The following is a 57,315-nucleotide window of genomic DNA, read 5'->3' on the forward strand; positions in this document are numbered from 1 at the left end:
TAGAACAACACCTATGCGATAATGCGGAGTTTAAGCTTAATCGAAAAGATATTGCCTATTTTGGTTTGTCGCCAAAGATTTAAATTTAGTATTTTAGAAAATATAAAAACAAAACATAAACTTTGGCTAAGTGCTGGATCGAAGAACAGTGATTTTTTGCTTCCGCACTACGCATAGCTAAACGTTAGCGATCATATAAAAAAATGAAAAGATTTGAAACAGAAAAAATGATTCATTTTCTCTACCGGATGTCTATGTATTTACCTGATGTGACTAGAGATAATATCGTTTCCTTCATGCATGGGGCCGATTTCGGAAAAACAGGTGAGCCTCATTGGACGAAATTGCTTGATGAATTTATCGCGATCGAATATAAAATTGAAGAAAGAGCCATGGGTTGGCCTTATCATGTTGAGATGTTAAGTAAACAAGAAGGAATTGAATGGAATGAGGGATTTAAAAAACTTATGCTTGAGATGATTAATAAATCAGATCAAATTCCATTTACCAAGAAAATGCAAAAATGGATTAACAATATGGAGAACTGAGTATTCAATACGATGCTAACTCACTGTGTATAATTACAAAAGTCACGAATTAAAATGAAGGAACTATGAGTAGATCGAAACAGAAAACTAAAATTCACGGAAATACAACAGCGAAATCAGAAAAGGAAAACAAGCAAGACGCAAATAGAAAATTTAGACGAATTATTAAACAAAAAGTCAAACTGAATAAAGAGAATTTACCTGAACTCAAGGAAGTCTCAAATGTTTGGTGTTTTGATAAGGATGGGAAAAGATATAATTCAGAAATGACTGAAAAAGATCTCCGAAAATAAAACGATGCGCTAACACCATATATGTGATCATAGCAGATCCTTGATGAATCGAATGGTTCTTGTATATTTGGTAAGGCGCAATGCTTGCAGAATGGAAAAGTTAGCAATCACTACGCAGAAAAATCGAAAAGCAAGGTAACATTTTGCTCTGCTACGACACATATATTAAACGTTAGGTGTCATAAAAAAGACACTCTGTCATAGTTTCAACATTGGTATAAAAATTGACACTTAACTTCCAGAAAATAAGTTCATTGATATAATAATATTTGGATTAGACTTTAGGCTCACTCATAAACCTATCGTCAGGATTGCCCTAGAACATCTTTTGAGATATTTTGTCAGAACGATTTACCTCGTTTGGCTCTATTTAACCTTAAGTGGTTCTGTGTGCTTCTCGTTTGATGCCGTTGTGTATGACAGCACAAAGCCAATGGAATCAATGGTATCAAGCTCTTTTAAGAGCAGAGAGCGCAGGGCAGCAGTCAAATTTTCTGCAAAAAATGTAAAAAAGTTGCAAAAGTCAGAAAAAACCTTAAATTTGAATGAAATGAGTACATATTACACCATCAATTTAGGCGTCAGCGGACAATCCAAAAAAATGCCGTCCAGAACGCCAATGAGAAAACGCTTGAATTTAATGTCAAGTTTGCGTTAGACTTTAGGCTCACTCATAAACCTATCGTCAGGATTGCCCTAGAACATCTTTTGAGATATTTTGTCAGAACGATTTACCTCGTTTGGCTCTATTTAACCTTAAGGGGTTCTGTGTCTATATTGTGAGGAGCTGTCATACGGACAACTACTTGTCTTCCAAACGGTCTTTGCAACACAAGAATAGATGAAAAAATCATTACTATATAAAATATCATCCCCAGAAAAGCTTTTAGATGCGTGGGGAAAACTAAACAGAACCAATAAATCCTCTCATGGACTAGATAACATTTCAATAGAAGATTTCGCAAATAATCTTGATGACAAAATATCTTCAATTTCTAAAAAATTAAGAGACAATACCTACTCATTTTCAGCTAACCGAGCTGTTCTGATTCCAAAATCTAATGGGAAGTTTAGACCTTTACAAGTTCCAGTAATTGCCGACAGACTAGTTTTAAAAGCCATTGCAATAGAATTAGAAAATCAATTTGCAAAAACCATTTCAAAAAGTGATGGCGTAAGCTTTGCTTACCAAAAAAAACTGGGTGTCAAAAACGCTATTGAAAAAATTAAAGAACTTTATGATAAAGGCAACCCAGTCGTTCTTGAAGCAGATTTAATTAATTTTTTTGGAGAAGTAGATAAGAACGTATTACTTACAAAACAAATATTCCCACAATTACCAGATGATAGCTTAAATAATTTAATAGAATCTGTATTGAATCAAGAAATTGGAGGATTAGAAAGTATTCAAAAAAAGCAACGACATTATTTTCAAGATTTAAACGATGGAATACCACAAGGAAATCCATTATCACCACTTCTATCTAATATTTACTTATCGCCATTTGACACATATATAAAAAGCAAAAATTACAATTTAGTTAGGTATGCAGATGACTTTGTCATTTTATGTTCTAATGAAAAAGAGTGTAAAAAAGCATTTGATGATTGCGAATTAATACTCAAAAAACTAGGACTAAAAATTCATCCCTTGTCAGAAGGTGACAAAACTAAAATAGTGGATTTAAAAACTTCAACTTTTGATTTTTTATCAATTACTTTTAATGGTAAGGTTTTTTATCCTTCAAAAAGTAATATTGATAGACTAAAAAGTAAAATAAGAGATATATGCAATGGAAAAGTGGAATATAATGTTTTGACTTTATTAAAGAAGATTTCTAACGTTTATGACGGTTGGGTTTCTGCATTTTACTACACTGAGGTGGAGAGATTTTCAGAAGAATTAGACATTTTTATTAATCGTCATTTATTTTTAGCTCTAAAGAATTTTGAATGGAAATTTACGCCTTCGTCAAAGGGAACTATACCATACAAATACAGACGAATGGGTGGAAAAACAAGGGAATGTTTATCCGATAAGCAACGACAAAAATCTGGAATCCCTAAATGTGCAGATTTACTAAAACAGAAAAGAACAAAAAACGCCACCTAACAATTTGTATATTGCATACGCCGCCTTCGGCAGGCAAACGCAACATACAAGAGACGTTACCCATAATTAAAAATGACTCTCAATTTTATATTATATTCTGATCCAATTCAAGAAGAATGGAATTACATGGACTTATATAAGAGTGCTGTTAAAAATGGTTCCCTTTTAAAAGTTGACAATTATAATAATGAGGTTTTGATTTCAAAAATCTCCAATGAATTAATTGAAAAAACTATTGAATCGCATATTGATGAAATTGAATCTAATAATTACGAGGAGGAATTAGTTCCTCTAGACGGAGGGCTAAGAATTGAACATAACGATTTGATAATTGAACATCAATGTTGTAGTGAATTAAACGATTACCAAAATTGGGAGAAAGTATTGATAGAACAATCTAATGATTGGAAAGAAATATGGATTGGACACCCATCTGTATTCTACCGTTTAACAGATGATAAAATTGAGTTTTCGGAATATTATGACGATAATCCTGCTTCAAAAGATATTACAACTAAAATGGTATTTGAAAAAGCTGATTTCTTTGATCAATTGACTCAATCTTTGGCAGAACTAAAATCTTTTAAAAAAAGAGTTTACCAAATAATAGATAATGGAAATTACGAAAACAAAGAAATTCTCAAAGTGGGACTGATTAAGTAAACTATGGGTAACAACACCTATGCGCTAATGCGGGGTTTGGGATTGATCTAAAAGTTATTACTTATTTGGTTTGTCGCCAAAGTATTAAATTTAGTATTTTAGAAAATATAAAAACAAAACATAAACTTTGGCTAAGTGCTGGCTCGAAAAACTGTGATTTTTTGCTCCCGCACTACGCATAGCTAAACGTTAGCAACAATTAAAACCAACAATATGAAAAAAATTATTTTAGGATTATTACTGTTTTCTACAATAAGTAGTTTTTCTCAAAGTCTTCCCGAAGGTCTTGATGGAAAAATAAATTATAAAAAGGGGAATTATGTTCAGTTTGCTAAATCTGTAAACTCTATCACTCGTTCTTCAAATAAAGTAAGCATAAAATTAGATTCAATAGTTTATTTTGTACCCAAAAAGAAAGACTATTTTGTCAATTTTAGAATAGATTTATTTGAGGAAAAAGGAGAAAAGCCTACACGTTCTTATTCATACTTGATTGAAGATATAGTTGAAAATCGTGTTGATAATAAACAAAAAAAGCAAATTCTAACAAACCAAACTCTCGCATCTGGAGTAAACCTCAAAAACATTAAATTTTTACAATTAAAATGTGAAATAATTGAAAAACAAGATAACGAAGATGCTATTAATTCCACATTGGATAAATTCTTAAATCAGATGGTAGAAGGTGTACCATATGTAAATCTTGTTAACCAATTATTATCTGCACAAAATGAAGATGAGGAAATACTGTTCTTTAATAAGGATTATGACATTCCATTAAATAATGTAGAATATACTTTTAAACAAAGTACAGATGACAACAATAGACTTCTAAGTTCCAAAATACCAATATACATTCCTATAAATGCAGCAGTTCAAAACGAGTTTATAAACCCAAGTGTTGCTGGTTACTTATTTAAGAAAATATCACAATTAACAGAATTAGTTTCTGGAGTTCAAGATATTGATGGTAAAACATATGACATTGATGGAATGATTAAGTTAAGAATTACCAATGATGACAATATAAACATTCCAGATTATTTAATTAATACACTACAAGATTTAGTTCTATCTCTAAATTTTACTCAAACTGGACTTAGTGACTTTGAAAATTTAAAAAAGCGCTTAACTGAAAATTTAAAAACTTACAAATCATCAAATCTATATGATGAAAAAATCAATTTTTCGATTCAATCTGTATTACAATTAAGTGAAATTTATAAAATTCTCTTAACTAAAGAAGCTATTTTTAAAAGTAACGCGCAGGGTCAGAATGGGGAAGCTGTAGCTGTAATTGAGTTTGAATTATTTAGAAGAAAATTTAAAGACTACTATGAGAGACTGAGTTTTCAAGAAAAAGACTTTGGTTTTATTGCATATGGAATTCAGAACTCTATCTACAGTGGTAAATATGCTAGAATTTTTATTCCTTACAGCTTACCAGACATAGCGAATAATGAGATGATTCGTTGGCAGATAAATGTACACGAAATTCTTAGCGAAATGCATAACGGAAAATATGCTATGCCATTTGAACCATAAAAAGTTGCTAACAATGTATAAAAAACATAGGGCATTTTTGCTAAATCGAAAGGTCTGTATTTATTTGCAAAGTCGCCAAATATAAAATTTGGTATTTACGAAAAAGGATAAAAACAAAATATTTATATTTGGCTTAGTACCAATCCGAAACGTATCGCTTATCACCTGCCATACGTTTCTTATACGAGACGTTAGAGACAATTACATAACCCAATGAAAACTATTACATTACCAGACGAATTAATTTTGAGTTCTTCTAAGTCTGTTGTGGTTTATGATTATGAAAGCATCACGGAAATATCCAAACAACAAATCTTATTAAATAAAAATACGTTCAGCTTTCTCCTAGAAGGAACTAAAGAAGTGTTTTTTGATAATTCGGCATATGCGATAGATAATTCTCAATTTCTATTAATGAAATCTGGACATTGTTTAATGACAGAGAAGCTCTCTAATGATTCAGAACACTATCGCAGTCTTCTATTTTTCTTTTCAGATGAAGAAGTTTTTAAATTTTTGCGAAAATTCAAATTAGAAACTTCTAATTCTAAAAAACTGTACTCAACTTATTCGTTCAAGTATGATTCGTTTATCAAAAGATTTGTTGAAAGCCTTTTAGATATATCGAAACTTTCTAAGTCGATTCAAGAAAATATGTTGAAAACAAAACTCGAGGAAATAATGCTTTACCTTGTAGACTTGAAAGGTTTAGATTTTCTTTATTCTTTGGGTAATAATAGCGATAATCAAAATCAAAAGTTCATTCAAACAATTGAAAGCAATAAACTCAATAAACTCACAATAAAAGAGCTTTCATTTTTATCAAATATGAGTGTATCCACTTTCAAGAGAGAGTTTGAGAAAAACTTTAAGAGCTCACCTAGCAAGTGGTTTCAAGATAAAAGACTCCAACACTCAGCTTTTCTTCTAAAAAACGAATCAAAAAGACCTTCGGATATTTTTGAAGAAATTGGATATGAAAACCTTTCAAACTTCATTCAAGCTTTTAAATCAAAATTCGGAGTTACCCCAAAACAATACCAATTAAGTTGAACTTTTATCAATACTTTTTGAACTTTTCTGCTTAACACAGAACCTGAATTGCTGTTTAAATTTGCATCATAAATTAATAATTAAAACAAATATTATGATGAAATCATTTCAAATCTTAACGGTATTAATTGCTTTTTCAACCTCTGTTTTCGGACAAAACACATTTACTTTATCAAGTAATGACTTAGGAGGACAAGCTACAATTAATGAAGAATTCAATGGCTTTGGCTGTACAGGTGAAAATCAATCCCCTCAGTTATCTTGGAAAAATGCTCCTGCAGGAACTAAAAGTTTTGCAGTAACTATGTACGACCCAGACGCACCAACTGGTAGTGGATGGTGGCATTGGGTAGTATTTGATATTCCAGTAAGCACTAACGAATTAGTGTCAGGAGCTGGAAATACAGAACTAAACTTAACACCTGAAGGCGTTATTCAGAGTATTACAGATTATGGAGCGAATGGTTACGGTGGACCTTGCCCTCCTGAAGGACACGGTTTACACCAATATGTAATTACAGTTTACGCACTTAAAACAGATAAACTTGGTCTAAATGAAAGTACAAATCCTGCCGTAGTTGGATATTACTTATGGAATAATACATTGGCTAAGGCGAGTATTGTTACTTATTATCAAAGAAGTACGAAATAAAAACTGTCTCTAACAAGGTATAAAAGCAATAGCGGTTCGGGCGCAAACTCGAACCGCTATTGCTTTTAAATAAGTATATTGTACACGAAAGACTAGTACAATTAATCCGCTACTGCTATTATACTAACCGTTAGAGTCAATTGCTCAATTAGGTTATAATTAACCTCACTCTTAAGGCGAAACGGAGCAGCACGGAGGGAAACCTTCTTACTCTTGTAGCGCAACGGAGCAATACGGCGATATGGAGCAAGTAGATCTAAGCAATACGGCGAAACGGAGGGTTTCCTTCGCTCGTTTATGCATCGCAACTGCCTCTAACAATACCTATAATTCAGCAAAAGAATTCCCCAAACCGAAAATTAATACTAACTTAGAATGATCTATGACCAGCCGAAAATTCTACCGAATTTTCTATGCCGCATCATAGCTTTGAACGTTAGAGTCAATTGCTCAATTAGGTTATAATTAACCTCACTCTTAAGGCGAAACGGAGCAGCACGGAGGGAAACCTTCTTACTCTTGTAGCGCAACGGAGCAATACGGCGATATGGAGCAAGTAGATCTAAGCAATACGGCGAAACGGAGGGTTTCCTTCGCTCGTTTATGCATCGCAACTGCCTCTAACAACACCTATAATTCAGCAAAAGCATTCCCCAAACCGAAAATAAATACTAACTTAGAATGATCTATGACCAGCCGAAAATTCTACCGAATTTTCTATGCCGCATCATAGCTTTGAACGTTGTAGCACATTATGAAAACAAGTAAATTACTTTTAATATTTGTATTTTTTATCACTGCTTTTGCGTGTTCCTCTGGGGAAAATGAAATGACCGAAACCGAAAAATATTTTGCCGAAAAATATAACGCGGAATTAGTTCATGTGGATTTCAAACAAACGGAAACTAAAACTAATGGGGAAATCACGGAAAAAAGACAATATATTTTAGTTGAAATAATCAACTCAATGGATTATGATAAATTAGTCAATGATGAAAAATTATTTCAGGCGCAATGTCAAGAAATAGGAACTTTTGTCCTTGATTCTGTTGAATTTGATCATATCCCTTTTCAACCTACGGAATTGGAAATAAATTATATGGAAAAGAAAGGTTCTTGGATTTTTGAAAGTTATAACACTAAAACTATGACCTTTAATATTAACCATACTGACTAAATATAAAAAACGTGCTACAACAACGGCTATAATTCATTGCGGCGGAACTTTTCTCTGAAAATTCCTACCTTGCAATGAAGGCTTGGTATTCTCGGAATGTCCTAGCGGACGATTCCGCAACGAAACCATAGCCCAACCGTTATCTTCAATTGCTAGAAAAAAACATTCGAAATAAAACAAAAACATCCCAAAAACACACGGAATTTGGGACATAACAAAATTATCGGATTTAAATCGAACTTTTAATCTTCAAGTTTTAAAATAAATTCCTTGATTTTTTGACCAATCAAGTCTGGGTTGTCCTCTTGAATAAAGTGCGTTCCTGAACCTATATTGACAACTTCCATATTCGGAATATTCTCAATAATCCAGTTACGAACTTGTTCTGGCATAAATGCACCAGGCTCTGCATAAAAAAATAATTTTGGAATTTCTGACTTCTGTAATTGCTCTCTATAGTTTTTTACTATTGCAGATGTCAATTCTGGTTTCCCATCGAATGGTACTTGTGAAACAAATTTCCAAATAGGTTTTCTACTTTCAACAGTTTGGAAAGGAGCTTTGTAGGCGTTCAATTCATCTTCGGTCAATCCTCTAACCACCCAGGTTGGTAAAACTTCATTTAAGAAAACATTGTCTTCCGCTATCATTTTGTAACCATCCTTGCCTCTTAATTTCTTAAAAAAAGCTTGTGTACCCTCATCAAAATAAGTACCTATATCTTGTATTATTCCTTCCATAAAAACAATCGCCTTTACATTGTCTTGATGGTTTGCAAAGTAATTGAATCCGAGTCCTGAACCCCAATCATGCAATACGAGTGTTATATTTTTAAGTTCCATTTGCTCGATTAACTTTTCTACATAGGCATACTGTTCCATATAGGTATAATCAATTGTAGGCTTATCAGATTTTCCCATACCGATAAGATCCGGAACAATAATGTGGTGCCCAGTTCCTTCTACATAAGGAGTGATGTTTCGCCATAAAAAACTGTTGGAAGGGTTTCCGTGTAAAAAGAGAATTGGACTTCCTTCCCCTTTTCCGTATTCAAGTACGTGCATCTTACTATCGTACACTTCGTAATAATTTGATGTTGCTTTGCTTTTTTGTGCCATAACGTTTGTGTTAAAGATTAATGTTAAAATAAATGCAGATAATAAAATGATGTTTTTATTACCTAAAATTTGAATCGTATGTGTCATAACTTTTTGTGTTTAAATTCTATGAGTCAAAGGTATTTTCTTTGGTAATATTAAAAAAATGAATTAATTTTATAATATCAATAAAATTACCGAATAATGAATGTGTCTTTAAGAAATTTAAAACTGGTCAATGTGATTGTAAAAGAAGGTTCTGTAACGAAAGCTTCTGAGAAATTGTTCCTTTCACAACCAGCATTGAGCCATCAATTAAAAAAGTTGGAAGAAGAAATAGGTCTCAAAGTTTTTAACCGATTGAACAAAAAATTGATGCTTACAGAAACTGGGCAAATACTATATAGGGCTTCTGAAAAATTGCTAACTTCCTTTAACCTACTCAATGCCGAACTTGACGAATTAAAAAAAGGTAAAAAGAAGAAAATCCGTTTGACGACCGAATGTTATACCTGCTACCATTGGTTACCAAAAGTTGTTCAAGAATATAGAAAAGATAATCCTGAAATCAACGTTCAGATTAATATTGAGGCTACAAAAGAACCACTTCAATATCTTGCCGAAGGCAAGATTGATATGGCTATTGTAAGTAGTAAATCAAATAACCCATCAATAAACTTTGAACCCTTAATAACTGATGAAATGGTCGTTATTCTTTCAAAAGAAAATGATTTAATAGATTTTGAGAGACTTGAACTGTCCGACCTTAAAAAACAAAACCTAATCCTATATGATATTCCCGAAGAGAAAAATTACGTTTTGACCAATATTCTACAGAATGACATTAATTTGGTAAATTCTATTCAAAAAGTGCAATTGACCGAGGCCATTATACAATTAGTTAGTGCTAATTTAGGAATTTCGGTTATGGCAAAATGGGCAGTTACACCATTTATGAAAAATAGCGACTTGAAAATTATTCCTTTTAAGGCTAATCAAGGACAAAGAGATTGGTTTATCGCAAGTCTCGACAAAATAACGGAAATAGAAAATTCGTTTATTGACCAAATCAAAAAGGATTTTAAACAATAGAATTTTATATGAATATCTTTGAAACGAACTATAACGTGCTTACTCAAATAGGTCGCAACAGAAGATAACAATGTATATAAAAAATAGGGCGATAATTGCTAAAATAAAGGCTTGTGCTTATTTGCAAAGTCCGCCCTATTTTTAATTTGTATTTTAGAAAAAATAAAATGAAAAATATGGCTAAGTGCAAAACTGAAAGTAATTGTTCATCAATTGCCCTACTTTTCATATACTAAACGTTATGATCAATATAAATTAATGACTGGAAAAGACCTGCTATATAAATACCTTGACTATCAATATCTTTGGTCAAGCCCTAATAGAATTAATGATAAACCAAGTCAAATAAGGTTAAAACAATTAGAAGCATTACTGGAAGCGTTCGGTCTTACGAAAAAATACGTGAATCCACTTATCCAAATTAAATACTCAATTCTTGGAGAAAAAGAAAAGTTGAGTCGATCTCAACATTTAAACAAACTAACTAATGTTCAATATTTTGAACAAAGCGAATTTTTGTACGACAGAGAATATAAAGAAAATAATGAAGTTGCCAATAGAGCACTAAATAAAATTAAGGAATTATATAAAAAGCCTCCTGAAAGTAGAATATCGAGACCTGTAGACATTAAATGGATGTTCAATAATCTTTTGAACTTCAGGAAAAATGTTTTTAAAATTACATATCCTTGGGGAGGAATGTTAGAGGGGTTTTCAGTTGGACTAATTTATAGTGAACATTTACAAAGTAATCTAAAGAAGATTATCACGGACAATATAGAAGAAATCGATGATACACTTTGGTTAATTATCGATCCAAAAAAAAGGAATTTTGATCTGGAAACAATGAAATCGGAATTTAATTACCCTGATGTGGATTTGGACAATATTGATTTGGAATGGAGAATAGAAAACTATTAAAAAAAGATCATAACACGATATATGTGATCATAGCAGCTAAGTGATGAATCGAATGGTTGTTGTATTTTTGGTTAGGCGCAATGCTTGCAGAAAGTAAAAGTTAGCACGCAATGCGTAGAAATATCGAAAAGCAAGGTAACATTTTGCCCTGCTACGACACATATATTAAACGTTAGAGATAATTACTAAAAAAACGAATCGATCTTGAGAAACAGAATACTAATTTTAGTTTTAGGGCTTATTTCAATTTCTTGTTCGACTTATTTTGGAGCGATAGAAGAAAATGGTAGGTATAAGGTTAACGAAAAACATTGGACATTAAAAAACATCCCTAACGAAGGAATTAAAAGAGTTTTAGATACTCAATATTGGTATCGACTACAATACTCCTTTACTAATGAAAGCTTCTTTTATGACTACAACAATGAAAAAAAATCAAATAATGGATCAGGAATTTTATGGTTTTTTGATAGTGGTCATGTTTTAAGTTTCAGTTATCATCCTCTAGATGATAATAAAACTAAATTTATTGAAACTGGTGAAGGCGATATAGATTTTGGAAGTCAAGGCTTTTATACAATAGGTTCTAAAGAATTTGAGATTGAATATTTTCTAAAGTCAAATGTATCCATTGGAGGAAGTATGGATAAGTATTACTATCAAGCGTTGATGGAAGGAGATACATTGCATTTAGTCAGAAAAGCACCTTTTAAGAAAAACTATTATTATCATTATATATATAAAAGAGAACTTGTCCCTGAAAAGTTAAAAGATAAAAAAGCTAATTGGTAAAAAATATCTCTAACATTATATATAAAATCAGAGCAATTTAGTGCCAGATCAAAAGGCCATTTACTTTTGCAATGGCGCTAGATTTTTATAAATTGAATAAGAAATAAAAATGCGCAGATAGATCAATTGGTTCTGGCTTAATTGCCTTTCTCCGATTCATATATTTGGCGTTGTAGATAATTTTGACCCAAACTATATGAAAAGAACATTTATTACAATATTTCTAATTGCATTTGCGATTAAAACATTTTCCCAAGATTCCAAATTTAGTGCTGAATTGAATTTTCCTTATCCATTCGATAATAATTTTATAGCAGATAATTATAATGGAATTATCGACATAGGAGCTAAATATAGATTTATAAATTCTAGAAAAATTGCTGTTGGAATATCAATTAATGCAGGTTATTTTAAAAGTAATTCAGAACTCACTCGGTTTTATGGAGACTTAAAAATAAAATCTTATTTATTACAGCCCAAATTCTTTGCCGAACTGAATTTATACAGATTTCATCCATTTGTCGGAATTGGATACACTTCAATGATTTTTAAATCTTCGGTTTCCGATGATGAAATAGCATTTTTGTCAGGTAACGGTGGATTTAGAGATGGTTTTAGTGTAAATAACTCTCAAAGTGGAATTGACTTAAATGCAGGTTTACAATATGACATAACTAAAAAGATATTTATACAAGCTCAATTTGATTACATAATTTTAAGTCGTGAACCCCCAATCATTAACTCAAAGTATAATACAAACGTAAATCTATTAAAATTTGGACTTGGATATCGAATATAAAAACTACCTACAACAACATATATGTGATCATAGCAGCAAAGCGATCAATCGGATGGTTGTTGTATTTTTGGTAAGGCGCAATGCTTGCAAAAAGTAAAAGTTAGCAACCAATGCGCAGAAAAACCGAAAAGCAAGGTAACATTTTGCACTGCTACGACACATATATTAAACGTTATGCCTAATTAAAACAAATCTCAGATCGAAATGAGTAAGGAATTAGAACTATTACAAACAAAATTAAATAATAGTTACCCCGAATTAATTAAATTAGAAAGGAATGCACTTGTTGCCCAACCAGAGCCCTTCTCCTCTACATATGATCTTTTCTTAAAAAATGAAATGAGAAGTTGTACAATCTCATTGTATGGATATGAAAAAATTTATAAATGCGCTTTTGAATGGGACAATTGCGCAATATTTGAAATATTTAGTGTCGACGTAAAAAGAATTGGAGAAATTATATTGGATTGGGTATTTAAAAAATCAATGCCATCTAAAATGAAAAACCAATTCCCTGAAATAGAATTTGGTTTACTTGCTGAATATTATGAAAAGGGAGAAGGAATAAAAGGGGAATTTATTGAGAGCTGGAATTCAATTGAAGAGTTTTATAGAAGTTTTTCTGATAATTGGAAACCAAAAGGAGAAGATGCTATAAGATTGATTAAAAAAATGAGAAAAGCAGGACTTGATGAAAGACTAAGAGCTGGACAATCATTATGGTTTTTTATTCTGTCAAGGTCAAGAAGGCATGGTTTAGAAGAAAATGCTTCTTATATCGAGATTACTTTTCTTGGTGATGATAAAATGTCGATAAAATCTAATTTTAATGGTAAAAAAACGGGTTTGGAAAGTAAAGTGGAATATGAAGGGTATCTACAAGATAGCATCAAAAAATTGTTATTAGAAAAAATAAAATAAAAAGGCATAACAGGTTGTATATTGCATATGCCACCTTCGGCTGGCAAACGCAACATACAAGAGACGTTAGCGATAATCAAATAAGAAGATTTGAAATACAAGAATTTAATAATATCAGTACTATTTTTAAGTGTTTTTTCAATTACATTTTCTCAAGAAATTGAAATTTATCCCGACAAGAGAAAGAGGTCTGAAATAAGGAAAAACAAAAAAGCTTTAAAGTTTTATTCAAATGAAATAGACAAAAACAGATCTGATAGCATCTCTAAAATGTACTATGAAAGAGGACGTGCTAAAGGTAAATTAGGTGATTTCAAAGGGGCTAGAGAGGATTTTTCTAAAGCTATTGAAATAGATTCTACTAATGCTAATTTTTTCATCAGAAGAGGAATTGCTAATGAGTTTTTAAAGGAATTTAAAAGTGCTATAAATGATTATTTAATCGCTTCAAAAATTGAACCTAAAAATAAAGATGTCTATTATGGTCTTGGAAATAGTTATTTACACATAAAAGATTATGAAAATGCTTTATTAAATTACACTAAACAAATAAATATCATACCTAAAGATTATGGGTCTTATACAAATAGAGGTGCTTGTTATTATTATTTATCTCAGTATGAAAAAACTATTTCTGACATGAATAGTTCAATTGAAATAAAATCTGATGAAAAACTCAATTATTACTATTTAGCTAAATCCTATCTAGAACTAAATAAACCTGAAATAGTAATAAAGCACGTAAATAATGCTATAAAACTTGACCCAAAAAATGGCGAATATTACTATATCAGAGCTCAAGCCAAGCTTTTACTGAACATGGATAAAAAAGCAACTCAAGACTTTGAAAAAGCGTCCAAGTTGGGATATATTAATTGAAAAACTATCGCTAACAGTTTGTATATTACATATGCCGCCTTCGGCAGGCAAACGCAACATACAAGGAACGTTGTGGTTAATTAAAATAGATTATGGGAACAAGTATTGACTGTATAATCCCAAAGGAAAAAGATTATTCGGTTGAGGAAATAAAGCATAAACTGAAAACAGTTTTCGAAAGATTAAAAACCGAATATTTGCATTTGGAAAAACACGGGACATTTACTAAAAATGTAGATGGAAATTGGTGGATTAAACACATCCCCTCTGAAAATGGAGAACCCGAGTATATAATGGGAGAAGGTGATAGTTTTAGTATTGATATTTATAAAAAAGTAATTTGTATTGGGAGTATAGAAAGGTTTTCAAGTTTATATTTTGAGGAGAGAAACATCTCAAAAGAACTCTTTAAAATACTGACAGAATTATCAAATGAATTTAGAATGTCTGACAAGATATTAATTGGTGCTGGTGGATTTGGAGAAACTGATCATATAATGGATATGGCATATTATGAAGATGCTGATTTTGATCAAGTTTGTAAAAAAATGACTGAATTGAACGGAATTCCGGCTAATAACCTATCTGAATTGACTGAAAAGTCTTGGTTTCTGAAAAAATAAAACTAACCACAACAACATATATGTGATCATAGCAGCAAAGTGATCAATCGAATGGTTATTGTATATTTAGGAAGGCGCAATGCTTGCAAAAAGTAAAAGTTAGCAACCAATGCGCACCTGCCTGCCATCAGACAGGTAGGCAGGGAAAAATCGAAAAGCAAGGTAACAATTTACCCTACTACGACACATATATTAAACGTTGGCCTACATTAGATGAAACTCAAACTCTGGAATATAACTTTAATAACTACATTGCTCTTTGGTTGTCAAAATGAGCAAAAACTTAATGGAAATTATTCTATGTGTAATAATGGTGAATACACAGAAGTTTATTTCAAAAAAGACTCGATGAGAGTTGCATCGGAAAATGAATGGGTTAAATTATCCGAATGGAGAAAAATTGAAATCGCAAATGATACTCTATATTTCCAATCGTTCGGAGAATGGAAGGACAATTGGAAAGCGGAAATAAAACTTATCGGTAATAATAAAGCTGAATTACATAATGTAATAACTGACTTAAGATTCAACTTGGAACGAATTAACGTAAATCTGAATTTTAAAAACCCGAAAGAATTCTGGGGAAAATTTAGAAACCGACAGAATTCTGAAAATTGTAAATAAAAACGTAGGCTAACAACATATATGTGATCATAGCAGTTAAGTGATGAATCGAATGGTTCTTGTATTTTTGGCGAGGCGCAATGCTTGCAGAAAGTAAAAGTTAGCAACCAATGCGCACCTGCCTGCCATCAGACAGGTAGGCAGGGAAAAATCAAAAAGCAGGGTAACATTTTGCTCCGCTACGACACATATATTAAACGTTAGCTTTAATTGAACTAATCTTTATGGTAGAAAAAAAAGACATCGAAAAATTAATTATTCAGAACAAAAAAAGTAATCTGAAAAATCATTGGAACGATGCATTTTTTTTATAATACTACTAAATATAGTGGAGAAGTAAAGCAAAATGAAATCCTAATCTGGAGATCTTCTCGTTTTTTGAGATCAGTTTATCCAGTTTATCATTTGACATTCGACCAACAAGCAAAACTAAGTGGAATAAGAACGGAAAAAAATCCTTATCACAAATTTCTGAATAAAGTTACAATTGGATTTATAATATTATTGATTTTGGGCTTAGTATTTATAACCAATTTTAAGGTAGTTACCATTGGTTTAATAGTTATCGCTGTAATAGGAACACTATTATATCTATTTACGGTTAAAGTCAGAAAATATGAGACATCTCTATTGACAGAAGAATTAAAAAAAACTATAGAAAATATTGAAAGATCTAATAATCCGGAAATCGACACTAAACCAAAACAGAAATTTAATGGACAGAAAGTTAAAGAGTGGACTTTTGCTAAAACTATTACAAGACTTCTTCTTTATCCTTTTTGTTTAGTAATTATTTATTTTTCGATCGTTGGATTAATACAAAACGGACAATTAATTCGAGGAATATTTGGAATAGTTATCGCTTTGGCTTACCCAATTACTGACATACTATTGATATTTGGAAAAAACAAAAACAGCTAACAATTTGCATATTGCATATGCCGCCTTTGGCAGGCAAACGCAACATACAAGAGACGTTAGCAAGTATTAAAAAATGAAGAATTTACTATTTATAATATTTTTGAGTTTTATAAATCTTGGGGCAAATCAGGAAAATGAAATTCAAAAAAATCAATCAAACTTTGAAAGTATGGGATATTCAGTTTATATAATAAGACCAGAAGAAAAAGAACCCATTAGTAAAGAAGAATGGTTAAATTACGCCAAAAATGACCCCGAAATAAAAATAGTAAATGGGGATATTGAAGTTACTAATCCACAGACAGGAAAAAAATTCACCTATAAAGCTGATAACTTAACATACTATCTTTATCAATCTGAAGAAGTAACATTCTCTTATGGAAACGGAGATATAACTGTTAGTGATCCTAATGATGAAATTATATTCAAAATGTTATCAATAGCTAAGGAATTAGATGCCATAGTAATGGGTGATGGAGGTGTAATATTTAACGATTCTTATTTCGAAAAAAAATCGAAAGCAGAAAAACATAACGAAAATAGTGATAAGGAAAGTTCTAAAAAGAAAAACTCGAAATGGAAATTCTGGAACTAAAAAATAAACACTTGCTAACATCATATATGAAATCAGAGCAATTTAACGCCAGATCGAAAGGTCAGTTCCTTTTTTCAATGGCGCTAGATTTTTATAAATTAAACAAGAAATAAAAATGCGCAGATAAATCGATTGGTTCAGGTATGTTTGACTTGCTCCGATTCATATATTTGGCGTTGTAACACATATGATTATAAAACGGACATTCTTAATGATCTTAATAACTCTAACCTTGTTTAGTTGTAATAAAAAACAAACAGAATTAGAGTTTGAACAAGCTGTTTTGTATGAAATTTTTCCACAATTAGTAGACTCTTTACATTTTGATATTAGACTCTCTCCACCTCCACCACCAATGCCAATTTTTGATGAGAATCAAAATCTTATTGGAACGGATACAACTGGAATGGCAAAAAAACAAGTTGAGTATGAAAAACGCAAAGCAGAATTACAATCTGACACTAAAACTCTTGTAATTGCGATTATTGACACTACTTATAGTCTTGAAAAAAAAGCACAAAACGAGTTAATAAAACATTTTGACAATATTGAACTTGATACCCTAAATTCAAAATCAAATTACAAGATTGATATTGAAAAGCTAAAAACTAATGGAAAGTGGAAATTTAAACCTCGATCAAATTTTCCAACCGGACGTAGATTATGGAAAGATGAATATGATTTTCATTTAGCAGGAACAACTTGGCTATCTAACATCCGATTTGACAAAACTAAATCTTTTGGAATACTAGAAAGTGGATATGGTTGCGGAGGTTTATGTGGATATTCTGTTAGAGTATTTATTTATAAAAAAGAAGGAAAATGGTTTATTGATGAAGTATTTGTGACGGCAGTTTCGTAAAAGAAAACGTGCTGTAACATCATATATAAAATCAGAGCAATTTAGTACCAGATCAAAAGGTCATTTCCTTTTTGCAATGGCGCTGAATTTTTATAAATTAAACAAGAAATAAAAATGCGCAGATAGATCAATTGGTTCAGGTATACTTGCCTTGCTCCGATTCATATATTTGGCGTTACCCACAATTATGAAAAAAAATAGTTTATTGATATTTATAATCCTGAGCTTTATTAGTTGTGGAGAAAAGACAATATCTGATAAAAGTTTTGAAATAGAAAAACCCGATTTGATGTATGGTGGAATGGTAGTCTCTGCAAACCCATTTCAAATAGAAGGGAAAAATGGAAAGAGATATATCCGTAAAAAAGGTGGTGTCGGCGGAATAAATTTAGCAAACCCAGAAATAAATAAATTATACGGTGCTGATATGTCTGTTACTGATAACACTAAAGCAATACTTCTAATAGATTTCCCATTGAAAAAACAAATTGGTTACGAAATAAAGAATGATAATGGATTTAATAGAAAAGACCTAGTACTTGAATTAAGCAAAGCATATTCTGAAATTTATGCCGAAAAGGATGAATATGGAATTTGTTGTGATGACCTTTCTGATTTGGAATTAAAAATGATTATGGTCTATGAAGTTAATGGAGAAATTTACTTGGAGTCTAAAGTTGAATCGAAAAAGTAACTGTGGGTAACACCATATATGTGATCATAGCAGCTTAGTGATGAATCGAATGGTTCGTGTATATTTGGTAAGGCGCAATGCTTGCTCGAGAGAAAAGTTAGCAACCAATGCGCAAGAAAAATCATAAAACAGGGTAACATTTTGCCTTGCTCCGATTCATATATTTGGCGTTACCACACATCAGAGAAGTATAAAGTTTGAAAATAATTTTTGAAATATTAATTCTAGCATCCCTCCTATTGAGTTGTTCAAATCCGAATCGAAATTTAATAGTAGTCGAAAATGACTATGATATTGATTTGACTAAATTGGACTCTGTTCGAGAAAATTTAAATGGATTTTGGATTCCTGAAAATCAAATTGACTCTGAAGAGATACTTTGGTTAGATTTTCATAAAAAGAAAAATTCAGCGACCTGGGAAACGATACCCTATAATGATGAAATAAAACTGACTGAATCCCTTCCGTTTAAATCTTGTCCGACAACTGTTGAGCTAATAAAACTAAACGGAAAAACTCAAATGGAATTTGTTAGTTTAGGAGGTTCAAACACAACCGAAATTGAATATTTAACTAAAACGAAATTCAAAATAGACGGAATAACATATTTGAGACATAAGGGTTATGAATTTTTAAAAACTTGGAATGTTCACGGATATGAATCTGAAAAATAAAAAACGTGTGGTAACACGATATATGTGATCATAGCAGTTAAGTGATGGATCGAAAGGTTCTTGTATATTTGGTAAGGCGCAATGCTTGCAAAAAGGAAAAGTTAGCAACCAATGCGCAGTTTTTGTCGAAAACAGGGTAACAATTTGCTCTGCCACGACACATATATTAAACGTTGTGCATAATTATAAATGAAAAAGCATCAGATTATATTTGATAAAATAGCTAAACTATTCAAAGAGCAATTTAAAGAAAAGGCTATTATGAGTATTGGAGAGTATGATGATGGCTACTCGGAAAATCATCTGACCATAGAAAATACAGGAGTTTGGATTTCTTGTGATGAGTACGAGTTGATTTTTGGAACAGGGTTTAACCATAGACATTATAATCCGGAATTTGATGAATTATTGGATTATTTAGATGAGTTCCAAAGAATGTTGACAAAACGAAAAAGAAAAACGGATTATTTTAAAGATAATTATTGCTACAAAACTAAACTTGAGGTTGAATCGGCTGATGGCAATTTTCAAGAATTTAGCACTTCTTCAACTTGGTACTTCTCATTCTGGAAAAAAACAACTGAAAAAGTTGCTATCGAAAAACCAATCATTGACTCATTGGAATTTGAAAATGCATTTATCGAAATAAAAAACTATGCACAACACGATATATGTGATCATAGCAGTTAAGGGATCAATCGAGAGGTTCTTGTATATTTGATAAGGCGCAATGCTTGCAAAAAGTAAAAGCTAGCAACCAATGCGCACCTGCCTGCCATCAGACAGGTAGGCAGGGAAAAATCAAAAAACAAGGTAACATTTTGCTCTGCTACGACACATATATTAAACGTTAGGCACAAGCAGAAAAATCTATGACAGAATTCATAAATCCATTTGCAGATAGAACACATTATTATGAACACGCTGAATGGATACACGACCATTTAAGCAATTTTTTTGACGATAAATTGGTTTCTGTATTTCACGAAATTCCAACGTTGGACTTGCATCTGGATGTGTTTTTAATAAAACCTGAAAACTCAACTTTTAATATTCTACTAACTTGTGGAATGAGTACCTTGAAAATGGAAGTGGGTGAAGAAGTAGAAAATCCGACCGAATTGGAATTTGCCGAATTAATGATGTTAATTCCAAAACAAATAGAATTTGAACAAATTTACTCTGGAAAAAACAAAAACGATTGGATTATTTCAATACTTAAACAATCGGCTAAATTCCCTCACTTTTACAACACTTGGATTGGAATTGGACATACATTACAAGCCGAAATGGATATGTCGCCATACTCAATCGAAACCAAATTTGTTGGAGCCTTAGTTCTTCCATCTGTTACATTTGACAAAGAATTTACCGAAATCCACAAAAATGGACGAAAAATAAACATTTATAATGTTTTTCCACTTTACAAAGACGAATTGGAATTCAAAATAGAAAATGGATATAATAAGTTATTAGATTTATTAATTAAAGCAAACGGAAAAGAAGTGTTGGACTTGAATAGAAAAAATCTAATCCCGAAAAGAACACTATGGAATAGATTAACAGGTAAATAAAAATAAAAAAGCCAGTGCCTAACAACATATATGTGTTCATAGCAGCTAAGTGATTAATCGAAAAGTCTGTGTTTATTTACAAAGTCCGCTAAATATAAAATATGGCATTTATAGAAGAAAAGATAAAAGCAAAATATTTATATTTAGCTAAGTAATAAACCGAAACGAAAGTGCCTATCACCTGCCCTACGTTTCTTATACTAGACGTTACCTACAAGCCAAAAAATTATAAATGAATAAAATATTAAACCTTCTTATTCTGACTTTTGTTATCTCAAGCTGTAATGCTCAAGACAATCTTAAAGAATACTACTATCCTATTACCAATAAAAAAGAAGTCAATATTTACAAATATCAAGATAAAAATGACTCTTCAAGAGTTGAATATTGGAAAGTCACAACCGACCCAAAAAAAAACGAAATTTTGACAGAGTCCTTTACTACTGATTTCTCTCTTTATAACGTCTTTAAAGAAAAAATAACGGAAAAAGGAGCTGAATTAATTGATTACAAAGATTATCAGAAAAATGACTCAGGGAAACTAATCGAAATTCAAGCTAAAATACTTAATAAAGACGTTTATATCTGGAATGGAGAAAACAAATATCAGTATTCTGTTCAGTATAAAAATAAATATGGCAACGAACAATTTATAAAAGACCGACAGAAAAAAGGGTTTGAGAAAATTGATGTTAATGGTACTGAATATTCAACAGTCAAGTTTTTGGATGAATATGTTATAAAACTTCTTGATTCAAATGAAATCTATGAATTTTATCAACTAACTTTTTACTCAAAAGGTAAAGGAATGGTGGAATATCGAAGATATCATCCAAATGGTGCCATAATCGAATTAGAGTTAATGGAAATACTTACGCAAGCTGAATTTGAAAAATTAAGTGGAAAGAAAAGCCAGTAGGTAACATCATATATGAAATCAGAGCAATTTAGTACTAGATCGAGAAGTCATTTCCTTTTTGCAATGGCGCTAGATTTTTATAAATTGAATAAGAAATAAAAATGCGCAGATAGATCAATTGGTTCTGGCTTAATTGCCTTTCTCCGATTCATATATTTGGCGTTACCATTCATTTAAATAACTATATTAAAAATTTGATATTAAAATACTCTTAAATGATTATCGATCTAATTCTTTTGTTAACAATTTGTCTTCCATTTTATTTTATTTACAACAGAGTTTTTCAAAGATTAACGACCAAAAAACGATTGGTCATAGCGTTGTTAACGTTTACTTCTTCTATTATTTTATTATGCTTTGTTGTTTTTCCTTCAGATTATTATCAATGGAATAGTTTTAAAAAAGAAAAATGGAATACACACGCTGGAAAGAGGTTTAAAATGTCTAAAGATTTGATGAAAAATCATATAAAAATTGGCATGCATAAATTCGAAATAGTTGATTTACTAGGAGATGGAACTGATACTTTTAAATTTAGAGATAGTACCAATCTATATTATTATTTAGGGCAGACACCTGGGATTTTTAAATTAGATCCAGATTTTTTAGCAATACAGTTTAAGGATTCTTTGGTTGTTGATTTCAATCAATTCGAAGACTAAACAGTCAAAACTCAAATAAGAATCTATAATTTCAACGAAAATTAAAAATCAATGTATTGGCTAATATAAAATAACAAATGGTAACACTATATACGTGATCATAGCTGATTATTGATTAATCGAATGGTTCTTGTATTTTTGCAGTGGCACAATGCTTGCAAAAAGGAAAAGTTAGCAACCAATGCGCAAAAAAACCGAAAAACAAGGTAACATTTTGCGCTGCTACGACACATATATTAAACGTTACCCAACATTGAACAAATTGAATTATAAAATAGGACATATACTTCTGATCTTAACAATTTCCATATTTGGATTATTGATCTTCAGTTGCGTTGAAAACTCAAAAAAAGAGGAAAAAGAAATTAAGGCTGAAAATATAATGACAGAACTTAAAAAATACAATTTGCCAGAGTATTTTAAGGAACTACATAAACAAGAACTGACTTTCTTGAAAGAAAATGTTTTTTATGGACTTTCAACAATGAATAAAAATGATAAAAAACAATTTTCTTTTTCTAAGGCAGATTTCAAAATAGTACTAGAACGTGTTGAAAAACTGAATATTGGAATTGATTATATTGACATTTATAAAGGTGAAAAATTAGTTCTATCTGAATTTCCAGAAGATTACAATCTCAAATCTGACAACCCAAAATGGTATAAATCGGTGTTTGAAAAAATCACTAGTGATCAAACTGAATTGAAATTTAATGCTACATACGAACTTCCTGATAATATTATAAATGAATTAATGAAATAACGTTGGGTAACAACACCTATGCGATAATGCGGGGTTTTGGTTTAATCGAAAAGTTGTTGATTATTTGGTTTGTCGCCAAAGATTTAAATTTAGTATTTTAGAAAAGATAAAAACAAAACATAAACTTTGGCTAAGTGCTTCCTCGAAAACCAGTGATTTTCTGCTTCCGCACTACGCATAGCTAAACGTAACACATTTGAGAAAAATAATTTACATATTAGTTTTAATCGGACTTTTTAGCTGTAATGAACCAGTTAAAAAAGAAAAAGTGGTAATTGTGTCAAGGCTGCTAGCGGTTTATGAATTTGACACTATTTCGCGCAAAAATGAATATAAACTGACAATAAAAGATAAGGACAGTTTCATCCGATATGAATATCAGAATCTAGTTGATTCAACTAAAAATATGGCTTTTCATTTTGTAAAAAAATCTAACAAAATCCATTTTGGACCAACGGAATTTGAGCTTGAAGAGAAAAACGTAATCAAACGCAAATTCCTTTTTGACAGATATGAAACTGAACCAATACCAGACGGGATGGGTTCAATTTATTTTAATCAGGAGTATGGAATTTTAGGATTTGATAATGGTTGGGGAATGCAATTTCACTATTTATCGGACGAAAACAAGGAACAGTTTGACTTGCCACTATTTTATAAAATGGAAGACTTAGATTAATAAAAAACGTGTTACAAGCGGTGTATAAAACATAGCTAATAAGTGCTAAATCGAAAGGTTTGTGTATACTTGTGAAGACCGCCAAATTTTTAATTTGGCTTTTAAGAATCGAAAAATTAAAAACAAAATATAAAAACTCGGCTCTGTGTTAATCCGAAAGTTAGTGTCTTTTTGTACGCTACGTTTCATACACTAGACCGTTGTATAGCATTGAGATAAAGACATCTAAAAAATGAAGAATAGTCACAAATTAGTACTTAATTCAAATGAAGAATTTGAAAACCATTTAAGAAATTGTGTTCATTGGAATTCAACTGATGTCGGTCAATATGATGTTATAGGAATAACTGGTTTGCTTTCTGCTCTATTGGATAATTTAAATACTCGTTGTCATCAATCGGAATATGAAAATTTGAGAGAAATACTATCTAATCAGAATTTAGAATTTTTAAGAAAATTGCTAAATGAAAATTAATCTTCTTGTTATACGAACGGATAATCCGGAAATTTTAAAAACTCAATATGAAAAACTTGGTTTCAACTTTGATTATCACCAACACGGGAATGGACCATTTCATTACGCATCCGAACAGGACGGATTTGTTTTTGAGATTTATCCCTTAACTAAATCAATGGGAAAGGCTGACAACTCAATAAGACTTGGTTTTGAAATTCAAGAATTGAATGCTAAAATTATAGATTTAGAAAATTCTAATTGGAAAATAATATCAGAACCTAAAGAAACTGAATGGGGTTTGACTGCCTTAATTCAGGATTTGGATGGACGGAAAATTGAATTAAAAAACAAATAAAACGCTCTACAACAACACCTATACGATAATGCGGGGTTCTGGTTTAATGGAATGGTCATTGCTTATTTAGTTTGTCGCCAAAGTATTAAATTTAGTGTTTTAAAAAATATAAAAACGAAATATAAACTTTGGTTTTGTGATAGTTCGAGGGTCAGTGACTTTCTGCTTCCGCACTACGCATAGCTACACGTTAGCACACATATCAAATGAAGAGTAGAAAATGGATTAAATATATATCACTGGTGGGATTACTCATTCTACTTGGATATATATTTATACTATTTCAATATGGCTCAATTGATATCCAAGGAACTATAAATACTGAATATCATAAAATTGAGAATTCATCTGACAGGATAATTGAAACTGATTTTTTCAAACTCAGAGCTCCTAGCAATTGGATCCATATATATGGTGGTTATGGAATTGAAGGGCATTCTTATGGGGTTTTTCAAACCAACAAAGGAGTTATTCACTATGAATATGGCCCTTTTACACCTTTGTATGATAATGACAATGAAATTTATGAATACAAAGTAGAAAAGAAAAACATAAATCGATTCCGAATTAATATTGCAAAAAATAAACAGGGAGAAATCGGAATTTGTATTCCTTTTCAAAACGAAATGCGGAATTCTCTAACTCTATATATGAGTAAATCGGTTTCGAACAATTTAGATGAAATAATTAAGGGAATTCGAGAGCTGGAATTCAAATAAAAACGTGTGGTAACACGATATATGTGATCATAGCAGCTCAGTGATGAATCAAATGGTTGTTGTATTTTTGGTAAGGCGCAATGTTTGAAAGGAGTAAAAGTTAGCAACCAATGCGCAAGAAAAATCAAAAAGCGGGGTAACATTTTGCGCTGCTACGACACATATATTAAACGTTGTGCCTAATTCTAGAAACTTATCAAAATGAATAAAATTGATCTCCGAACGTATAAATTGTACTATAAATATGACGGACAAGCGGAATGGGAAGAAGACTCTAGAATAAGAAAACCTAAAGATGTTTACGAGGGAATAGGAAATGACTTTCATATTATTGGTACAATATCTAACAATTTATTTATGATCAAATCTGGATTGTATAGTGTGGAACTTATGGAAGGAATGAAAAAAGAAATTGACGAATTAAAAATAAATTTGACGGACGAAGTATATGAATATATAGAACGGAATGAAAAAATCTATCCTGAACCGGAAAAGAACTTTTTCCAACGTTTGTTTAAATAAAACTTAATAGAATAATCCTAAAATGACATTGAAAGAAACTGTTTTATGGTTATCATCAAAATCCATTGAAGACAAAATAATATTTAGTGAACTATTACTTTCAGATATGACCGTTATGAATAGGGCAATTTGGAATGATCCAGAATCAACTGATAAAACTAAGGTTGAATGTTTAAAATGGTCTAATGAATTAGCTCATAGAATTTGGAATCTAATATTTGAACTGAAACGTGGAAAAGATAATAATTCAGAAAAATCATTAGCTAACAACATTAGGTTTTATGGAAAACAATCTAAAAAATTAGCTAGACATTTGGGCGCTACGGTTAATGAAACAATAGAAAGGTTTAATTACTTTAAGAAAAAATAAACGAATCACAACACGATATATGTGATCATAGCAGCTAAGTGATCAACCGAAAGGTTGTTGTGTTTTTGGTTAGGCGCAATACTTGCAGAAAGAAAAAGTTAGCAACCAATGCGCACCTGCCTGCCATCAGACAGGTAGGCAGGGAAAAATCGAAAAACAGGGTAACATTTTGCTCCGCAACGACACATATATTAAACGTTATACACAATAAAATCAATTAGTTGAAAATAGCAGAATTATCTAAAGAAATAAGGGATTTACTGGAGCATCTTGACGCTCCCCAAAGACTTACTAAACATCTAACTATTGTTAATTCAACCGCTTTTCATATAGTTGAACAATTAAAAACTGAATGGCCAAACTTGGTGTTAAATGAAAAAGAATTACTATTTGGTGCATCAACTCACGACATCGGAAAAGCCGTAATTACAGATGAACTATATAAAAAAGGTAAAAAACACGAATCTGAGGGATTTAAAATACTAAAAGAACTCGGCTACAATGATGAGGAATCAAGGTTTACAGTAACTCACGGGAATTGGGAGATTTCGAATCTGAAAATAGAAGACCTTATCGTATGTTTATCTGACAAAATTTGGAAAGGAAAACGAATAAATGAATTAGAGGAACGGATAACGAACAAAATTTCAGAATTAACCGAAACGGATTATTGGGATGTTTCAATCAAATTAGAATTAATTCTTGAAAAGATTGCTATTGGATCTGATGATAGAATTGCTTGGCAAGGAATATAAAATAATGTGTATAACAACATATATGTGATCATAGCAGCTAAGTGATGAATCGAAAGGTTTAAGTATTTTTGCTATGGTGCAATGCTTGCAAAAGGAAAAAGTTAGCAACCAATGCGCACCTGCCTGCCATCCGACGGGTAGGCAGGGAAAAATCGAAAAGCAAGGTAACATTTTGCTCTGCTACGACACATATATTAAACGTTGGCAACAATATCACAAAAATTTGGAATTGGTTCGTTTTTGGTGTAAATTAGCATCAAATTATATTTCTCATGGCTAGACAGAGCATATCTTTCACGCGACCAAATGATGAATGGTTAAAGACGCAAGTTGATAATCAAGAGTACTCAAGTAAAAGCGAACTTGTTAATGACTTAATTCGTCAAGCTAGAAATCAACAAATCGAAATTGATTGGATTAGAGCTAAATTGGAAAAATCAGAAAATAGCGGATTTACCAATGATAGCAAGGAACAAATCTTAGCACAATCCAAGTCTAAACTTAATGACTAAGTATAGATTAAGTAATGACGCAAAAGATGACCTGATACGCATTCATCGTTACGGAATTAAAAAATTTGGAGTTCAACAAGCGGACATATATTTCGAAACGTTTTTTGAATATTTTGACATTATAGCCAAAAGACCTTATTCATTTGAATCTGTTGAATATATTAAGAAAGGGTATCGGAGATGTGTCTGTGGTTCGGACAGTATTTACTACAAAATCAATAATGATACGGTAGACATAATGGCGATTGTCGGAAAACAGGATTTGAAAAATATACTCTAAACTGCACGCAAAAATACTGTTGCCAACACAACCTATAAACAATACGGGTTTCAGTCTTAAACGAAAGGTTTGTGTATTTTTATGAAGTCCGCAAAATCTTTTGGATTTTGCTTTGGACAAAACAAGAAAAAACAAAAAGATTTTGCTATGTGCGTGGCGGAAAGCAAACGCTAGTTTACTCCCGTACTGTTCATAGCTCAACCGTTAGCACCAACTAAACCCACTTATTGGATGCTAGGAGAAATTAAAAATAATACTGAAAACTTATTCAAAGCATATCCTGAATTGAATACTGGAGTCAAAGCATCAATGTCCGAATACAAAAATATCAAGTGGAGTGTAAGAAGAAAAATATCGAAATGGTATCTAATGCTATTAACTGAATATCCTTTATGTGGACTTGATATTGGAATTCCATTTAATTATGGATGGGAGTCTTTAAAAAATAAAGAGATAGCTGAACTTCCGCTATTGAATACCAAATTGAATAGTTTTGATGATATTGAGTTCGACGCTACCGAATCTTTTCCTGGATTTGAATTAATTAAAAAAGGTTTTATTTGTATTGCGCCTGATGAAAACTCAAGTGGAGATGGATTTTATATAAAGGCAAAAGAAAAAAATCCAAAAGTGATTTATATTTATCACGATTGTGGGGCAAATTCAAAGGAATTAATAGGCTACTCTCAATTAATTGCGAATAGTTTTACGGAGTTTCTTAGTATAATAAAACCACCCGAAATAATTGACGATTGGATGAGCAGAAATAACTTGACAGATTCTGATATATAAAAAACGAATACACAACATTTTGTATAGTTCATTTGCTCCCTTTGGGAAGCAAACGCACCATACAATCGACGTTAGACAACATATGAAAAAAATCTTATTGATAATTTTAATCGGATTACTAACAATATCCTGTAAAAGCCAATCCGGCAGAGTAGAAAATGATCTGTATGGTTGTTTAATGGATTCTTTAACAGATACTGAAAAAGAAAAAACAGGAATAATTCTATCTGACTTTGAACAACATTTAATAGATAAAGGGATTTTAGAATCATCAAAACCTGAAAGCTACTGGAATCTTTATAATAAAATGGCTACAACTGAGGTTTATGATTTTTCAAATGATTTCAATCTTTCCGAAAAACTGAGTTTTTTAGATAGACAAAATCCAAGTGAAAATCAAGGATTTCTAGATTGCCAAAATAAAATATTTCAATCAGAAAAATACTTAAAATCTAAGCTATATAAATTCACTGAGGAATTACAATCTTTAAAAAACCATAGAATTACTCCTGTAATAATTGCTAAAACAACTATTAAATATTTAACTGTAGAAGATTTTGAATTGGATTATAATAGATTTGGCACTTTGATGTTTATAGAGAATTTGAATTAAAAACGTTGCCTAACACGATATATGTGATCATAGCAACTAAGTGATGAATCTAATGGTTCTTGTATTTTTGGTAAGGCGCAATGCTTGCAGAAAGTAAAAGTTAGTAACCAATGCGCAGACCTACCTGCCATCCGCCAGGTAGGCAGGAAAATCGAAAAACAGGGTAACATTTTGCTCTGCAACGACACATATATTAAACGTTGTACAACATTTAAAAAAACAAGAAACAAACAATAATTATGGATGATGAATTACTAGATCTTTTTTCGGAATTTCCTTCACTAAATGAAGAGGAAGTAAAAGCAATTTCAGAAAACATTGTAGTAAGCACATTTAAAAAAGGAACAATCTTATTGAAAGAAGGTCAAGTTTCAAAAGAATGTTATTCCGTTTTAAAAGGATGTATTCGACAGTATTACATAATTAATGGAGATGAGAAAACAACAGCGTTCTTTATTGAAGGTGAAGCTGTAGCTTCATTTTCAAGTTACGTAAATCAAATTCCATCTAAGCATTATTTAGTTTGTGTTGAAGATTGTTCATTAACAGTTGGAACTAAAGAAAAGGAGATAGAAATGATTTCAAAGTTTCCAAAACTAGAGCCCATAATTCGTTCAGAAATGGAAAAAAATGCTGGTAAAGCTCAAGAAGAGCTTTCATTTTTTATTACATCTTCTCCTGAAGAACGATATATTAATTTAATACAAAATAGACCCAAATTACTTAATCGAGTTCCTCAACATCAAATTGCTAGTTTTCTTGGTATTAAGCCCGAGTCATTAAGTAGACTTAGAAAAAGAATTCTATCTAAGTAAGAATAGACATTATTGTCACTGTTGGGGATCGTATAAATAGATAGCTGCAGCTTTAGCCATTTTTGTCTGATTGTGACCCACACCAGGAATAATTACTAGTTTCCAATTGAATTTCGCATTTAATATTGTTGCCATTTCTTTACTGTCATTATAAAAAAAAGTTCCTCTTGCTAATCTATGTGTACCTTGCTTATCTGTAGTTTTTGACCTTAAAAGTTTACCTCCCTTTTCATCTTCATTATCCAATTCACCAAGAAAAACTACTAACTTTTTTTTGAAAGATTTTTTTAAACCTCTCTTTGTAATACCCGAATTTTTTATTCCATAAGGAAGGGTAGTATTCATGTTAGAAAGTGTATATGATCCAGCATTAGAAGCAAGAATACGATTAGCTTTTGAATTAGGATGAATCAAAGCAAATCGATGCAAAATTTGCCCGCCAGCAGAATGTCCGAACATATCATATTTTTTTTGCCTAGATTTTATTGATTTTTTGACAATCATAAAAATTCGATCAAAATCAGGATAAATCCATAGACTTGCATCTGTATTTGGTTTAAATTTTACGACATCCTCATCCATAAAAACTTGATTGGAATTCTTTTTAAAAGTAATCCCATTTCTACTCCCTAAATTCTCGACCAAACCTCCTAAATGATACCCTTCATAAGCATATTGTTTTTCGGGATATGATGGAGAAAGTATCAATACATTATACTTTTCTGAAGCTTCTATCCAAGAATCGCGATAATCATCTCCATTTCTTCCTGCTCCAGGAATAACCATCAAAATTTTTGATTTAGACGTTAATTTTTTTGGCTTATGATAATACACAGTAATAGTATCATTCTCATGTCCCTTACCTCCTTTAATGAAGAAAGAGCCTGAACCTTCATCAATTTTTATTGTCCCTAATGAGTTTTTTTGTGCATGTATACAATTGATAAATCCAATACATGCTATTGTAATATAAGTTAGTATTTTAATATTCATAATTTGTTACCTCATATTGTTTTTATTTGATTGATATTCGGATTTCTAAAATTTATCTTTTTAATCAAAAGCCAAAATGTAAATGCCAATTCACCTAGAACGGCAGCTACAAGTAATGCAGTTGTTAAATAAGAAATGACGTCATTATTAATTAAGAGTAATCTTGCCAAACTATCGCCAGCGTAACCTATGCTGCCAATCATCATTAGTATTCCTAAAATTTTAGGAAAATAACTAGACTTAAATACTAAATAGCCTAGAGTTACTAAATGAAGTCCAAAAAATAATTGCCAAATGTATTCTCCAAACTTATGAGCTTCCATAAAAATAAGGACTACCCAATTCAACTCATTACCTTCGATCCCAATAAAATAACCTGTTTTGTTTAAAATTAATAATGGAACTAAATAATTGATAAGGTTTATTCCCATAATAAAACTCATCGCTAATCTTGCAAAAGTAGCAACCAAAGCCATTGTAGCGTTCACAGATTTAAATAATCTATAAAGCATTACTGTTAGTAATACCTCAAATATTAAAACAAAAATATCACCTGCTATGCCTAAACGAAACAAATCGATATGATCAATAATATTTTGAGTCGTCATCATTCCATCACCAGAAACAAAAATCTCGTTTGGCATATAACCAATACTAAAACCTCCAGTTATTGCAATAAGTAAATAGATAAGGCCTGTAAGTTTTAAATACGATTTTGAACCTACTTTCATTTTTAAAACTTTCATTTTAATTTGTGAGTTTCTTTATCATTTCTTGAGCATAAGAATTGTTTGCATCAAGAGCTACAGCTTCTCTGAAAGCAACTAATGCATTTTTAATATTTCCTTTGTTATAATAAGCCTGTCCCAAACTATCCCATAGATTACTATCGTTTGGAAATAGCTCTATATTTAGTTCTGCAAACAATATTGCCTTTTCAAACATATAGTTCCTTGAGTATAAACCACTCAAGCGATTTAAGTAGAACGGTTTCGCAATTTCGGAACCAAATTGTTCGATAATTTTTGATTCCAATTCAGCTAATGAACCTTTAAATTTTTCCGAATACTCCAAAAGCGAACTCACAAAATCAGGTTCAATTGGTTTTGGCGTATATGCTTCATCAAATAGCATTTTATCGACCCACCATCCAATGCCTCCAATTTTTGTAGTAAACGCATTTGTGCCATAAATAATTAATACATCTTCCTTTGGAAACCATCTATAATCATAGAAAAAAGTCCCATTGCTTCCATCATGAGCTATCATTTTAGTATTTCTAGGTGATTGGAAAACCACCCATCCATAAGAATAATAACTGGTCTCTCCTTCAAATTCAAGAATATAAGGTTTGGTCATTTTCTCAACAAGTTCATTAGATAACACATTATTAGATATTAAAGCTTGATACCATTTATACAAGTCTTCTTGAGTAGAATGGATTCCACCATTACCTTTTACAACCCAAGAAACAGCATTATCTTTTTTATAACGCTCTAACATAGTACCAATGTTCATTACATTATAACTATAACCTTTAGCAATAGACATATCGCCCCATTTAGGTAATAAATAACCTGTATGTTTCATGCCTGCTGGCATAAACAAATATTGATTTAAATATGATTCATAAGATTGTCCTGATACTAATTCAATAATTCGCGATAAAATACTATAACCAGCATTAGAATATTCATGCTTTGTTCCAGGTTCATGAGTTAGTTGTGTAGCAAAAAGTTCGTTGAAATAATCTTTAGTGGAGATAATGTCAAAATCACTCTTTCCAATTGCTCTAATTATTCCAGCTGAATGTATTAGCAATTGATGAATTGTAATATTCTTTTTGTCTTCAGGAAGATTATCGAAAAACTTACTTAATACGTCTTCTACTTTTAACTTTCCTTGCTCCTCTAATTTTAGAATAGCAGCTGCGGTAAACTGCTTCGACACCGAACCAATATCAAAAACTGTAGTTGGCGTGTTTAAAATCTCATTCTCCTTATCAGCAAAACCGTATCCTTTATTGAGGAGGGTTTTTCCTTCTTTATAAACTAAAACAGTTCCAGTTAACCCTTTAGAAACACCTTTAGTTAAATAATCGTCTATTCTTTGCTTGATTCTATCATCTTCTTGAATTGATTGTGATATAACCATCTGAGCAGTTAATATAATCGGCAAAAAGAAAAGCATTCTTTTTATATTTCTCATCTTATATAATTTAATCGTACAAAATTGACCTTTAAATCATACATATTCATTGACTTTAGTTAAGAAGTGAAAGACGGATGAAAATAAAAACGTTGTACAACAACGTGTCCTATGAAAAGCCCTAGTCCAGTTCTCTAAAGTTAATTAATATTTTCTTTTTTTCTTAAACCACCTTTTTTCTTTTAATATAACTTGCTCCGCATCCTATATGTGATCGATTCTCTTTGCGAAACGTCACAAGCATCTGTATGATTATAAGCTATAATAAACTCGGTCACTTGCTATAAAAATGTAATTCTAATTTCTTAGATCACCTACGTTGTTTTGTAATACGAGCTTGACTACTTTTTGTGAGCTTTGTTATTGTTCTTTTTTCTTTAGTTCTACTTATTCCTGTGTTATTCTAACACTCCTATCGTATAGGGAGCCTCAGTTTTTATAACAGCTAAGGTTCTTCTGAGCAGCTTTCTAGCTACTTTGATAATAATACTCTTTACGTTCTTACCTTGATGTTTACGATAGTAGGACTGCACCACAGGGTCAGCACGTATAGCCTGCCATGAAGCTTCCACAAAATAGGAACGTATCAAACGGTGTGCTCGTGGAGTGATACCTATTATCCGTGAATTACCCCTACTTTGATGCATGCCTGGTGCCAAACCTACATAACCAGCCAAGTGCTTCGCACTATTAAACCAACGTAAATCTCCTAACTCTCACAAAATACCACAGGCTACTATGGCTCCAATTCCTGGTATGCTCCTAAGCAACATATAATCTTTCTTATAATGCGTCTTGCAATATCTTCTTAGTTGAGTTGAAACATCCCGAAGTTCTTGATCCACAAAACGGAAGAAACGCATCCGACTATCCAAGGTTGCTTTGGCTGTAGGGTGTGTAAAAACCATATCATCTAACCATTTACGGTACTTATGACTCCAGTGATCATTATCGAACTCCTCTGGCTCTTTAATACCAAAATACAATAACTGTATCTTGATATAGCTCTTAATCCTACAAAAATCCTTCACAAGATCATTTCTGCGTTTAAATAGACTACGTAGTTGCTCTCGCTCGATATCTGGAACCACAATACTCTCCAAACGACCATCTTTAAGTTCTCTTGCGATGAGCTGTGCATCTATCTTATCAGTCTTGGTGTGACGTTCTTTGCCTTTTCTATGAATATCCGCTGGATTCACAACCAAACTACGCCAGCCATAACTCTCAAAACAACGGTGCGCATAATAACCACAACAACCCGCTTCATAAGCTGTTGTAACTTCATGACCTGACAAATGTTTGGAAACATAAACTCGTAATTGCTCAGGATTAGGAGACATACTGAATGGCTTGCCAGAAAATAAATCTGTTGCACAATGAATTTTCCAACTTCGTTTGTGAATGTCGATGCCAATGAATAGCTTTGGATGGGCAGTAATTTGAATAATCATATCTTTAATTTTTAGTTCATTTTAAAGATACTCGACTTACTGCTTTTTCATCGATGCTATAAAACATAGCTAATAAGTGCTAAATCGAAAGGTCTGTGCTTATTTATAAAGACCGCCAAATTTTTAAATTTGGCTTTTAAAACAAAAAAAGTAAAAACAAAACATAAAAATTCGGCTCTGTGTTTATCCGAAAATGTAGTACATTTTTACACGCTACCTTTCATACACAAACCGTTCTACACCATTGACACGAACTAAAATACATACTACAAAGAAACTTGAAAAGTTAGTCAAGAAACTAATCTCGACTGACCAAAATTCTGATTGTGGAAAACTAGGGAAATGGAACGCTACGGTTTTTTATGTGAAACGAAAAAAATGTTGGCTGCTTACCAATGGACAAACGAAATACAACGTTATCTTAACGGATATCAAATCATCTGACTTGACCAGCATAGAGTCTATATTCAAAGAAGCTTTCTATGGACAACTAGTTTACGATGGAATCATATTGGATTTTGAACTCTTGGACTCTATAATCGGACAATTAGAGTTTTTATCAACGGATAATGATAGAAAAACAACTGGTTTTCAAAATCATAGATTACAGGACTTGGACTGGTGGAAGTATGAATTTGGGAGTCTTGAAAATATGCCGATGAAGGAATTGACAAACCGAATAAACATGAGTCCGATTCACATGGGTAAAAGTCAAAAAATGTCGGACTACACAGACTCAATTCGGGAAATGAAAAAACTGTTGACGGAATAATAAACGGTGTAGAACAACATATATGATGTCATAGCAGTTAAGTGACGAATCGAATGGTTATTGTATTTTTGGTAAGGCGCAATGCTTGCAAAAAGTAAAAGTTAGCAACCAATGCGCACCTGCCTGCCATCTGCCAGGTAGGCAGGGATAAATCGATTGGTTCAGGCTTGCTTGCCTTGCTCCGATTCATATATTTGGCGTTAGCAACAATTAAACTAATCAATATGAAAGTTACAGTCGAAAAAAATGAAAAGGTTGCCAATATGATATTTGCATCCATTTATCCTCTTTACCTGAATAGACTGGAGAAAAATGGAAGAACAAAAGAAGAACTCAATCAAGTAATTAAATGGTTCACTGGTTTTGATCAAGATGCTTTACAAGCACTTATTGAAGAAAAAGCAACCTTTAGAACATTTTTTCAAAAAGCTAAAATACACCCAAATGCACACTTGATTAAAGGAGTCGTTTGTGGTTATCGAATTGAAGAAATAGAGGATGAATTTGAATTGTATAAACAATGTAGACGTATGGAAAAGCTGATTGATGAATTAGCAAGAGGTCGTAAAATGGAGAAAATTTTGCGTGAAGAAAAAAAGTAGAAAGTGGTACTAACAAAATCTAAACTGCATCAAAACACAGTTTGGTCAAAACGTTGTAAATCATTTGAAAAATAAATGAGAAATTTATTAATAGTACTTTTTGGAATTATACAATATTATAACTGTTATGCTGATGGGGGAAATGCTTACAGGTATAAAGTGGAAGCTAAATTTAATGGCTCTATAAACCTTACAGGTTATGTTTATCATTACACATATCGGGAACCTTATAATTCTAAAAAAACTTCTTTTTGTGATTATTTTCATAGTAATTTTAATAACACATTCATTATTTATACAGAAGTAAAATCTTTAAAATTAAGTGAATCATCTGAAATAGATTTTGCGTTAAATTCAAATAAAATCACATTTGATATCAAAGAAATACTAGATGTTTTTTTAATTAATAAACTTGAATTTCCTGTTGGAGATAGGATTCATATCCTAGATTCTAAAGTTGATTATGAATATTTACAAAAAGTACCACTAAATATAGATTCTGTCTATATCGAATGGATGGAAAATTGTAGTATCACATTAATAAATTGGTCAGCTAAAAACAACATATCCAAAATAAAAAGTGAGGTTACTAAAGAGGTTAATGCATTTCATGATATAAAAAATGATATTCTTGATAATGAAATAAACTCATACTATTCTAACTTAAAAAAAGAGTTATCAACGAAAAAAATAATCTTTGTTTATAGCTGCGAAGCTTTATAAAATTAAGACAACCGTTTACAACATTATATATGTTATCATAGCAGCTAAGTGATGAATCGAATGGTTGTCGTATTTTTGATAAGGCGCAATGCCTGTTCAAAGAAAAAGCTAGCAACCTATACGCACCTGCACGCCATCCGACAGGTAGGCAGAGAAAAATCAAAAAACAAGGTAACGTTTTGCACAGCCGCGACACATATATTAAACGTTGTAGCTCATTAAATAACAACCCAATATTCATATACGACGATTCAGAAGAAAAACATAATTAGACTCAATAAGTTATTGGAACTTGCAAGCGTCAAATTAAAAAAACAAATTATGAAACCAAAAACCCTATGTCTAATTGGATTATTTTTTTTCGTTACCAGTTACATATTTTTTTCCCAAGGTTCGTTAAGTGAACAAAAACATATTGATTTAGCTCACTGGTTTAATTTGATTGGAGCTGTACTACTAATCAATTTTAATAAAGTATTTCCAAAGAATAGACTAAATTCCATTGCATCAGTTTTGACAGCAATAGGAGTTATTGCCCACATTGGACTTTGTACTATTGATTTTATTATGTGGAGCTTCGGAAATGATAATGTCGGAAGGAATGACTTAAGTGAACAAATTAGTAATACACCACTAATTCTATATCCATTTGTGATTATCGGACCATCTTTCCTTTTTATTGGACTAGCGGCACACGCTTTGAATTTTATCAAAATAAATCCTATTAGTTCTCTTATGGTAATAATTGGTGGGCCATTTGTTGGACTCTCATATTTTATTTGGAATAATGGAATTTTAATGTTAATCAGTTGTATTATTTTTGCATCTGGATTAGGGATACTTCTATACAGAAATGAAATACAAAATGTAAAGAATAACGAGCTACAACAACAAATATGATGTCATAACAGCTAAGTGATGAATCGAATGGTTATTGCATTTTTGGTAAAGCGCAATGCTTGCTCAAAAGAAAAATTAGTAATCACTGCACCTGCCTGCCATCCACCAGGTATGCGGCGATAAATTGATTGATCAAGGTGTACTTGCCTTTCTTCTATTCATATATTTGGCGTTGTAAACAAGCTGAAAAAAATCGATAAATAATGAAAAAGACTTTAAATGATTTAACTAAAGAGGATTGGAACACACTTTTTCCAATTGAATTGGTTAATCATAATCCCGAATGGAAAAATATTTATGAAAACGAAAGGAAAAGAATTATTGAAAAAGTCGGGAATGAAACAATCTTGCGAATAGAACACTTTGGGAGTTCTTCTATTCCGAGTATTAAATCAAAACCATATATCGATTTGATGATTGAAATATCAAAAGAAATGTTATTTGACGAAAATCTAATCGCAAAATTTACAGAATTAGGGTATTCGCATTTTGTGGTTCCAGCCAGAGAAAATATTGAGGCATACTCTTCTTTAGGAAAAGGATATAATGTGGATGGAACAAAAGAACAGATTTTTCATATTCATATGTGCCCAAAAGATAATGTGATGTGGAAACAAATTGAGTTTCGGAACTTCTTGAATTCTAACCCCGAAAGAGCGAAACAATATGAAAATCTAAAAATAGAATTAGCCACTAAATTTAAAAATGACAGAGGTTCTTATGTTCTTGGAAAGACCGATTTTATCAATGAAACTTTGGACATAATCAGCAGAAAGGCCAGCGCACAACAAGACATATAAAATCAGAACAAAGTTTAGTGCTAGATCGAAAGGTCATTCCTTTTTTGTGATGGCGATAGATTTTCATAAATTGAACCTGTTATCTGCCAGGTATACAGAGATAAATCGATTGGTCAAGGTGTACTTGCCTTGCTTCGATTCATGTATTTGGCGTTGTCCTTAATAATTGAAAATGATAATTGAAACGGAAAGATTGATTTTGAGAGAAATGGTCATGGATGATGCTCAGGATATGCTCCGGCTACATTCAAATCATCAAGTTCAGAAGTACACTGGAGAAAATATTATTACTTCACTGGAAGAGATTAATAATAAGATAAAAGAATTCCAATCCAGAGACAAAAATCGTGGATTTGGTAGGTGGGTTACTATTCTAAAAAAAGAGAAGCAATTTGTAGGCTGGGCAGGTTTAGCATATTTGCCTGAATTTGATGAAGTTGACCTTGGTTATAGATTTTTACCTGAATATTGGGGTTTAGGTATAGCAACGGAAGCATCTCATGCTATTTTGACTTATGGATTTGAATCTCTCAAATTGAAGAAGATAATTGCAATTGCAATGAAAGAAAATAAATCATCGATCAAAGTAATGGAAAAAGTTGGTATGGAATTCGACAAATTTGCTCCCTATGAACCTGGCAGTGAAGATGCTGCCTGGTATTGGTGTAACAAAAAACTTATCATAAAAAATAAAGCCCATTAAAATGCACCTTACTCAAACTGTCAGGTAATATTTAAAACGACATTTATGAAACCAATTACAAAATTGTACTTAAAGACCTTTTTATTTACAGGAATACCATATGGACTAATTATGCTGGGTTTTGATTTAGCGGATGGCGAAGGATTTAGATTATGGAAATACTTATTTATGACTTTCTTTTTTGGAATTACTATGTCTTTAATTTTAGTGTCTTTTCATCAATACAGACTTAAAAAGAACGGAATTCAGGAAATTTCCAATGATAACATAAGAGTAAATCAATCGATAAATCTGAAAACAGGATTGAATAAAACGGACCTCATTAAAAAATTAAAAACCGACCCAATTATTGGAAAGATGAAGATGAAGGAAATTGAAAATGGAATCTTATTAAAGTCAGGTATCTCTTGGAAATCTTGGGGCGAAGAAATCAAAATTATGCTGAAATCTGAAAAAGAAAGTGATTTTGAATATATAATTTCAAGTAGTCCGAAATTAAAAACAACGTTAGTAGATTATGGAAAAAACCTTGAAAATGTATACCGGATAGAAAACGTAATAAAAAACGTTACCTAACGCTATATATATGTCATAGAATAGAAAGGTCTTTGTATATGTATGATGGCTCAATATTTACTCGAAAAAAAAACAGCAACCAATTCGCAAGAATAATGGAAAAATAAGGTAACATTTCTGTCCCTTACGACACATACTTATAACGTTGTGTGCCATATCCAAACTAACGAATGGAAAAAGAAAAAATATTAGAATTAATAAAAAAAGCTGAAAGTCTTACTCCTAAAAAAGTGGAGATGGATTTAGAACCAATAGATGGATTTCCAGATGTTCCTAACTGGCACAAATATGAATCTGATATATGGAGAATTGGAGAGGAAATAAGACAAATAATCATTACGAAAAAAACATTAAGAAAAGACGAAGAAATAAATGACTTAATTATCAAGTTTTGCCTGAATAAAAACTCAAAACGAGGAAGGCAATCATTTATATTATTGTTAGGATATAAGCATTTATCTAAATATGCTTCTCAATTGATTAATATGATTAATGACAAATTTGTAAATGGACAAATAATTGATACGGTATACAAAATGCAAGCAGTAGGATTTGAAAAAGAAATTAGACCATTCTTGACTGACAAACATATCTGGATTAGAAAATTGGCAATAAAATATATAGAAAAATACGGTACACAACGCGATGTATAAAACATTAATGGTAAGTGATAAATCGAAAAGTTAGTATTTTTTTTTGCACGCCACTGCTCATACACAAAACCGTTATAACCAATTAAACTAAAAAATATTAATGGGAACTTGGGGAACTGGAATTTCATCAAATGATATTTATGAAGACATCAACTATGAGTTTTTCGAACTCTATAATGACGGAATGGAAGTTATTGACATTACCAAGAAACTTATTGCAGAAAACGAAGAGTTAATTGATTCTTACGAAGATCAAAACAACTTTTGGATAACAATTGCTAAATGTCAATGGGAATGTAAAGCACTTGATGAAGAAATTTATCAAAAGGTTAAAGAACTAATTGAGTCTGACAAAGATATTGAATTGTGGAAAGAACTTGAAGCTTCTAAATCAGACTTAACCAAAAGAAAAAAAAACCTAAATCACTTTTTAACTAAAATTTCTGAAGACAAAAAAAGTGCTAGAAAAAGAAAAAAGAAAGTATCTCGGAATGCTATTTTTGAGAAAGGAGCTTGTTTGATTTTTAAACTATCTGATGGAGATTATTGTGGCGCATTTGTACTTGAATCCGAAAAAAACACGGAACTTGGGTTGAATCTTATAGTTACCACAGATATAAAAAAAACAGATAAACCTACCTTGAAGGATTTTGAAAAAGCCAAAGTTTTATTGGCTCTAACTCAACAAATGTTGACCGAGTATGTCCCAAAAGAAAAAATCAACTGGTATTACGCTCAACATTTCAAAAAAACAGAAACTGAATTCGAAATTATCGGACAACTAAAAGTTGACAAATATTATTACTCTTCCAAAGACTATCAAAGTTTTTCTAATTGGGATAATCTAGTACTTTTTCAAGATTCTTTTTACTCAGACTATGAAAATAATAAGTGTAATGTAAATGTAAAATTGAGCAGCTTAAGAAAAAAAACAAAATGGCTATAACAACATATATGAAATCAGAATAAAGTGTAGTGCCAGATAGAAAGGTTATTTCCTTTTTGCGATGGCGCTGGATACTTAGTCGGGCTGAGCACAGGCTTTTATAAATTGAACCTGCCTACCTAGTGGATGGCAGGGATAAATCGATTGATTCAGGTATACTTGCCTTGCTCTAATTCTTATATTTGACACTATGCATAATTTGAAAAAAATGAAGAAAATATTAATAGTTACAATTTTATTATTAATAAACTATGTTGGATTTACTCAAATAAAAAACTCTAAATCAAAAGATATTTACACAGAGGTCCAAAAATTTATAAAGAATAAACAATGGAAACAAGCTGAACAAAACCTGAATACTCTGTTAAAATTATATCCTAATAGTGCTGTTCTATATTTTAAACGAGGTTATGTTCTTGAGATGGACTTGAGATATGAAGAATGCATACGTGATTTTTCAAAAGCAATTTCTTTGAAGCCAGAAATGCGCACTGCAAGAACTAATCGTGGTTTTGCCTATCGTAAATTAGGTGAGTATGAAAAGGCAATTACCGATTTTACAGCTGAGATTACAGTAAATCCTAGCGCATATTCATACGAACATCGAAGTCTAGTTTATTATCTATCTAAAGATTATGAAAAAGCATTAATAGATATTAACAAATCGATTGATCAAGCCCCTAAAAACCCAATTGCTTATAAAACCAGAGCCTTAATTTATAAAGCAATTGATTTTAAAGAAAAAGCTTGTAAGGATAGACAAAAAGCCATGAAGTTAAAAATTTTAAAAAAATATCCAAAATATAAAACTGACATTTCGCAACTGAAGATATATTGTAAATCATGAAAACTATGCACAACAAAAAACTGAGTTAAAAAACAAGTTCTAAGTTAATTTTGATTTAAAACTCTCATCATAAAGCAACTCAGGCTTTGCTATAGAAAAAGTTTTTTTCTTATTTTTAAAACAAAACTAAAAAACGTCAAAAGTTTTTACTTGTGTTGGCTGGAAATTCTTTAAATTTCTGCGCTGCACTAATCATAACCTGACCATTATCTCTTTTTATGAAAAAAAACTTCGGAAATTTTATTTTTATTTTAATTCTAGCATTTGGTCAATATATTTTTGGGCAAAACATAGTTGGAACTAAATCTTTTGAAACCGAAGATGAAGAAACGATTAAATTGTTACCTGACAACAGGGTGTTATTTGAGGTAAGCGAAAGAATTAGTTATCCAGACAGTACCAATATAATTGGAACAACCTCTGACGGAAAAAAGATATGTGGTTTAAGAATTTCTAATGTGATTCATCAAAGCTATGGAACGTATGAAATAGTGGACTCGACCTTAATAATGGACTTTAAGTACGAGAACCCAATTGAGGACTTGAAAATTATTTCCCTGAATGAAAAAGAAAAAAAGAATAAACATAAATTAAACATCATAAAGAATTTAGATACCAATCATGATTTAAAAGTTTATCAAGATGACAAGGAATTATGTCATATTTTATGGTTATCTGACAAGTGTAAAATTTTTATTGACAGTACTAAAAAACCTTTAGTATTTAACTATAATGGAAATCTAAAAAGTATTACACTTGATTCTCTGATGGATACAATAATTGAAGTAAGAATTAATGATTTAAAAGGTAATAATCAAATCAAAGACGAACGTTTGACTTTTAAACTTAATCAACTCACAGAAAAATAACAAGAGAAATTAGTGCTTTAGAAACCTGTATTCCTCTTCTTTAGAAAATCAAGTAAAAATATCACTAAATTAGAGTGTATATTTGAATTTAAACTTAAAAGGAGGTATGACCATTTCTGAATTAACAAAGAAAATTAACTCTCATCTTAAGGAGAATAATAATTTGAGAGAATTTAAAAATCAATTAGAAAGTTTCAATTTCGATTCAATTTCTGAGTTTGTAGAATTTGATCCTGAAAATTATAAAAAAATAATACTTCATCAGGTTGATCAATTTGAAATAATTTTGATTTGTTGGCTTCCGAATCAGCAAACACCTGAACATAGGCATCCGGAAAACGGGTGTCTAATGAAATTGTATAAGGGGAAATTGAAAGATATTAGAAGAACAGAAGAAGGAGCGTTTGAAACAATTGTTAATGAAAATGAAATTACATACATTGAAGGAGGCGAAATTCATATGATATCTAATATGGAAGAAAATTCTGTTTCACTACATATTTACTCTCCTGGTAAATTTTATAATTGATTTTAATTTGGAAATAAAATACTCTGCATAACATCACCTAAGCGCACATACTTCGCTACCGCTTGTACGTCGCTTAGCCGAGATGTTATAAGTAATCTCAGGTAATGATTACAAATAATAATGAGTTAATTAATCTTAGTATTTCCAAAAATGAAAGGTTTTATTGCAAATTAAATTTCATCATACCATAAAATGATAATTAAAGAATTTAGACCTAAATCAGACTTACTAAAAAAATATATTAAGTCTTTTTACTTTATGAAATCTATGGGTAATAAAAAAACCGAGTTTGTTTATTATCCTCATTTTGTTGAAACTATAAATATTTTCAGTAACTCCACTGTTAAAATTAATGACTACTCATTTAACGTGAAAGAAAAAGAAAATGAGGCTACTATTATTTTAACTGCTACTAAAACAAAATTTAGAACTGCTATAATAAAAAACGCATATGATATTATAGGCATACAATTTTCACCATTAGCAATTCATAATTTTATAAATACTAACGCATTAACGACTATTGAAACTGGCCTTTTTAAAATAACTGATAAAGAAAATCTAGTAAAAATATGTCTTATTCAAGATATTGAAAATAGACTTATCGCTTTGGAATCTTTTTTTGAAAATTCTTATAAAAATGTGCAGCTTGATAAATTATCAACTGCTATAGAATTAATACAGCACTCAAAAGGAAACATTAGAATGAATGATCTAGAGAGGCAAATAAACTTGAGTAGAAGAACTATTTTAAGACAGTTTAAAAAATACCTGTATTGCTCTTTTGAGGATTTTAAAAATACAGTTAGGTTTCGATTAGCCATAGAGAATTTTTCCAATGAAAGCAAAAATATGTCGAGCACCATAGGCGATATTGCTTATTATGATCAATCAGATTTTATTAATCATTTTAAGGCACTTTCTGGTGAATCTCCAAAAAAGTTATTAAAACAGGTCACAAACAATCCTGAATCCATAAAATATTTCTGGAAATTGAAACAAATCTAGATGATGTCTCAATTCTCCAATCATATGTATTCTTCATAATATAATTTTACAAAAAATTATAAATTATGGATACTTTAACATCAATCAAAATTAATTTTAAGGTCAACTATTTAATTGCTGCTATGCTCCTTTTCTATTATTCATGTAATAGTCAAGAAAGCTTAAAAAAAGAAAGCACTTATTTATTTAAAATTGAAAATGGATTAATCCCAACAGTTCAAATAGAAAACGCCCCTGTTTATTACCAACTATTAGATAGAATGAAACATTATGGAGCGGTTGGTTTCTCATTAACTACTATCAAGGATTTCAAAATTGAAGACACGAAGGGTTATGGGTTTTGCCAAAAAGAGAATTCTAATTTAGTTGCAGAAAATTCGGTTTTTAGAGTTGGTTCAATTAGCAAATCTGTTACAGCTATTGTTATTCTTAAACTTCAAGATCAAGGCGTACTAGATTTAGATACAGACATTAAAACCTATTTAAAATCATGGAAATTACCCAAAAGTAAATTTATAAAAAAAACTCCTGTAACGTTAAGAACACTGTTAAACCACACTTCTGGTTTGAAAAAACAGCAGCTGGTAAAACTCGGAGATCATGGATTTATAAAAGGTGAAAAAACATTTACTCTTAATGAAGTTTTAGACGGTAAATCTGCTTTACAACCAATCACCTTTACAACTAAACCAGGAGAAACCTTTAAATATTCTAACCAAGGATACAACCTGATACAAAAAGTAATAGAAGATGTGACAGGGGAATTATTTCAAGATGTTGTCCAGGAATTAGTTCTAACGCCTTTTGGCATGTCAAATAGTACGTTTGAAACAGTATATCCTGACGCTAGTAATACAACGTTTTGTTATGCCTATAAAGATGAAGTAGTTCATGAAGGTTTTTATAAAAACATAACTCAAAAATGTGGAGGAGGTTTATTTTCTACATCTCAAGATTTAGCCAAATTTTCCATAAAAATTGCGAATATAGTTAATGGAAAAGATACATTCTTAAGTACAGCGTTAGCAAAACAACTATTTTCAGAAGATGATTATGGCTTAGGATTTGACCTCATAAAAAAAGATAACCTATTGCTCTTCTCCCATTCCGGAAGAGTTCCTGGATTTTACAGTTTTATGGCAATGGATCCTAAACTAGGAAATGGATTTGTAATGCTGGTTAATTCTGATGGTGTTGATGATTTATTCTGGGAAATGTTGCGTTCTGTAGCTAACGCATTTAATTATGATCTTTGGAAACCCAAAGTAATTACCAAAATTGATATTGATTTAAATAATTATAAAAACTATCTTGGAAGTTATAAAGCAGATGGTGAAGATGAAGACTTTATAATAACCGTTGTTGTTAAAGACAATCAATTGTATTATCAAGAGTTTCATGATAAGGATATCTATGAGTTTCCTTTAGTTCCTATTTCGAAAAATGTTTTTATTGATGGCATTGATGGTAATAAAATTGAATTCAAAACTGATGGGGACACTGTTTTAGGAGCTATGTATGATGACGAGTATAGCTACACTAAAATTTAAGCATTATAAGCTTAAGAAGTGTATAATTGATTATGGCAAAGAGCTAAAACAAAATTTAACTTATAAATTACACTAATTTCTTAAGCAGAATAATCTTGCAGATGATTCCACAACGAAATCATACACGAACACATTTGCTAACATCATATATAGAATCAGAACAAAACTTAGTACTAGATCATAAGGTTATTTCCTTTTTGAGGTAGCGCAATGCTTGTAAAGCAACATAATAGGAACCAATGCGCAAGAAAAACCAAAAAACAAGGTAACAATTCTCTCTGTTACGACACTTATATTAAACATTATCATACATTAAAAATAACAAACTAAATGGCCTATATAACGGATACAAAAACAGAATCTAATATTGGAAATAGAATTTTAGCAGGATTTATTGACTATTTAATTATTTATGCCTTTTTCTTTGCTTATGTGTATGCATACGGAGAACCTGATCCAGATGGAGGGTATTCAGTAAGTGGATTACCAGCTCTGATACCAGTAATTTTCTGGGGACTAATGACAATTGGACTTGAACAACTCTTTGGAGCTACGATAGGAAACTCAATTGTCGGATTAAAACCGATATCAATTAATGGAATTTCTGAAAAACTATCATTCGGGCAATCTTTATTAAGACATTTGTTAGATCCAATTGATATGTTCTTTTTTGGGTTAGTTGGAATTCTTACTATACAAAATTCAGAAAAAAATCAAAGGGTTGGAGATTTAGTGGCTAATACTATAGTTGTAAAGATCAAAGACCTTAAAAAATCCAAATAAAAAGCGTACGATATCCTAGCAACCAAGTGATAACTCTATGGCCCATTTATATTTCCAATGGCACAAACATTTTAAAAAGAAAAAGTTATAAAACAAGTGTAGAATAATCGATTGGTGAAGATACGTTTGACTTAGTCTGATTCATATATTTGGTGTTGTACGTCATTTAAAAAATCGATAAAATGAGTAAGAACTTGATTGAAAAATTAAGGAAAGAAAAAGAGGAATACATCAAAAAACATGATGTAGGATTTTATGTAAATGACACTCATACAAAATTCATTAAAACAAAAAGACATTTAGTAAACTATAATTGGAATTTAAAATATAGTGAAATATCAGGTATAGCTTTTGGGAATATAATGAGAGGAGATGATGACTCATTTTTTATAATTTTTATTTTAGAAGATAAAAAGCCTATTTACTTTAATATGACTTACGAATCTGAGGAAATGCAAGGTTTTGATAAGTTTATGGAAAAATTAAAAGAGAAATTAGACTTGGAACAAATCTGGGAACAAGACAAAGTTATTTTAGCTTATCCAGAAAACTTGAGAGGTAGAGAATTATATAAACCATGGACAAACTCAGTAGAAACTGTTTTTCATGGATTAAAAAGGTTTTTCGGATTAAAACATCACGTCAGTGGAATATTAAAAGATGAATTTGAAATTTACTTGAAAAATAAAAAAACGAACGTACAATAATGTCTATAATTTATTGCTAGTACTGCCTTACTTACAAAAATTCTCTTGGATTTTATATTAGGCTTCTATTTGCTAAATTAGTCCAGAAACCACGCGACTAATCATCCATCAAAGTTGTTAATAACAAGCAAAAAAGACAGCATGCAAGACTATATTGATTTAGCAGAAAAGAATGGAGTTGTCCTTTTAGATAATGGAAAGTGTCAATTTTGTGGTGCAAACACGCAAAGAGGAATTCACGAATGTTTAGAGATTTTTAATCTTGGATTTCAAGATATTGACTTTTCTAATATTAAAAATCACATATATAGATTTCTTATTGTAGATGCCCACACATTACAGCACCCTGAAATTCATGGAAGGTGGAATAACCACTTTCACTTGTCAAGACTTCATTTGATTTTTAAATATGATATAAAGTGGACTTATGAACTATCACCAAAACTTAGTGATTATTTAAATAAATATAAGGTTCATAAACAGGATGAATATCTGACTCCTCCTGAAATTCTAAAAAGAGGAAATATAACAACAACCTACATTAAAGAGAAATCAACCAATAAGGCGGATTGTAAAGAGTTGATAAGAAAATGGGGCTTGAGTGTTTATGAAAAATGGAATATCCACCATAGTATTGTAGATGATATTGCGAAAGGATTTTTAAATCAATAATAAAGGAAGACAGCTGTTATAAGTGTATAAAAAACATGATCCGTTTTTACCAAATTTATTATTTTATGAATTTTTACAATGCCACTAAATTTAAAAATTAGCATTTATCGAAGGAAAAATAAAAGCAAAACATTTATATTTAACTAAGTAATAAACTGAAATGAAAGTGCCTATCACCTGCCCTACGCTTCTTATACTGAATATTAGCAACTATTTCAGAAATGACTAAATACATTAAAATATTAATACTCTTTTTGACTTTATCTGCTTACGGACAGAATATGACTGAAATGAAAACACCAAAAAATGCAAAAGAAAAGTTTGCTGAATTTATTACAAAGAAAAAATTCTATACGGAAAACTATTCACCAAATATTTCGGATGAAAAATTGCGCCCAATATTAACAGAAAAAATTAATGATGTTGCAAAAGATTTCAAGCAAATTTCGGAATCTGAAAATCCAACTGACAAAAAATACCAAGAGGCTATTAGAATTGGACTTTTAAAATTTAATGAAACTGAATTAGGGTTTGATTCAGAGGACAGAGAGAGAATCTTACTTTATTTTCAAGAAATAATGGACATTGTCGCGCTTCAAAGTTCAGATGGTCAATTAAATAATTTTTATTATGGTTTTGACCCAAACGAATTGACAAAAAAAATTAAACCGTGCGATAACATCATATATAAAACCAGATCAAAAATTAGTGTTCTATCGAAAAGTCTTTTCCCTTTTGCAAAGGCGCTAAATATCCAATCAAGCTGAGTACAGGCTTTTATAAAATTGAGAAGAAATAGAAATGAGTATAGAAAAAGCATATAACTCTTGGGCTAGGCAATACGATACGAATGAAAACAAGACTCGTGATTTAGACATAAAAGCAACCATTGAGACTTTATCTAAATATAAGTTTAGATATGTGTTGGAACTAGGTTGTGGAACAGGAAAGAATACTGGTTGGTTATTAAGCAAAGCTGAGCAAGTGATCGGACTTGATTTCTCTGAGAAAATGTTAAATATTGCTAAAGAGAAAATAACTGATAGTAGAGCTGATTTAAAAAAAGCCGATCTTAACAAAGAATGGGAAATCGGAAATCAATTCGCAGACCTGGTAACTTCAAGCCTTACTCTTGAACACATTGATGATTTGAACCATATTTTTAATCAGGCAAATCAGAAGCTTATGAGAAACGGGATTTTCTTCATAAGCGAATTGCATCCTTTTAAACAATATTCAGGAAGTAAAGCAAAATCCGAGACTGAAAGAGGAATTGAAGAGTTAAAAGTCTATATACATCATATTTCTGACTATCTTCATAATGCAGAAAATAATGATTTTAAGCTACTGGAAATAGATGAATGGTTTGACGATAATTCTGAAAAAGAAATACCAAGGCTCATATCTTTTGTATTCAGAAAGAAAAACTGATGTTAACCAAACTTAAACTGCATTAAAATTTAGTTTAGTCAAACCGTTGGCAATAATAAAAAATAATTTGTAACATTTTGACATTCCTTGTATCTAAATGAAAAATAAAGGAGGCAAAATGAAAAAACCTATCATCTTATTAGCATTTATCTTAATAACAATAACAGCTAATTCTCAAACAATTTATTCAAAAGCATTTGGTAACCCCAATAGTGAGCCAATAATTTATCTTCATGGCGGACCTGGATACAATTCAATAGGTTTTGAAGTAACAACGGCGCAAAAACTTAGTGAAAATGGTTTTTTTGTCATTGTTTATGAAAGGCGTGGAGAAGGTCGCTCTCATGATCAAAATGCGAAATTCACATTTCAAGAGACGTTTGATGATTTGAACTCCATCTATAAAAAATTCAACCTAAAAGAGGCTAGCCTAATTGGACATAGTTTTGGAGGAATCGTTGGAACTCTTTATGCAGAGAAATATCCAAATAAAATAAAATTTCTCGTTTTAGTGGCTGCCCCATTATCGATTCAAGAAACATTTAGTACCATCATAAAAACTTCGAAAAGAATTTATGAAAAGAATAAAGATAGCATCAATCTAAAGTACATTGGAATGCTTGAAAAAATGAATAAAAATTCGTTGGAGTATAGTTCATATAGTTTTGGGCATGCCATCCAAAATGGTTTTTATATGCCAAAAGCCCCCTCTGAAGAAGCCATAGCTATTTATACAAAATTGAAATCAGATATTTCTTTTAGAAGCAATGGCACAAAAACGACCTTTGAAGCACCTAAAGGTTTTTGGGAAAATGAAAATTACACTTCAATTGACCTAACGCAACACCTAAAGAATGTATTGAAAAAGAAAATTCAAATTTTTGGTGTATACGGTACTGAAGATGGTCTATATTCAGAAGAACAGTTAATAAAGCTCAAAAAAATAGTGGGCATAAATAATTTTAAATACATCAAGAATTGTTCTCACAACGTCTTTATTGACCAGCAAAATCAGTTTATAAATACTTTGAAAACTTGGATCAAATAATGACATTTGAAGAAATTCATGAAACGTATTGGCCGAAAGTATATAGACAGTGTATGGGATACATGAATGATCACGACGCTGCAAAAGATATTGCACAAGAAACCTTTATTAAAGTTTGGCAACAATTACCAAAATTCAGGAATGAATCTTCCATAAGTACTTGGATATTTAGGATTGCAGTAAATACTTGCTTACGGCAACTTGACAAGGACAAAAAGATGCCAAAATCTGAATTGCCTTTAGAAATTTCAGAAAAAAAATCTATAAACAATGAGCCACAAGTACAGTTTTTATATCAATACATTTCTGAACTTCCCGAAATTGAACGTATCATAATAACACTGGAACTGGAGGATTTAAAACAGAAAGAAATAGCAAAAATTGTTGGCCTTTCAGAAAGTAATGTTAGGGTGAAAATTCACAGAATAAAAGAAAAACTAACTCGAAAATTTCAGAAGAATGGTAGATAATATAAATTTCAAGAAGCTCTGGGATAAGCAGCAAATTGAAATTCCGGAAACAAAAGAACTTATAAAAAAAGCAAATAAGTTTAAAAAAAACACATTCTATAAACTCGTTATAGCTAACGCTCTGTTAGTAATCACTTCCATTTTTATTGGTTTTGTTTGGTATTATTATCAACCCAGGTTTATGATCACAAAAATTGGCCTTATTATCTGTATCATAGCAATGATAATATACCTAGCATTCCACAATACACTTACTCCTCTCCTATTAAAGAATAATCTCGAGCTGGATGCTAAGCTTCAGCTTAAGCAACTGCTAATGCTAAAAGAAAAACAACGTTTTCAACAAACATACTTACTAAATATTTATTTCATCCTACTTTCTTTAGGTTTAAGCCTTTATATGTATGAGTATGTAGCTAAAATGACACTCTCTTGGGCAATTATTTCTTATGGCATTGTACTCTTTTGGGTAGGCCTAAATGCGTTTTATTTTAGACCGAAAATACTTAAGAAGCAACAAGCTAAATTGAATATATTGATAACAAGATTTAAGGAGTTAAATGAACAATTAATTGATTAAAAAAATATGAATACAAAAACATTAATGATATTAAGTGCCATCTTTTTAGGTATTCTGGGGATCATTTTAACATTTCTACCTAATGAAATTATCTCAAATATGACAATAATACCAAATCCTATTACAACTCTATTTTTACAACTACTTGGCGCACTTTACCTAGGATTCGCAATGTTAAATTGGATGTCCAAAGGAACTTTGATTGGTGGGATTTACAATAAACCCTTAGTAGTTGGAAATCTCATGCATTTTGGTGTTGGAGCAATTGCTTTGGTTAAAACTATTTCTGAAATCCAAATCAATTCAGAAATAGTTATTTCACTAACTTTAATATATGTGGTTTTTATGGTATTTTTTGCTTATGCCTTTAAAACGAATCCGATTAAACCAGAAATGCAGAAATAAAAACTAATACCAACATCCTTAGTGCCACTACTAATTTACAGAAATGCCTACTTTTGAAGACTTACTTTCTTTCTTTTCTACCAATGCATTTTGTTCCATGATTTGCAACTCATTAGTGATTCTATTCAGCAACACACCAAAATCATCTTGGTTGATAAGGCTACTTTTGCGACCTGGAAAAATCTCTTCTACAGGAAATCTATAATTAAGATCAATGGTAAATTGATAAAAATTGGTAAGCAACTCACCTTTGGTATTTAAAAGAGGAACATCTAAAATAACTGCATCACTAACGTTATTTGTCTCATTAGGAATTATCCAAGGACGACTTGAAATAAGAACATCAGGATCACGCTTAAGCGTAATTTTTGTGCTAGGTATTCGTTTTTTATTCGTGTACCATTTATTATTCACAGCATCATAGGCATCATAGGTTTCTTTTGCCGTCTTTGCAACATCTAAACTATCTAATGTCGATTTGATCATCATTGTTGCTGCCTCATTAAAAGGGAGTTTAGAATGCAAAGTTTTCATACCTACATGTATCCCAAGTAAGTTTGAATATACATCCTCAACCGAGAAACTAGAGAATTTTTCTGGTATAAAAGGAATGGTGGATGCACCAAACCAAGTAGAAATCTCATGCCATAGGGAAAGATCGTATGTTATTTTTCCCGCTAATAGAATACAATCACTATTACTAAGCTGTGCTGGTACATTCAAATATAAAATCTTACGTCCTGCTTCGTTACGTAAAGGCAAAATTACTTCACCTTTGCCTCTACTATCGAGAATGGTTGTATATAAATAGCGCGTCCAATCAATTTGATCTCGTAAGTGACCAATATCAATAAAACCACCCTTATTTGTATAAATAGTTCCAGTACCTTCACTCTTATTACCCATATAGTGATGCTCACTCAAATCATCAATATTAATAACCTGATCAATAGAAACAAATGGCACACCCCATATTTTTAAATCATAACCAAAAGCACAACAGGCTCTAATAATACGAGGAGGAGTTTTACCTAGATCAACACCTTTATCTTCTATACTTTGAGCACCCATAGTTATAGGAGTAACCACAAAACCTATTAGTATAAATAATTTAATGCTATTTAATGCTATTTTGTAAATGACAAATTTCATACTACTAGATGATAAATATTATAGATTGTTACGCTTCAGCATATCGGGATAAAGTTCGTCTTCAACCCACATAAAATTAGGGAATATGCGAATTATTTTTTCATAGCACAATTTGGCTAGCTGTATCTGATTGGTAGCTTCATACGCTTGCCCCAAAGCAGTCATTGTGTTTATGTACATCCAATTACTGACAACTAGTCCTTGTTTTTCAAAGCTTCTAACTGCCTTTTCGTAATATTTAATCGCTTCTGCCTTATCACCTCCAAAAGCTGATGGGCGATAATACATGGAGTTTCCTTTTTCAATATTTCCTTGAATATTCTCCGGATCTAATTCTATAGATTTATCTATATATTTCATACTTCTCCTACCTAAGTAAATAGCCTTAAAATTTGAGATACCAATGGTAAATGCAATGTAAGCTCCTTTGTATGCTAATAGGGTTGCATTTTCGGGAGATTTTTCCAATAATTTATCAATAATTTCCTCTGATTTATCTATATATTCTTCAGCAGTATCGTGTTTTTCTGCACCGATTAACCAAGCCGTATAACCGTAATAATAACTGATAAGTTCCAATTGTTCTTCATAACTATTCGAATTTACATTTTTTTCACACGAATGCATTAATTCGTACCACGTATCCATTTTACCTCGTGAATAAGCTTTGTAAATTGGTTCTTGATAGGCACTTTGGGAAAAGCCCAATTGTATTGAAAGCAACAAAACGCTGATTCCAATTACAAATCTTGTAATATATTTCGGTCTTTCCATATTAGTTTTTTCTGTTTATTATTTATGAGTCCTTTAATTATTATTAAAAGAAATACAATGTGCTGTGGCAGGACTAAAAGTAAGTTTTGAACAACTGATTGTTGGCTTGCCAACATTACAAAAAATCGAATAGATACAATACCTACAAGGTATGCAGTTAACCACCACAAACCCATATGTACATACACTACAAATGGAGCAATGGTCGTTAAAATTCCAAAAGAAATAGTTACTAAAATACTATTCCCGAAAAATTGAAATATGTTTTTTATGAACCCCTCAATAGCATCATCTAGTCCAACATACATTCGGCAAGAAATGTCGTTATCTCCTAAGCGCGTATCACTAGCGAGGCCCTTTTGTTTAAACAATCTTATTATAGCGATATCTTCTACTTTATGAGACTTATATTTTTCATGAGGCCATATTGTCTTATACGTATCTGCTTTAAACATCATGAATTGTCCATTAGCAGCTGAAAAGATTTTGTTTTTTGACTTTCGAATTAGATAAATTGGAAGTATACTCAATAAAACCCAGTTCATTAAGGGTACTGAAACTTTTTCTCCCAAAGACTTGACTATTTGCTTTGGAAATATCGATAACAAATGAAGTTCGTGTTTCTGAAGATAGCTAATACTACGTTTGATCACGTCTTTTTTCACACTTACATCTGCATCTAAAAAGAGTAATATAGTACCCGTAGCAGCTTGTGCTAGTTGGTGACAAGCATGATTCTTACCTAACCAACCTTGTGGAAGTCCATCCCCATTTAATAGTTTAATATTAGGTTTGAGTGATGCCCAATGCTCAATGATACTTTCCGTTTTATCGGTTGAGTGATCGTTGTAGACAATGATTTCGAGCATACTGTATTCAAACGTAGATAATTGCTCTAGCAAGGTTCCAATATTTTCTTCCTCATTACGAGCGGGTATTAAAATCGAGACACGTGGCACTGACGTTAATGAAGTTACCTTTGGTAAATAAGCAAACGAAAGATAATTAACAAATGCTACAAGCAATCTGATAATAAGCAGGGTTATTAGGAAATAACAGAAATAAATCATTTTACACCTTGTTTTGTAAAACACATTTTTGCAAAACGATTAAATTCTCGTTCTACATCCTCAGCATTTATATTTGTACTTATGGTATGTGTCTCATAATAGACACACATATCGGGTCTAAGTTTAGTTCCATAATTAATAAGATTTACATTATAGACCAATTGGAAATCATTTTTTGTATTTTTTAGAATATGCGAAAGTAAGCCTTTTTCAAAAGTAAACTCTCGTGTATATATGCTCTTTATTCTCCCTTGTGGAAAAAACAAAAATAAATTCTCTTTATCCTGTAACATTTCAACAGCATAATCAAGGCTGGCTATACTTGATCGCTTGCCTTTGTTGATTGAGCTAGCTCCAATTTTAGTTAATAACATATTTTTCCTCAATTCCTTTTCCAGCATCATAAAATTAAACCTTCTTTTAAAAATTTTGAAGTTTAATAAGATTTGAATAAAGCCATCATAAAACGAGAAATGATTACTGATCATAAGAATAGGAAGTCCCTTTTCTTCGTACTGACCTGTATACTTAATACTCCCAAAAAAAAAGCCTATCAGCACTTTCGTATAATACTTAGAAAACTTTACCCACAATTTATTATGATTAGCTCGTATCATTCTTTAGTATAAATATTGAGAATAACTAAAACTATAAAAAAACCGAATTGGACAAAAAATAACCAACGTGCAGGTGGATTGTTTGTATTTATCTTAAATTTCTGAATACCCCAATTAAAAATTAAAGCCAATAAAAACCAGACTATATAGTTATTTATAGGCGGATCATTTTTTGAAAACACCCACATATCCATTAAGGGAGCTGCTTTCTCTAGTAAGATATCGTATAGTACCATCAGTGATGCAGCACCTACAATAATCGGAATGTTTTTGGATGTGTATTTAGAGATAATACTATTAGAAGCATATGTTAAAAAAACCCAATTAAGGCCAATGATAACAGGTACATCAACTATTTTGATACCAAGCCCTTTACCGTACGCATATACTCCAAATAATTTACCAGTTGCTACACCAATAATTTCGATTGCAATGCTTAGTATAAAAATACTTACTAAAACGGCAATCGTTCTTATATTCCACTCTTTATGATGTAAAAAGATTGCTACGGTAACTAAAACAAGTGTGTAAGGTGTAATTAGTATAAACAAATTGTGAGTAAAAGGCGTAAAATATAAAGCCAATCCCACACAGTAAAAAACTATAAAGGTTATTGGAAGCCCCTCATTAACAATGTATTTAATTATCCGGTTCATCTATTATGCGGGTATTTCATTAGCAACACTTTTGCACTAGCTAAACAGCGTGATATTCCTTTAGGATGTGTGTTTTTTTCAAATACACTTACTTCATGTCCTTTTCTGCAAACAACAACCAAGCCACCAATTCTGAAATCAATCATTGCAATCTTCATACCTTTTTAGTTTTTTTAAACCTCTTTTCAAAAATATGAGTTAACGCCAAAGGTGATAAAAGCAATGAAAAATTATAAAACATATCTTCAAGCGGAAATGAAAGAACACGAATTCCCAATATTACTTGAGGGTTATAATCAAAAACGGCTTCTTCAATTCCTGTACCCGTTAAGATTCCGTTTATAATAAAAAATGGGATGAGTAAAATTGGATATATTGCTAAATAGTACTGTACTACTTCTTTGCTAAAATAATAACTTAATAAAAGTATCGCTGGCAAAACAAGGAAATTAACAAAAGTATAGGTCAGATCTTGATTTAACAGCGAAGTTA

The 57,315-nt window shown here is 31.2% G+C and carries 73 protein-coding genes and 1 pseudogene (1 of these 74 only partly in view); 61 read left to right on the top strand and 13 right to left on the bottom strand.

Going from position 1 to position 57,315, the window contains the following annotated elements; translation table 11 throughout:
* The first annotated feature begins 203 nt into the window (after positions 1–203).
* The 8 genes from Q0975_RS15355 (at position 204) to Q0975_RS15390 (ending at position 8,044) form a co-directional block, all read left to right on the top strand.
* Positions 204–548 carry a hypothetical protein gene (locus tag Q0975_RS15355; protein ID WP_299438214.1) on the top strand — a complete coding sequence of 115 codons (345 nt, stop codon included), beginning with the start codon at positions 204–206 and terminating at the stop codon, positions 546–548.
* A 65-nt stretch (positions 549–613) separates the two neighbouring features.
* Positions 614–841: a hypothetical protein gene (locus Q0975_RS15360; protein WP_299438217.1), complete on the top strand. Its 228-nt coding sequence runs from the start codon at positions 614–616 to the stop codon at positions 839–841.
* A gap of 841 nt (positions 842–1,682) precedes the next feature.
* Positions 1,683–2,954, top strand: coding sequence for a reverse transcriptase domain-containing protein (locus Q0975_RS15365; protein ID WP_299438219.1), 1,272 nt, complete (start codon positions 1,683–1,685; stop codon positions 2,952–2,954).
* A gap of 72 nt (positions 2,955–3,026) precedes the next feature.
* Positions 3,027–3,617, top strand: coding sequence for a hypothetical protein (locus Q0975_RS15370; RefSeq protein WP_299438221.1), 591 nt, complete (start codon positions 3,027–3,029; stop codon positions 3,615–3,617).
* Positions 3,618–3,830: 213 nt separating this feature from the next.
* Positions 3,831–5,162 (top strand): hypothetical protein, encoded by a 1,332-nt coding sequence (locus tag Q0975_RS15375; RefSeq protein WP_299438223.1) that lies wholly within the window; start codon positions 3,831–3,833, stop codon positions 5,160–5,162.
* 213 nt (positions 5,163–5,375) lie between these two features.
* The gene (locus Q0975_RS15380) at positions 5,376–6,215 is read left to right on the top strand and encodes an AraC family transcriptional regulator (protein ID WP_299438225.1); all 840 of its coding nucleotides are present in this window, start codon (positions 5,376–5,378) and stop codon (positions 6,213–6,215) included.
* Between the two features lie 94 nt (positions 6,216–6,309).
* Positions 6,310–6,867: a YbhB/YbcL family Raf kinase inhibitor-like protein gene (locus tag Q0975_RS15385; RefSeq protein WP_299438227.1), complete on the top strand. Its 558-nt coding sequence runs from the start codon at positions 6,310–6,312 to the stop codon at positions 6,865–6,867.
* 754 nt (positions 6,868–7,621) lie between these two features.
* Positions 7,622–8,044: a hypothetical protein gene (locus tag Q0975_RS15390; protein WP_299438229.1), complete on the top strand. Its 423-nt coding sequence runs from the start codon at positions 7,622–7,624 to the stop codon at positions 8,042–8,044.
* A gap of 242 nt (positions 8,045–8,286) precedes the next feature.
* Here the strand turns inward: Q0975_RS15390 and Q0975_RS15395 are convergent, their stop codons facing one another.
* On the bottom strand, positions 8,287–9,249 hold the full coding sequence (locus Q0975_RS15395) for a haloalkane dehalogenase (RefSeq protein ID WP_299438231.1): 963 nt from the start codon (positions 9,247–9,249) through the stop codon (positions 8,287–8,289).
* 96 nt (positions 9,250–9,345) lie between these two features.
* On the opposite strand from Q0975_RS15395, the gene Q0975_RS15400 reads away from it, so the two are divergent.
* The 30 genes from Q0975_RS15400 to Q0975_RS15545 all read left to right on the top strand — a co-directional run bounded on the left by Q0975_RS15400 (position 9,346) and on the right by Q0975_RS15545 (position 30,325).
* Positions 9,346–10,233 carry a LysR family transcriptional regulator gene (locus Q0975_RS15400; RefSeq protein WP_299438233.1) on the top strand — a complete coding sequence of 296 codons (888 nt, stop codon included), beginning with the start codon at positions 9,346–9,348 and terminating at the stop codon, positions 10,231–10,233.
* A 258-nt stretch (positions 10,234–10,491) separates the two neighbouring features.
* Positions 10,492–11,154, top strand: coding sequence for a hypothetical protein (locus Q0975_RS15405; RefSeq protein WP_299438235.1), 663 nt, complete (start codon positions 10,492–10,494; stop codon positions 11,152–11,154).
* Positions 11,155–11,358: 204 nt separating this feature from the next.
* Positions 11,359–11,946, top strand: a complete 588-nt coding sequence (locus Q0975_RS15410) for a hypothetical protein (protein WP_299438237.1) — start codon at positions 11,359–11,361, stop codon at positions 11,944–11,946.
* Between the two features lie 196 nt (positions 11,947–12,142).
* On the top strand, positions 12,143–12,745 hold the full coding sequence (locus Q0975_RS15415; protein WP_299438239.1) for an outer membrane beta-barrel protein: 603 nt from the start codon (positions 12,143–12,145) through the stop codon (positions 12,743–12,745).
* Positions 12,746–12,949: 204 nt separating this feature from the next.
* Positions 12,950–13,666, top strand: a complete 717-nt coding sequence (locus Q0975_RS15420) for a hypothetical protein (RefSeq protein ID WP_299438241.1) — start codon at positions 12,950–12,952, stop codon at positions 13,664–13,666.
* Positions 13,667–13,756: 90 nt separating this feature from the next.
* Positions 13,757–14,545 (top strand): tetratricopeptide repeat protein, encoded by a 789-nt coding sequence (locus Q0975_RS15425; protein WP_299438243.1) that lies wholly within the window; start codon positions 13,757–13,759, stop codon positions 14,543–14,545.
* A 92-nt stretch (positions 14,546–14,637) separates the two neighbouring features.
* The gene (locus Q0975_RS15430; protein ID WP_299438245.1) at positions 14,638–15,168 is read left to right on the top strand and encodes a hypothetical protein; all 531 of its coding nucleotides are present in this window, start codon (positions 14,638–14,640) and stop codon (positions 15,166–15,168) included.
* Positions 15,169–15,381: 213 nt separating this feature from the next.
* On the top strand, positions 15,382–15,792 hold the full coding sequence (locus Q0975_RS15435) for a hypothetical protein (protein WP_299438247.1): 411 nt from the start codon (positions 15,382–15,384) through the stop codon (positions 15,790–15,792).
* Between the two features lie 297 nt (positions 15,793–16,089).
* Positions 16,090–16,713, top strand: a complete 624-nt coding sequence (locus tag Q0975_RS15440; protein ID WP_299438249.1) for a hypothetical protein — start codon at positions 16,090–16,092, stop codon at positions 16,711–16,713.
* 73 nt (positions 16,714–16,786) lie between these two features.
* A complete protein-coding gene (locus Q0975_RS15445) occupies positions 16,787–17,308 on the top strand; it encodes a hypothetical protein (protein ID WP_299438251.1) in 522 nt (173 codons plus the stop codon).
* A gap of 211 nt (positions 17,309–17,519) precedes the next feature.
* A complete protein-coding gene (locus tag Q0975_RS15450) occupies positions 17,520–18,170 on the top strand; it encodes a hypothetical protein (protein ID WP_299438253.1) in 651 nt (216 codons plus the stop codon).
* Between the two features lie 187 nt (positions 18,171–18,357).
* Positions 18,358–18,864 carry a hypothetical protein gene (locus Q0975_RS15455; protein ID WP_299438255.1) on the top strand — a complete coding sequence of 169 codons (507 nt, stop codon included), beginning with the start codon at positions 18,358–18,360 and terminating at the stop codon, positions 18,862–18,864.
* 197 nt (positions 18,865–19,061) lie between these two features.
* On the top strand, positions 19,062–19,538 hold the full coding sequence (locus tag Q0975_RS15460; protein WP_299438257.1) for a hypothetical protein: 477 nt from the start codon (positions 19,062–19,064) through the stop codon (positions 19,536–19,538).
* Positions 19,539–19,727: 189 nt separating this feature from the next.
* Positions 19,728–20,228, top strand: a complete 501-nt coding sequence (locus Q0975_RS15465; protein ID WP_299438259.1) for a hypothetical protein — start codon at positions 19,728–19,730, stop codon at positions 20,226–20,228.
* A gap of 182 nt (positions 20,229–20,410) precedes the next feature.
* Positions 20,411–21,112 (top strand): suppressor of fused domain protein, encoded by a 702-nt coding sequence (locus tag Q0975_RS15470; protein WP_299438260.1) that lies wholly within the window; start codon positions 20,411–20,413, stop codon positions 21,110–21,112.
* A gap of 232 nt (positions 21,113–21,344) precedes the next feature.
* Positions 21,345–22,031 (top strand): hypothetical protein, encoded by a 687-nt coding sequence (locus tag Q0975_RS15475; protein WP_299438262.1) that lies wholly within the window; start codon positions 21,345–21,347, stop codon positions 22,029–22,031.
* A 215-nt stretch (positions 22,032–22,246) separates the two neighbouring features.
* Positions 22,247–22,693, top strand: a complete 447-nt coding sequence (locus Q0975_RS15480) for a hypothetical protein (RefSeq protein ID WP_299438264.1) — start codon at positions 22,247–22,249, stop codon at positions 22,691–22,693.
* 262 nt (positions 22,694–22,955) lie between these two features.
* Positions 22,956–23,456, top strand: coding sequence for a hypothetical protein (locus Q0975_RS15485; RefSeq protein WP_299438266.1), 501 nt, complete (start codon positions 22,956–22,958; stop codon positions 23,454–23,456).
* 196 nt (positions 23,457–23,652) lie between these two features.
* On the top strand, positions 23,653–24,135 hold the full coding sequence (locus Q0975_RS15490; protein ID WP_299438268.1) for a hypothetical protein: 483 nt from the start codon (positions 23,653–23,655) through the stop codon (positions 24,133–24,135).
* Between the two features lie 232 nt (positions 24,136–24,367).
* Positions 24,368–24,610 (top strand): hypothetical protein, encoded by a 243-nt coding sequence (locus tag Q0975_RS15495; protein ID WP_299438270.1) that lies wholly within the window; start codon positions 24,368–24,370, stop codon positions 24,608–24,610.
* Positions 24,600–24,947: a hypothetical protein gene (locus Q0975_RS15500; protein ID WP_299438272.1), complete on the top strand. Its 348-nt coding sequence runs from the start codon at positions 24,600–24,602 to the stop codon at positions 24,945–24,947. The genes Q0975_RS15495 and Q0975_RS15500 overlap by 11 nt, the downstream gene beginning before the upstream one ends.
* 206 nt (positions 24,948–25,153) lie before the next feature.
* The gene (locus Q0975_RS15505; protein WP_299438273.1) at positions 25,154–25,666 is read left to right on the top strand and encodes a hypothetical protein; all 513 of its coding nucleotides are present in this window, start codon (positions 25,154–25,156) and stop codon (positions 25,664–25,666) included.
* 201 nt (positions 25,667–25,867) lie between these two features.
* A complete protein-coding gene (locus Q0975_RS15510) occupies positions 25,868–26,188 on the top strand; it encodes a hypothetical protein (protein ID WP_299438275.1) in 321 nt (106 codons plus the stop codon).
* Positions 26,189–26,210: 22 nt separating this feature from the next.
* Complete coding sequence (locus tag Q0975_RS15515) at positions 26,211–26,558, top strand: hypothetical protein (RefSeq protein ID WP_299438277.1); 348 nt, start codon at positions 26,211–26,213, stop codon at positions 26,556–26,558.
* A gap of 221 nt (positions 26,559–26,779) precedes the next feature.
* Complete coding sequence (locus tag Q0975_RS15520; RefSeq protein WP_299438279.1) at positions 26,780–27,313, top strand: HD domain-containing protein; 534 nt, start codon at positions 26,780–26,782, stop codon at positions 27,311–27,313.
* Positions 27,314–27,585: 272 nt separating this feature from the next.
* Entirely contained in the window at positions 27,586–27,825 is a 240-nt protein-coding gene (locus Q0975_RS15525) for a CopG family transcriptional regulator (RefSeq protein ID WP_138660197.1), read from the top strand.
* On the top strand, positions 27,818–28,105 hold the full coding sequence (locus tag Q0975_RS15530; protein WP_209406395.1) for a type II toxin-antitoxin system RelE/ParE family toxin: 288 nt from the start codon (positions 27,818–27,820) through the stop codon (positions 28,103–28,105). Before Q0975_RS15525 ends, Q0975_RS15530 begins: the two co-directional genes overlap by 8 nt.
* 231 nt (positions 28,106–28,336) lie before the next feature.
* The gene (locus Q0975_RS15535; protein WP_299438283.1) at positions 28,337–28,897 is read left to right on the top strand and encodes a hypothetical protein; all 561 of its coding nucleotides are present in this window, start codon (positions 28,337–28,339) and stop codon (positions 28,895–28,897) included.
* A gap of 82 nt (positions 28,898–28,979) precedes the next feature.
* A complete protein-coding gene (locus Q0975_RS15540) occupies positions 28,980–29,510 on the top strand; it encodes a hypothetical protein (RefSeq protein WP_299438285.1) in 531 nt (176 codons plus the stop codon).
* Positions 29,511–29,749: 239 nt separating this feature from the next.
* Complete coding sequence (locus Q0975_RS15545; RefSeq protein WP_299438287.1) at positions 29,750–30,325, top strand: Crp/Fnr family transcriptional regulator; 576 nt, start codon at positions 29,750–29,752, stop codon at positions 30,323–30,325.
* Positions 30,326–30,340: 15 nt separating this feature from the next.
* Here Q0975_RS15545 and Q0975_RS15550 read toward each other — a convergent pair whose 3' ends face one another.
* From Q0975_RS15550 to Q0975_RS15570, 5 genes and pseudogenes are all read right to left on the bottom strand, one after another.
* Positions 30,341–31,318 carry a hypothetical protein gene (locus Q0975_RS15550; RefSeq protein WP_299438289.1) on the bottom strand — a complete coding sequence of 326 codons (978 nt, stop codon included), beginning with the start codon at positions 31,316–31,318 and terminating at the stop codon, positions 30,341–30,343.
* Between the two features lie 11 nt (positions 31,319–31,329).
* Positions 31,330–32,064, bottom strand: coding sequence for a DUF4386 domain-containing protein (locus tag Q0975_RS15555; protein ID WP_299438291.1), 735 nt, complete (start codon positions 32,062–32,064; stop codon positions 31,330–31,332).
* Position 32,065: 1 nt separating this feature from the next.
* Positions 32,066–33,526, bottom strand: coding sequence for a serine hydrolase (locus tag Q0975_RS15560; RefSeq protein ID WP_299438293.1), 1,461 nt, complete (start codon positions 33,524–33,526; stop codon positions 32,066–32,068).
* Between the two features lie 398 nt (positions 33,527–33,924).
* A pseudogene (locus Q0975_RS15565) lies at positions 33,925–34,230 on the bottom strand (transposase); the annotation flags it as partial.
* Between the two features lie 12 nt (positions 34,231–34,242).
* On the bottom strand, positions 34,243–34,980 hold the full coding sequence (locus Q0975_RS15570) for a transposase (protein ID WP_299438295.1): 738 nt from the start codon (positions 34,978–34,980) through the stop codon (positions 34,243–34,245).
* Between the two features lie 244 nt (positions 34,981–35,224).
* On the opposite strand from Q0975_RS15570, the gene Q0975_RS15575 reads away from it, so the two are divergent.
* The 23 genes from Q0975_RS15575 to Q0975_RS15685 all read left to right on the top strand — a co-directional run bounded on the left by Q0975_RS15575 (position 35,225) and on the right by Q0975_RS15685 (position 52,554).
* The gene (locus Q0975_RS15575) at positions 35,225–35,752 is read left to right on the top strand and encodes a hypothetical protein (RefSeq protein WP_299438297.1); all 528 of its coding nucleotides are present in this window, start codon (positions 35,225–35,227) and stop codon (positions 35,750–35,752) included.
* Between the two features lie 224 nt (positions 35,753–35,976).
* Complete coding sequence (locus tag Q0975_RS15580; protein ID WP_299438300.1) at positions 35,977–36,354, top strand: DUF2200 domain-containing protein; 378 nt, start codon at positions 35,977–35,979, stop codon at positions 36,352–36,354.
* A gap of 75 nt (positions 36,355–36,429) precedes the next feature.
* Positions 36,430–37,077 (top strand): hypothetical protein, encoded by a 648-nt coding sequence (locus Q0975_RS15585; protein WP_299438302.1) that lies wholly within the window; start codon positions 36,430–36,432, stop codon positions 37,075–37,077.
* Positions 37,078–37,398: 321 nt separating this feature from the next.
* Entirely contained in the window at positions 37,399–37,977 is a 579-nt protein-coding gene (locus tag Q0975_RS15590) for a hypothetical protein (protein ID WP_299438304.1), read from the top strand.
* A 203-nt stretch (positions 37,978–38,180) separates the two neighbouring features.
* The gene (locus Q0975_RS15595) at positions 38,181–38,777 is read left to right on the top strand and encodes a GrpB family protein (protein WP_299438306.1); all 597 of its coding nucleotides are present in this window, start codon (positions 38,181–38,183) and stop codon (positions 38,775–38,777) included.
* Positions 38,778–38,949: 172 nt separating this feature from the next.
* On the top strand, positions 38,950–39,480 hold the full coding sequence (locus tag Q0975_RS15600; RefSeq protein ID WP_299438308.1) for a GNAT family N-acetyltransferase: 531 nt from the start codon (positions 38,950–38,952) through the stop codon (positions 39,478–39,480).
* Positions 39,481–39,525: 45 nt separating this feature from the next.
* A complete protein-coding gene (locus Q0975_RS15605; RefSeq protein ID WP_299438310.1) occupies positions 39,526–40,056 on the top strand; it encodes a hypothetical protein in 531 nt (176 codons plus the stop codon).
* Positions 40,057–40,226: 170 nt separating this feature from the next.
* Entirely contained in the window at positions 40,227–40,709 is a 483-nt protein-coding gene (locus tag Q0975_RS15610) for a hypothetical protein (RefSeq protein ID WP_299438312.1), read from the top strand.
* Positions 40,710–40,809: 100 nt separating this feature from the next.
* Positions 40,810–41,655, top strand: coding sequence for a hypothetical protein (locus tag Q0975_RS15615; RefSeq protein WP_299438314.1), 846 nt, complete (start codon positions 40,810–40,812; stop codon positions 41,653–41,655).
* Positions 41,656–41,863: 208 nt separating this feature from the next.
* Complete coding sequence (locus Q0975_RS15620) at positions 41,864–42,502, top strand: tetratricopeptide repeat protein (RefSeq protein WP_299438316.1); 639 nt, start codon at positions 41,864–41,866, stop codon at positions 42,500–42,502.
* A 218-nt stretch (positions 42,503–42,720) separates the two neighbouring features.
* Positions 42,721–43,371, top strand: a complete 651-nt coding sequence (locus Q0975_RS15625; RefSeq protein WP_299438318.1) for a hypothetical protein — start codon at positions 42,721–42,723, stop codon at positions 43,369–43,371.
* An 82-nt stretch (positions 43,372–43,453) separates the two neighbouring features.
* Complete coding sequence (locus tag Q0975_RS15630; protein WP_299438320.1) at positions 43,454–43,900, top strand: cysteine dioxygenase family protein; 447 nt, start codon at positions 43,454–43,456, stop codon at positions 43,898–43,900.
* 369 nt (positions 43,901–44,269) lie between these two features.
* Positions 44,270–44,908: a helix-turn-helix domain-containing protein gene (locus tag Q0975_RS15635; RefSeq protein ID WP_299438322.1), complete on the top strand. Its 639-nt coding sequence runs from the start codon at positions 44,270–44,272 to the stop codon at positions 44,906–44,908.
* 65 nt (positions 44,909–44,973) lie between these two features.
* Complete coding sequence (locus Q0975_RS15640; RefSeq protein ID WP_299438324.1) at positions 44,974–46,458, top strand: serine hydrolase domain-containing protein; 1,485 nt, start codon at positions 44,974–44,976, stop codon at positions 46,456–46,458.
* 330 nt (positions 46,459–46,788) lie between these two features.
* On the top strand, positions 46,789–47,241 hold the full coding sequence (locus Q0975_RS15645) for an RDD family protein (protein ID WP_299438325.1): 453 nt from the start codon (positions 46,789–46,791) through the stop codon (positions 47,239–47,241).
* Between the two features lie 182 nt (positions 47,242–47,423).
* Complete coding sequence (locus Q0975_RS15650; RefSeq protein ID WP_299438327.1) at positions 47,424–47,948, top strand: hypothetical protein; 525 nt, start codon at positions 47,424–47,426, stop codon at positions 47,946–47,948.
* A gap of 141 nt (positions 47,949–48,089) precedes the next feature.
* Positions 48,090–48,620: a DUF5946 family protein gene (locus tag Q0975_RS15655; protein ID WP_299438329.1), complete on the top strand. Its 531-nt coding sequence runs from the start codon at positions 48,090–48,092 to the stop codon at positions 48,618–48,620.
* A 221-nt stretch (positions 48,621–48,841) separates the two neighbouring features.
* Positions 48,842–49,387 (top strand): DUF4844 domain-containing protein, encoded by a 546-nt coding sequence (locus Q0975_RS15660; RefSeq protein ID WP_299438331.1) that lies wholly within the window; start codon positions 48,842–48,844, stop codon positions 49,385–49,387.
* A gap of 34 nt (positions 49,388–49,421) precedes the next feature.
* A complete protein-coding gene (locus tag Q0975_RS15665; protein WP_299438333.1) occupies positions 49,422–50,051 on the top strand; it encodes a class I SAM-dependent methyltransferase in 630 nt (209 codons plus the stop codon).
* A gap of 97 nt (positions 50,052–50,148) precedes the next feature.
* Entirely contained in the window at positions 50,149–51,099 is a 951-nt protein-coding gene (locus Q0975_RS15670) for an alpha/beta hydrolase (protein WP_299438335.1), read from the top strand.
* On the top strand, positions 51,099–51,569 hold the full coding sequence (locus Q0975_RS15675) for an RNA polymerase sigma factor (protein ID WP_299438337.1): 471 nt from the start codon (positions 51,099–51,101) through the stop codon (positions 51,567–51,569). The genes Q0975_RS15670 and Q0975_RS15675 overlap by 1 nt, the downstream gene beginning before the upstream one ends.
* Positions 51,559–52,149 (top strand): hypothetical protein, encoded by a 591-nt coding sequence (locus Q0975_RS15680; RefSeq protein WP_299438339.1) that lies wholly within the window; start codon positions 51,559–51,561, stop codon positions 52,147–52,149. Before Q0975_RS15675 ends, Q0975_RS15680 begins: the two co-directional genes overlap by 11 nt.
* Positions 52,150–52,155: 6 nt before the next feature.
* The gene (locus Q0975_RS15685; protein ID WP_299438341.1) at positions 52,156–52,554 is read left to right on the top strand and encodes a hypothetical protein; all 399 of its coding nucleotides are present in this window, start codon (positions 52,156–52,158) and stop codon (positions 52,552–52,554) included.
* A 30-nt stretch (positions 52,555–52,584) separates the two neighbouring features.
* On the opposite strand, the gene Q0975_RS15690 is transcribed toward Q0975_RS15685, so the two are convergent.
* The 7 genes from Q0975_RS15690 to Q0975_RS15720 form a co-directional block, all read right to left on the bottom strand.
* Positions 52,585–53,706: a DUF4056 domain-containing protein gene (locus tag Q0975_RS15690; RefSeq protein ID WP_299438343.1), complete on the bottom strand. Its 1,122-nt coding sequence runs from the start codon at positions 53,704–53,706 to the stop codon at positions 52,585–52,587.
* 18 nt (positions 53,707–53,724) lie between these two features.
* Positions 53,725–54,480 carry a M48 family metallopeptidase gene (locus Q0975_RS15695; protein ID WP_299438345.1) on the bottom strand — a complete coding sequence of 252 codons (756 nt, stop codon included), beginning with the start codon at positions 54,478–54,480 and terminating at the stop codon, positions 53,725–53,727.
* Positions 54,447–55,439: a glycosyltransferase gene (locus Q0975_RS15700; protein WP_299438347.1), complete on the bottom strand. Its 993-nt coding sequence runs from the start codon at positions 55,437–55,439 to the stop codon at positions 54,447–54,449. Before Q0975_RS15700 ends, Q0975_RS15695 begins: the two co-directional genes overlap by 34 nt.
* A 107-nt stretch (positions 55,440–55,546) precedes the next feature.
* Positions 55,547–56,167, bottom strand: a complete 621-nt coding sequence (locus tag Q0975_RS15705; protein WP_299438349.1) for a 1-acyl-sn-glycerol-3-phosphate acyltransferase — start codon at positions 56,165–56,167, stop codon at positions 55,547–55,549.
* A complete protein-coding gene (locus Q0975_RS15710) occupies positions 56,164–56,823 on the bottom strand; it encodes a carotenoid biosynthesis protein (protein ID WP_299438351.1) in 660 nt (219 codons plus the stop codon). Before Q0975_RS15710 ends, Q0975_RS15705 begins: the two co-directional genes overlap by 4 nt.
* Positions 56,820–56,981: a hypothetical protein gene (locus tag Q0975_RS15715; protein WP_299438353.1), complete on the bottom strand. Its 162-nt coding sequence runs from the start codon at positions 56,979–56,981 to the stop codon at positions 56,820–56,822. Before Q0975_RS15715 ends, Q0975_RS15710 begins: the two co-directional genes overlap by 4 nt.
* On the bottom strand, positions 56,978–57,315 hold the final stretch of the coding sequence (locus tag Q0975_RS15720) for a lycopene cyclase domain-containing protein (RefSeq protein WP_299438355.1). Its footprint extends 361 nt past the window's final position; 338 of the gene's 699 nt are visible here — the last part of the coding sequence; the start codon falls outside the window, past its right edge — the gene reads right to left on this strand; its stop codon occupies positions 56,978–56,980. Before Q0975_RS15720 ends, Q0975_RS15715 begins: the two co-directional genes overlap by 4 nt.

Source organism: uncultured Aquimarina sp. (assembly GCF_947500065.1).
Lineage (GTDB): Bacteria > Bacteroidota > Bacteroidia > Flavobacteriales > Flavobacteriaceae > Aquimarina.

What these genes read in the sequence shown, in the direction of transcription:
- Q0975_RS15655 (WP_299438329.1), top strand. Translation starts at nt 48,090, where the DNA reads ATGCAAGACTATATTGATTTAGCAGAAAAGAATGGAGTTGTCCTTTTA.
- Q0975_RS15390 (WP_299438229.1), top strand. Translation starts at nt 7,622, where the DNA reads ATGAAAACAAGTAAATTACTTTTAATATTTGTATTTTTTATCACTGCT.
- Q0975_RS15480 (WP_299438264.1), top strand. Translation starts at nt 22,247, where the DNA reads ATGATTATCGATCTAATTCTTTTGTTAACAATTTGTCTTCCATTTTAT.
- Q0975_RS15445 (WP_299438251.1), top strand. Translation starts at nt 16,787, where the DNA reads ATGAAGAATTTACTATTTATAATATTTTTGAGTTTTATAAATCTTGGG.
- Q0975_RS15685 (WP_299438341.1), top strand. Translation starts at nt 52,156, where the DNA reads ATGAATACAAAAACATTAATGATATTAAGTGCCATCTTTTTAGGTATT.
- Q0975_RS15640 (WP_299438324.1), top strand. Translation starts at nt 44,974, where the DNA reads ATGGATACTTTAACATCAATCAAAATTAATTTTAAGGTCAACTATTTA.
- Q0975_RS15380 (WP_299438225.1), top strand. Translation starts at nt 5,376, where the DNA reads ATGAAAACTATTACATTACCAGACGAATTAATTTTGAGTTCTTCTAAG.
- Q0975_RS15400 (WP_299438233.1), top strand. Translation starts at nt 9,346, where the DNA reads ATGAATGTGTCTTTAAGAAATTTAAAACTGGTCAATGTGATTGTAAAA.
- Q0975_RS15600 (WP_299438308.1), top strand. Translation starts at nt 38,950, where the DNA reads ATGATAATTGAAACGGAAAGATTGATTTTGAGAGAAATGGTCATGGAT.
- Q0975_RS15625 (WP_299438318.1), top strand. Translation starts at nt 42,721, where the DNA reads ATGAAAAAAAACTTCGGAAATTTTATTTTTATTTTAATTCTAGCATTT.
- Q0975_RS15515 (WP_299438277.1), top strand. Translation starts at nt 26,211, where the DNA reads ATGACATTGAAAGAAACTGTTTTATGGTTATCATCAAAATCCATTGAA.
- Q0975_RS15525 (WP_138660197.1), top strand. Translation starts at nt 27,586, where the DNA reads ATGGCTAGACAGAGCATATCTTTCACGCGACCAAATGATGAATGGTTA.
- Q0975_RS15615 (WP_299438314.1), top strand. Translation starts at nt 40,810, where the DNA reads ATGGGAACTTGGGGAACTGGAATTTCATCAAATGATATTTATGAAGAC.
- Q0975_RS15405 (WP_299438235.1), top strand. Translation starts at nt 10,492, where the DNA reads ATGACTGGAAAAGACCTGCTATATAAATACCTTGACTATCAATATCTT.
- Q0975_RS15690 (WP_299438343.1), bottom strand. Translation starts at nt 53,706, where the DNA reads ATGAAATTTGTCATTTACAAAATAGCATTAAATAGCATTAAATTATTT.
- Q0975_RS15715 (WP_299438353.1), bottom strand. Translation starts at nt 56,981, where the DNA reads ATGAAGATTGCAATGATTGATTTCAGAATTGGTGGCTTGGTTGTTGTT.
- Q0975_RS15535 (WP_299438283.1), top strand. Translation starts at nt 28,337, where the DNA reads ATGCTAGGAGAAATTAAAAATAATACTGAAAACTTATTCAAAGCATAT.
- Q0975_RS15570 (WP_299438295.1), bottom strand. Translation starts at nt 34,980, where the DNA reads ATGATTATTCAAATTACTGCCCATCCAAAGCTATTCATTGGCATCGAC.
- Q0975_RS15705 (WP_299438349.1), bottom strand. Translation starts at nt 56,167, where the DNA reads ATGATACGAGCTAATCATAATAAATTGTGGGTAAAGTTTTCTAAGTAT.
- Q0975_RS15645 (WP_299438325.1), top strand. Translation starts at nt 46,789, where the DNA reads ATGGCCTATATAACGGATACAAAAACAGAATCTAATATTGGAAATAGA.
- Q0975_RS15495 (WP_299438270.1), top strand. Translation starts at nt 24,368, where the DNA reads ATGAAGAATAGTCACAAATTAGTACTTAATTCAAATGAAGAATTTGAA.
- Q0975_RS15375 (WP_299438223.1), top strand. Translation starts at nt 3,831, where the DNA reads ATGAAAAAAATTATTTTAGGATTATTACTGTTTTCTACAATAAGTAGT.
- Q0975_RS15560 (WP_299438293.1), bottom strand. Translation starts at nt 33,526, where the DNA reads ATGAGAAATATAAAAAGAATGCTTTTCTTTTTGCCGATTATATTAACT.
- Q0975_RS15545 (WP_299438287.1), top strand. Translation starts at nt 29,750, where the DNA reads ATGGATGATGAATTACTAGATCTTTTTTCGGAATTTCCTTCACTAAAT.
- Q0975_RS15670 (WP_299438335.1), top strand. Translation starts at nt 50,149, where the DNA reads ATGAAAAATAAAGGAGGCAAAATGAAAAAACCTATCATCTTATTAGCA.
- Q0975_RS15450 (WP_299438253.1), top strand. Translation starts at nt 17,520, where the DNA reads ATGATCTTAATAACTCTAACCTTGTTTAGTTGTAATAAAAAACAAACA.
- Q0975_RS15540 (WP_299438285.1), top strand. Translation starts at nt 28,980, where the DNA reads ATGAAAAAAATCTTATTGATAATTTTAATCGGATTACTAACAATATCC.
- Q0975_RS15365 (WP_299438219.1), top strand. Translation starts at nt 1,683, where the DNA reads ATGAAAAAATCATTACTATATAAAATATCATCCCCAGAAAAGCTTTTA.
- Q0975_RS15395 (WP_299438231.1), bottom strand. Translation starts at nt 9,249, where the DNA reads ATGACACATACGATTCAAATTTTAGGTAATAAAAACATCATTTTATTA.
- Q0975_RS15710 (WP_299438351.1), bottom strand. Translation starts at nt 56,823, where the DNA reads ATGAACCGGATAATTAAATACATTGTTAATGAGGGGCTTCCAATAACC.
- Q0975_RS15510 (WP_299438275.1), top strand. Translation starts at nt 25,868, where the DNA reads ATGAATAAAATTGATCTCCGAACGTATAAATTGTACTATAAATATGAC.
- Q0975_RS15435 (WP_299438247.1), top strand. Translation starts at nt 15,382, where the DNA reads ATGAAACTCAAACTCTGGAATATAACTTTAATAACTACATTGCTCTTT.
- Q0975_RS15675 (WP_299438337.1), top strand. Translation starts at nt 51,099, where the DNA reads ATGACATTTGAAGAAATTCATGAAACGTATTGGCCGAAAGTATATAGA.
- Q0975_RS15415 (WP_299438239.1), top strand. Translation starts at nt 12,143, where the DNA reads ATGAAAAGAACATTTATTACAATATTTCTAATTGCATTTGCGATTAAA.
- Q0975_RS15580 (WP_299438300.1), top strand. Translation starts at nt 35,977, where the DNA reads ATGAAAGTTACAGTCGAAAAAAATGAAAAGGTTGCCAATATGATATTT.
- Q0975_RS15650 (WP_299438327.1), top strand. Translation starts at nt 47,424, where the DNA reads ATGAGTAAGAACTTGATTGAAAAATTAAGGAAAGAAAAAGAGGAATAC.
- Q0975_RS15550 (WP_299438289.1), bottom strand. Translation starts at nt 31,318, where the DNA reads ATGAATATTAAAATACTAACTTATATTACAATAGCATGTATTGGATTT.
- Q0975_RS15500 (WP_299438272.1), top strand. Translation starts at nt 24,600, where the DNA reads ATGAAAATTAATCTTCTTGTTATACGAACGGATAATCCGGAAATTTTA.
- Q0975_RS15605 (WP_299438310.1), top strand. Translation starts at nt 39,526, where the DNA reads ATGAAACCAATTACAAAATTGTACTTAAAGACCTTTTTATTTACAGGA.
- Q0975_RS15620 (WP_299438316.1), top strand. Translation starts at nt 41,864, where the DNA reads ATGAAGAAAATATTAATAGTTACAATTTTATTATTAATAAACTATGTT.
- Q0975_RS15455 (WP_299438255.1), top strand. Translation starts at nt 18,358, where the DNA reads ATGAAAAAAAATAGTTTATTGATATTTATAATCCTGAGCTTTATTAGT.
- Q0975_RS15430 (WP_299438245.1), top strand. Translation starts at nt 14,638, where the DNA reads ATGGGAACAAGTATTGACTGTATAATCCCAAAGGAAAAAGATTATTCG.
- Q0975_RS15505 (WP_299438273.1), top strand. Translation starts at nt 25,154, where the DNA reads ATGAAGAGTAGAAAATGGATTAAATATATATCACTGGTGGGATTACTC.
- Q0975_RS15370 (WP_299438221.1), top strand. Translation starts at nt 3,027, where the DNA reads ATGACTCTCAATTTTATATTATATTCTGATCCAATTCAAGAAGAATGG.
- Q0975_RS15695 (WP_299438345.1), bottom strand. Translation starts at nt 54,480, where the DNA reads ATGGAAAGACCGAAATATATTACAAGATTTGTAATTGGAATCAGCGTT.
- Q0975_RS15530 (WP_209406395.1), top strand. Translation starts at nt 27,818, where the DNA reads ATGACTAAGTATAGATTAAGTAATGACGCAAAAGATGACCTGATACGC.
- Q0975_RS15610 (WP_299438312.1), top strand. Translation starts at nt 40,227, where the DNA reads ATGGAAAAAGAAAAAATATTAGAATTAATAAAAAAAGCTGAAAGTCTT.
- Q0975_RS15360 (WP_299438217.1), top strand. Translation starts at nt 614, where the DNA reads ATGAGTAGATCGAAACAGAAAACTAAAATTCACGGAAATACAACAGCG.
- Q0975_RS15665 (WP_299438333.1), top strand. Translation starts at nt 49,422, where the DNA reads ATGAGTATAGAAAAAGCATATAACTCTTGGGCTAGGCAATACGATACG.
- Q0975_RS15420 (WP_299438241.1), top strand. Translation starts at nt 12,950, where the DNA reads ATGAGTAAGGAATTAGAACTATTACAAACAAAATTAAATAATAGTTAC.
- Q0975_RS15555 (WP_299438291.1), bottom strand. Translation starts at nt 32,064, where the DNA reads ATGAAAGTTTTAAAAATGAAAGTAGGTTCAAAATCGTATTTAAAACTT.
- Q0975_RS15585 (WP_299438302.1), top strand. Translation starts at nt 36,430, where the DNA reads ATGAGAAATTTATTAATAGTACTTTTTGGAATTATACAATATTATAAC.
- Q0975_RS15440 (WP_299438249.1), top strand. Translation starts at nt 16,090, where the DNA reads ATGCATTTTTTTTATAATACTACTAAATATAGTGGAGAAGTAAAGCAA.
- Q0975_RS15465 (WP_299438259.1), top strand. Translation starts at nt 19,728, where the DNA reads ATGAAAAAGCATCAGATTATATTTGATAAAATAGCTAAACTATTCAAA.
- Q0975_RS15660 (WP_299438331.1), top strand. Translation starts at nt 48,842, where the DNA reads ATGACTAAATACATTAAAATATTAATACTCTTTTTGACTTTATCTGCT.
- Q0975_RS15385 (WP_299438227.1), top strand. Translation starts at nt 6,310, where the DNA reads ATGATGAAATCATTTCAAATCTTAACGGTATTAATTGCTTTTTCAACC.
- Q0975_RS15470 (WP_299438260.1), top strand. Translation starts at nt 20,411, where the DNA reads ATGACAGAATTCATAAATCCATTTGCAGATAGAACACATTATTATGAA.
- Q0975_RS15355 (WP_299438214.1), top strand. Translation starts at nt 204, where the DNA reads ATGAAAAGATTTGAAACAGAAAAAATGATTCATTTTCTCTACCGGATG.
- Q0975_RS15590 (WP_299438304.1), top strand. Translation starts at nt 37,399, where the DNA reads ATGAAACCAAAAACCCTATGTCTAATTGGATTATTTTTTTTCGTTACC.
- Q0975_RS15475 (WP_299438262.1), top strand. Translation starts at nt 21,345, where the DNA reads ATGAATAAAATATTAAACCTTCTTATTCTGACTTTTGTTATCTCAAGC.
- Q0975_RS15680 (WP_299438339.1), top strand. Translation starts at nt 51,559, where the DNA reads ATGGTAGATAATATAAATTTCAAGAAGCTCTGGGATAAGCAGCAAATT.
- Q0975_RS15595 (WP_299438306.1), top strand. Translation starts at nt 38,181, where the DNA reads ATGAAAAAGACTTTAAATGATTTAACTAAAGAGGATTGGAACACACTT.